Consider the following 57,671-nt stretch of genomic DNA (forward strand, 5'->3'; position numbering starts at 1 on the left):
GCCGCCCAGGCTCGGCATCTCGTCGTGCCGGGCGGCGATGCCGAGAGCGGTGGCGAGGGCGTCATGCTGCTTCTGTGGGCGGGTGCGTTGGTCGATCACGTTCCGCGGATCGTCATTAAAGGGATCCCCGTTGCTGTCGATCTCGTCGGACGGACGGAATACCACGCCTAAATCGGTCGGGCCCGCCGTCTTCGGGTTCAGTTGCGCGTCGAAGAGCAGCTGCAACTGGGCGTACACCTCGGGGAGCAGGTTCCCGCGGACCGGATACGTCCCGTTGCGGAGCCTCCCGACGGTGAATGAGCGCCCCTGCGATGCTTCCGCCGCCGATGGGGCGGACCCGTCCGGGTCCAGATACATCGCGACCAGCTGCGCGAACTGCTTCAAGTCTTCCGGCGTCGCCGGCGGAGCAGCGTCGGGTCCGGGCCCTTCGACAAGCTCAGGGACCCGAGGAGCGGCATCGGCATCGGCGCTGTCAGCGTCAGCGAGGACGTACCCGCGAGCCTGGTGCGCCAGCTCCGCATCCGCGCGCAGCCGATCGGTGAGCCCGATCCGAACCCCGGCCCGGTCGATCGGCCCGGTCGCCGCGAGCAATCCGGCGATCCCGATCGTCCCGTCCCGCATCGCCTCCCGCAACGCCGGCCACCGGGCCGGCAGCGGTGCTCCGGACGTGAGTTCCACGTCCTGATGCACGAGGTCCGCGGCTTTCACCACCCGCGCCGCCCCCGGCGAATCGACGCGGAGCACCCGTTGCAGGAGTTCGTTCATGCTCCGGCATCCGAACTGATCCGCAAACCCCGGCTCGGCACCGGCGGTCGTCTCCACGACGACGGCCTCGATGCGCCGGAACGCGTCCCCCGCGACGCGGAGCACGTCCATCCGTTCCGCATCCGACAACGATCCGAGCCCGTCCGCACCGAGCACCCGGTCGAGGTCGGAGACGACCTGATCCAGGAGGGCGACGGGGTTGTTCATGCCTCCATACAACAGGGGGCCACCGACATTCCGACCCCGAAAACCAGCAGATCAGAGAAACTTTCTGACCAAATTCCGCGCTACGGTCCTCGGCATCCGCGCCCCCGGTTGAGGTGGCACCAATCGCCGCTTCGCCGGCCCGAAAGCGACCACAGGCGCCACCGGAATGCCCCGGTATGAAAGCCCGCGAGCCCACGCCGACCGCTCGCCCTGTGGACAGCGCCCGCCGACGTCGGTGCCGGTCGTTAGGCTGGACGGATGCCGCAGACTCCTCGTGACCCGTACGAGGACGTGCCGTACCCCGACGAGCCGTGGGACGACGCTCCGCCCGAGGAGATGGACTGGGTGCCGCAGGGGCCCGGCTACGAGCCGCCTCTCGACTGGGGCCCTGGCCCCGTGACGTCAGTCGCACCGGCAACCGCCCGCAAGGCCACGCCGAGCCAGTATGCGACCCCGCGCGAGGCGCTGCACACGGTCTTCGGCTACGACGCGTTCCGCGGCGATCAGGCGGCGATCGTCGAGCACGTCGTCGCCGGCGGCGACGCCGTCGTGCTCATGCCGACCGGTGGCGGCAAGAGCGTCACGTACCAGGTGCCCGCGCTCGTGCGCGAGGGCACCGGGCTCGTGATCAGCCCGCTGATCGCGCTCATGCACGACCAGGTCGACGCCCTCCGCGCAAACGGCGTGCGTGCGGCGTACCTCAACTCCACCCAGGCGCCGCAGGAGCGCGCCAGGGTCGAACGCGAGTACCTGGCCGGCGAACTCGACCTGATCTACGTCGCGCCCGAGCGGCTGTCCAGCCCGCAGACGACTGCGCTCCTGCAGCGCGGCACGCTGAGCGTCATCGCGATCGACGAGGCTCACTGCGTGTCGCAGTGGGGTCATGATTTCCGCCCCGACTACCTCGCCCTCGGCGACCTGGCCGAGCGCTTCCCCGGTGTGCCGCGCATGGCGCTCACCGCCACAGCCACGCGCGAGACGCACAAGGAGCTCACCGAGCGACTGCAGCTGCCGGCGGCGAAGCACTTCGTCGCGAGTTTCGACCGCCCGAACATCCAGTACCGGATCGTTCCCAAGATCGATCCGCGCAAGCAGCTGGTGGCGTTCATCAAGTCTCAGACCGAGGGCGCAGCCGGCATCGTCTACGCGCTCAGCCGCAAGTCGGTCGAGCAGACCGCTACTTACCTCGCAGCTCAGGGGCTCGACGCCCTGCCGTACCACGCGGGGCTTCCCGCCGAGGTGCGCGCGGCCAACCAGTCGCGCTTCCTCCGCGAAGACGGCGTCGTGATGGTCGCGACCATCGCCTTCGGAATGGGCATCGACAAGCCGGATGTCCGGTTCGTCGCACACATCGACCTGCCGAAATCCGTCGAGGGGTATTACCAGGAGACCGGCCGTGCCGGCCGCGACGGCGAGACTGCGATCGCCTGGATGGCATACGGTCTCGGCGACGTCGTGCAGCAGCGGCGCCTCATCGATCAGAGCCCGGGAGATCGCACCTTCAAGATGCGCCTCGGGCAGCATCTCGACGCGATGCTCGCGCTCTGCGAGACGGTCGAATGCCGGCGGCAGAACCTGCTCGGTTACTTCGGGCAGGACTCCGAGCCCTGTGGCAATTGCGACACCTGCCTGGAGTCCCCCGAGACGTTCGACGGACTCGTCCCCGCACAGAAGCTGCTGTCGACGATCGTGCGTCTGCAGCGCGAGCGCGGCCAGTCGTTCGGCGCCGGCCACCTCATCGACATCCTGCGCGGCGCATCGACCGAGCGGATGCGGCAGCAGGGCCACGAGCGCCTCTCGACGTTCGGCATCGGCGCCGACCTCTCCGACCAGGACTGGCGCAGCGTCGTCCGGCAGCTCCTCGCCCGCGGCATCCTCGTCGCCCAGGGCGACTACGGCACCCTCGCCCCCGGTGAGCAGGCAGCCGGAGTGTTGCGCGGCGAGATGCCGGTGCCGCTGCGCAAGGACACGATCGGGCGGGTCACGACGACCCGCGCTCGGAAGGCATCGGCCGCGGACGCGCTGGATGCCGGCGACCGGTCGCTCTTCGAAGCGCTGCGCGCCTGGCGGGCGGCGACGGCGAAGGAGCAGGGCGTGCCTGCGTACATCGTCTTCGGCGACGCGACGCTGCGGGCTCTCGCCGAGCATCGCCCGACCTCGCTGTCGGGCCTCGACGGCATCACCGGAATCGGCGAGAAGAAGCGCGAGGCCTACGGCGAGGGCGTGCTCGCCGTGATCGCTTCCGGCTGAGCAGCGCCGCCCACCGCAGGATCCGCGCGCCGCCCGCCGCCGAGTCTGCATCCGCCCGCACGATTGCTCTGGTGCCCGCAGAGCGGCAGGTCTAGTGTTGGCGGCATCTCGCCGGCAATGCCGCTGACGGGCCGGTTCTGGGGACCGGTGACTGCAAGGGGACGACCATGAGAAGACGACTCATCACCATGCTCGCTGTGCTCGCGCTCGGGGGAGCGGCGCTTGCATTGCCGCACGCGGCGGCGGCGGATGATCCGGGCGCGGTGTATGTGGCGATCGGTGATTCGGAGGCTGCCGGCACCGGCAATCTGCCCTATGTCGACCAGTCCTGCTTGCGATCGAAGAAGTCCTATCCGATGCTTCTCGCGGCGACGTCCGGGGTCCCGGTCTCTTCGAGCGCTTGCGCCGGGGCCACCACGACGCAGGTCGCCACAGGGCAGCTCGGAGACCTCGGCCCGGCCACGCAACTGGTGACGCTGACGGCGGGGGTCAACGATCTCGATTGGCAGGGCGTGCTCGCGGCATGCAGCAGCGCCGGCACCGATCTCGCCTGCGGTGCGGCGATGAACGCCGCCGCAGTGGCCCTGCAGGGTGTGCCCATCGGCATCGGCCAGCTGCTCGGAGCGGTTCGCACACTGGCCCCGAACGCACTGATCGTAGTCACCGGCTATCCGATGCTCTTCGGTGAGGTCGTCAACTCGTGCAGCGTCGGAAACTACCAGGGCGTCTCGGTGAAGTTCAGTTCGGCGCAGGCCGCCGGCGTCAATGCCGGACTCTGGCAGCTCAACTCCGCGGTGCAGGCGGGGGTCGGCGGCTACGTCGGCCAGACCGGCGACCCGGGCGTGCGGTACGTCGACGTCGTCGGGGCCTTCGACGGGCACGGGCTCTGCGACAGCGGAAGCCGCTGGATCAGCGGACTCGTTCCCGGACAGCCAGTGGTCGACCGTGGATTCCACCCGAACGCCGGCGGTCAGCAGGCCTACGCGGATGCGATCGCGCTGGCGCTCGCCTCCATGTGAGGGGTGCGAGGACGCTCGCTGCCAGATCCCGAAGGAGCCGGCGTACCCGGCGGCGGCGAGATCCCCACCGCATCCGGTCCTCGAGGTGGCACCTGAGGTCGCATTGCTTGCCTCATAGCGGCGAGAGGTGCCACCTCGAGGATCGGCGATGCTGAGGGCGAACCGTCCCTGTGGCCAGGCCACAAGTGTCAGGGGGCGCGACGAGGCTCGCAATTAGAGGATGCTCACAGCGGAGTTCCCCCCACGTTGTCGCAGACCTACGATATGAGCATCCCTACTTCTCCCTTGAGAGGAACGCTCATGGTCGACGCCGCCGTCCGTCCTACGACGACCCCCACCGAGACGAACGACGCGGAGACTCCGCAGATCGACGTCGACGCGGTCAATGAACTCCTGCTCGGCACCTGGGCCGATACCCGCCGCCAGGCGCGCGAGATGATCAAGGACCCTGCGTTCTGGCGCAAGGACGAGCTGGGCATGGACGAGCACCGCGAACGGGTGCTCAGCCAGCTGCATCTCCTCGTCGAGAACGGCGCGGTGCATCGCGCCTTCCCGAAGGAATTCGGCGGCGAGGAGAACAACGGGGCCAACATCGCCGGCTTCGAGGAGCTCGTCGTCGTCGACCCCAGCCTGCAGATCAAGTCGGGCGTCCAGTGGGGGCTGTTCGGCTCGGCCGTCCTGCAGCTGGGCACGAAAGAGCATCACGCGAAGTGGCTCCCCGGCATCATGAACCTCGAGATCCCCGGCGCGTTCGCGATGACGGAGATGGGCCACGGCTCGGACGTCGCCGCCATCGGCACCACCGCGACCTACGATCCCGAGACAGAGGAGTTCGTCATCCACACGCCGTTCCGCGCGGCGTGGAAGGAGTTCCTCGGCAACGCGGCCCTGCATGGCATCGCGGCGACCGTGTTCGCCCAGCTGATCACCAACGGCGTGAATCACGGCGTGCACTGCTTCTACGTGCCCCTCAGTGACGAGGAGGGCAACGACCTTCCCGGGATCGGACGCGAGGACGACGGTCTCAAGGGCGGCCTCAACGGCATCGACAACGGCCGGCTGCACTTCGACCATGTCCGCATCCCGCGCACGAACCTGCTGAACCGCTACGGCGACGTCGCCCCCGACGGCACGTACTCGAGCGCCATCGACAGCCCCGGCCGCCGGTTCTTCACGATGCTCGGCACCCTCGTGCAGGGTCGCGTCTCGCTCGACGGGGCCGCATCCTGGGCATCCGCTCTCGGCCTGTACATCGCGATCACCTACGCGACCCAGCGCCGCCAGTTCGACGGAGCCGACGGAGCGGAGGTCGTGCTGCTCGACTACGGCAAGCACCAGCGCCGGTTGCTGCCGCGCCTGGCGACCACCTATGCGCAGATCTTCGCGCACGACGAGTTCCTGCAGAAGTTCGACGGCGTCTTCTCCGGCCGCACCGACACCCCGGACGACCGCGAGGATCTCGAGACGCTCGCGGCAGCGCTCAAGCCCCTGTCGACCTGGCACGCGCTCGACACGCTGCAGGAGGCGCGCGAGGCCTGCGGCGGCGCCGGCTTCATGTTCGAGAACCGCCTCGTCGGGCTCCGTCAGGACCTCGACATCTACGTCACCTTCGAGGGCGACAACAACGTGCTCCTGCAGCTCGTCGGCAAGCGCCTGCTCACCGACTACGCGAAGCAGTTCCAGGGCAAGGATGCCGCCGCGCTGGCGAAGTTCGCCGTTGAGCAGACCGCCGGCAAGGTGTTCCACGGCGCGGGCCTCCGGCAGTTCGGTCAGGCCGTCGCCGACCTCGGCTCGACTGCGCGATCCGTCGAGAAGGGCCTCCGCGAGGAGCAGCAGCACGAGCTCCTCTCCGACCGGGTGCAGCAGATGGTCTCCGATATCGCGGGGCGCCTGCGCCTCGGTGCGAAGGACAGGGCACTCGGCGCACGTCTGTTCAACGAGAATCAGGCCGAGCTCATCGAAGCGGCCCGAGCGCACGGCGAACTGCTGCAGTGGGAGGCGTTCACCGATGCGGTGCGCAGCATCGAGGACGCCGAGACGAAGAAGGTGCTCACCTGGCTGCGCGACCTCTTCGGACTGCAGCTCATCGAGAAGCACCTCGCCTGGCACCTCATCAACGGCCGCCTCTCCACGCAACGCGCTGCTGCGGTGTCGAGCTACATCGATCGCCTGTGCGGACGGCTGCGGCCGTACGCCCTCGACCTCGTGAACGCCTTCGGCTACGAGCCGGAGCACGTCCGTGCTCCTCTCGCCTCGGGAGCCGAGGCCGAGCGTCAGGATGAGGCACGCGCCTACTACGCCGATCTCGCGGCCTCTGGGAAGGCGCCGGTGCAGGAGAAGGCGCTCAAGAAGGCGAAGCGCTAGCGCGAGAGCAGGTCGGTAGGCTCGAGGACATGAGTCACGTCCGCGCCTATGCCGCGCCCGAAGAAGCCGCCCCGCTGGAATCCACCGTCATCGAGCGCCGTGAACTCGGGCCCCGCGATGTGCTCATCGACATCGCATTCGCCGGCATCTGCCACTCCGACATCCACACGGTCCGCGGCGACTGGGGACCGCAGCGATACCCGCTCGCGCCAGGGCACGAGATCGCCGGAGTCGTGGCAGCCGTCGGCGCCGAGGTGACGAAGCACGCCGTCGGAGACCGGGTCGGCGTCGGCTGCCTGGTGGATTCGTGTGGCGCGTGCCCGAGCTGCCTCCGCGACGAGGAGCAGTTCTGCGCCGAAGGTGCCGTGTTCACGTACGGGAGCACCGACCGCGACGGAACCGTCACGCAGGGCGGGTACTCGGAGCAGGTCGTGGTGACGGAGTCGTTCGTCGTCCGCATCCCGGATGCGATCCCGCTCGACGCGGCGGCACCGCTGCTCTGCGCTGGCATCACGACGTTCTCTCCACTGCGCCGGTGGAAGGTCGGACCGGGTACCCGCGTCGCCGTCGTCGGCCTCGGCGGGCTGGGCCACATGGGCGTGCAGTTCGCGCACGCGCTCGGCGCGGAGGTCACCGTGCTGTCGCAGACGCTGAACAAGAAGGAAGACGGGCTTCGGCTCGGCGCCGATCACTACCGCGCGACCGGCGATCCCGCGACGTTCAAGGAGTTGCGGGGGTCTTTCGATGTGATCCTCAACACGGTCAGCGCCGTCGTCGATCTGCGGGCCTATCTCGGCCTGCTCGACGTGGGTGGCGCGATGGTCTGCGTCGGCGCCCCCGGAGAGCCGCTGTCCCTCGGCGTGATGTCGCTGATCGGCGGCAACAAGACGCTCGCCGGCTCGAACATCGGCGGCATCCGTGAGACGCAGGAGATGCTCGACTTCTGTGCCGAGCACGGCATCCTCCCCGGGATCGAGGTCATCCCGGCATCCGCGATCAACGACGCCTACGAGCGCGTGCTCGCCTCGGACGTCCGCTATCGGTTCGTGATCGACGCGTCGACCATCGCCGCCTGACGTCGGCGCCGGGCGATAGCGTCGGAGACATGACCTCTCTGATCGCCGGCCCCGATGAACGTCACCGCTGCGCCTGGGTCGGCGACGATGCGGAGTACCGCCGCTATCACGACGAGGAGTGGGGCACTCCTCTGCATGGCGACCGTGCCCTGTTCGAGAAGATGTCGCTCGAGGGGTTCCAGGCAGGGCTCAGCTGGATCACGATCCTGCGGAAGCGGCCGCGCTTCCGCGAGGTGTTCGCGGGCTTCGACCCGGCGGTGGTCGCCGCTTTCGGCGAAGACGACGTGATGCGGCTGATGACCGATGTCGGCATCATCCGCAACCGTTCGAAGATCGAGGCCACGATCGGCAACGCGCGCCTGGTGCAGGAGATGGCAGAGGGAGAGCTGGATGCTCTGATGTGGTCGTTCGCGCCCTCGTCGTCCAGGCCGCGTCCGTCGTCGTTCGCCGATGTGCCGGCGGTCACGCCCGAATCCGCCGCGATGAGCAAGGAGCTGCGGCGACGTGGATTCCGATTCGTCGGCCCCACGACGATGTACGCCCTCATGCAGTCGGCTGGCATGGTCGACGACCACGTCGAGGGATGCTGGCGGACCTGACCCGACGGATCGGGGACGCTTCGCCCATGGGCAGTTCTCCCCATCGAGGCATTTGGTGCAACCGATAGAGTAATCGTGTGTGTCGCAGCTCTTCGCTGTCGTGACGCGGATCAAGAGGGTGCAAGCTCTGGGGGGACCAGGTATGAAGGCTCTGTCGTGGGTTCGGGCTCGGCCCAGAGCGCTCGCATCGGCGGCCGGCGTGACCGCCGGCGTCATCGCGCTGACCACGATGGCGTTCACCTACGAGGGCTTTCCGACGACGAAGGTCGACCTGAACGACGGCGGCGTCTGGATCACGAAGACGTCGAGCCTGCTCGTGGGGCATTTCAATCACGAGTCCACGGTGCTCGACGGCGGCGTGCGCACGACGGGTGAGAACTTCGACATCCTGCAGGATGCGACGAGTGTGCTCGTCGTCGACGAAGGCTCCTCCACGCTCAGCTCCGTCGACCCGGCGAGGGTGTCGCTCGGCGACAGCACGGGCATCCCGTCCGGTGCCAAGGTCGCGCTCGGCAACCGCAGCGTCGCGATTCTGGACAGGGAGTCGGGCAACCTCTGGGTGGTGCCGATCAAGGGCGTCGCCGCTTTCGAGTTCCAGGCCGCCGAGCCGGTGGCCGAGCTCGGCGATGACGCCGACGTGACCGTCGCGTACGACGGCACCGTTTTCGGCCTCTCCAGCGAAAGGGCAGAGGTCGTCACCGTTCCCGTCGACAACGAGGGGCAGCCGCTCGAATCCTCGACGGCCGGCCTCGGCGAACTGGATGCCTCGGTCGCACCCACCATCACCGCAGTCGGCCGCACCCCGATCGTGCTCGATCCCGCGGCGGGACTCGTGATGGCCCCGGGCGGATTCCGCACCGAGATCGGCGACGCCGACGGCGCCGTGCTGCAGCAGGCATCGGCCGAGACGGATGCCGTCGCGATCGCGACGACGTCGCATCTGCTTCGCGTGCCGCTCGACGGGGCAGAACCACAGGCGGTCAGTTCCGAGGCCCAGGGCGCGCCGGCGGCTCCCGTCGCGCTGCGCGGCTGCACCTACGCGGCCTGGGCGGGATCGGCGCGCTTCATGCGGGAATGCCCCGGTGAACCGAACGACGTGAACGAGACCATTCCGGATGCGGCGGATTCCGCCAGTCTCGTCTTCCGCGTGAACCGAGACGTGATCATCCTGAACGATGCCGTCGGGGGCGCCGCCTGGCTGCCGAACGAAAGCCTGCAGCGCGTCGACAACTGGAACGACCTCACACCGCCCGAAGGCGAGACCGAGAACCAGGAGGAGTCCAGCCAGGAGACGGTCGAGACCACCCTGCCCGAGCGCACCGAGATCAACACTCCACCCGTCGCTGCGGATGACGAGTTCGGCGTGCGCCCCGGCGGGACCACGCTTCTGCCGGTGCTCGACAACGACAACGATCCGGACGGCGATGTGCTCGTGGCGGCGCTGGCGGAGACGCAGCCGTCGCTGGGTGAGGTGCAGCAGATCCACAACGGCGGTTCGCTCCAGATCCAGGTCGCGAAAGACGCCTCCGGTTCGGCGTCGTTCGTCTACGAGGTCGATGACGGACGCGGCGGGAAGGACACGGCGGCGGTCGCGGTCTCCGTCCACGACTGGAGCGTCAACGCCGCTCCGACACCGAAGCGGCCCACGTCGATCGCGGTCGAATCCGGCGGAACTGTCTCCTACAACATCCTTCCCGACTGGATCGACCCCGACGGCGACGACGTCTACCTGCGGAACGTCATCGCCGCACCCGGTGACGAAGTCGACTTCAGCACCGACGGTCAGATCAGCTATCACGCGATCGCGAGCGCGCAGGGCATCAAGGAGATCGAGGTCGTCGTCTCGGACTCTCAAGGCGAGGTGTCGCACGGCAGCCTCCGTCTGGATGTGCGTCCGGCCGGCTCGACGCTGCCGAAGACGAACGCCGATCATGTCGTGACCCGGGTCGGTGAGCTGATCTCGGTCGCTCCTCTGGCCAACGACACCAGTTCCGGAAGGGAGCCCCTGCGGCTTTCCCGGGTCGACGAGGTCGCCGGCGCGGCGATCGTCGCCGACTTCCCGAACAAGGTGTTCACCTTCCGCGCGGACCAGCCCGGCGTCTACTACGTGCAGTACCTGGTCAGCGCGGGTCCCAACGGGGTCCCCGGTCTCGTCCGCGTCGATGTGCTGGAGAAGGCGCAGACCGAACTGCCGCCCGTCGCGGTCCGCGATGTCGCGCTGCTCCCCACCAGCGGAGAGATCCTGCTGGGCGTCCTCGGCAACGACTCCGACCCGGCCGGCGGCATCCTCGTCCTGCAGTCCGTCACCGTGCCACCTCAGAGCGGGATCTCGGTCTCGGTGCTGAACCACGAGACCCTGCGGATCAGCGATCAGGGCGCCCTGAGCGGGGAAGTCCGCATCACCTACCGCATCTCCAACGGGACGAAGACGGCCGAAGGCGACGTCATCGTGATCCCGATCCCGGCACCGGACAAGCTGGAGGCGCCGGTCGCCAACGACGACCAGGTGACCGTGCGCGCCGGCGACGTGGTGACGATCCCGGTCCTCGACAACGACACGCATCCGAGCGGCGACATCCTGCGCCTCGATCCGGAGCTCGTCGAACCCCTCGTCGACCCCGCCGAGGGGGAGGCCTTCGTCTCCCAGAACGCCGTCCGGTTCCGTGCGGGAACCGAGCCGGGCACCGCGTACGTCACGTACCAGGCTGTGGACTCGATCGGGCAGAAGGATGCCGCTTTCGTCAACATCCAGATCCTCGCCGTCGACGAGGAGGCCAACGCGGCGCCGCGGCCGCGCGACGTCACGGTCCGCACGCTGAGCGGATCGTCGACCCAGATCGCGATCCCGCTCGACGGCATCGACGCCGACGGCGATTCCGTCGAGCTGCTGGAGAACGCCAGCGCCCCCGCCAAGGGGCAGATCAACGAGGTGGGGTCGAACTACCTCGTCTACGAGGCGTTCGACGGCGTCACCGGCGTCGACACCTTCACGTACCGTGTGCGCGACCGTCTCGGGAAAGAGGGGACGGCGACGATCCGCATCGGCATCGCCCCCTCCGAGTCGATGAACCAGGCCCCGTACGCCGTGAAGGACGCGGTCGTCGTCCGACCCGGCCGCTCCGTCGCCGTGCCGGTGACGGCGAACGACTCCGATCCCGAGGGCGACGAGATCATCCTCGTCGAGAAGGGGATTGAACTGCCTGATGTCGACGGGCTGTCCGCGAAGGTGTCCGGCGATCGCGTGATCGTCGACGTCCCGGACCGCGAGACCGAGACGTCTCTGCAGTACACGATCCGCGACGCGAGGGGAGCCACCTCGACCGCCGTTCTGCAGATCACCGTCGACGAGGACGTTCCGCTGCTCACGCCGATCGCACGGGACGACCGCGTCCGGTCCGCTGATGTCGTCGACGGCCTCCAGGTCGATGTCGCGGTGCTCGAGAACGACGAGGACCCGGACGGCACGATCGATGACCTCCAGCTGAAAGTGGAGCAGGGAGGGCGACTGCTCGAGGACGGCACGGTGCGCGTCACCATCGGTGAGGAACGTCAGCTCATCCGATACACCCTCACCGACCTCGATGAGCGCACGGCATCCGCGTTCATCTTCGTGCCTGCGCTCCGCGAACTGCGCCCGGCGCCGTCGTCGACCGAGCCCGTGACGGTGAAGAGCGGCGAACGGGTGGAACTGCCGCTCGCCGAGTACGTGACCGTCGCGGGCGGTGGTGATGTCATCATCACCGAGGCGGAGAAGGTCAGCGCGGTCAATGCGGACGGCTCGAGTCTGATCAAGGACGAGAGGACGCTGCAGTACACCTCGAGAGCGGGGTACTTCGGCAAGGATGCCCTCACGTTCGAGGTGACCGACGGAGCCGGACCGGATGACCCGGAGGGCCGGAAGGCGACGCTGACGATCCCGATCATCGTCCTTCCTCCGGAGAACCAGCAGCCTGTGTTCGTCAACGGACAGGTGTCGGTGGCGCCGGGCGAGGAGCCGGCGACGCTGGACCTCGCCGCGCTGACCACCGACCCGGACCCCGAGGATGCGGAGAAGATCCGCTTCGCGGTCGTCGAGCAGCCGGGCGGTGGGATATCGGCCAGGGTCGACGGAAGCCGGCTGCTGGTGGAGGCATCCACGAACACCCGAAAGGGCGCGGCAGCGACCGTGACCGTGCGCATCGACGACGGCACGACCGAACCCGTGACCGGAACGGTCGCCGTGACCGTGTCGGCATCGACGCGCAACCTGGCCACCGCGAACACCGACACCGTCGACGAGGCCGATCAGGGCAAGGCCATCCGGGTGCGGGTTCTCGACAACGATGTGAATCCCTTCCCCGATACCCCGCTGGAGGTGCTGTCGGCGACGCCGGAGACCGGTGACGGAACGGCCACGGTGATCGGCAACGAGGTCGAGGTGAAGCCGGGCGCCGACTTCGTCGGCCGGATGGTCGTCCGCTACCGCATCCAGGACGCGACGGACGACCCCGACCGCGAGGTCGACGGCACCATCGTGCTCACCGTGCAGGGCGAGCCGGATGCACCCGGTTCGCCGGTGGTGTCCAGCGTGCAGGATCGCACCGTGGTGCTGTCGTGGTCGCCGCCCGCCAACAACGGCGCCGAGATCACGCAGTACACGGTGCGCTCGGTGCAGGGGAGCTCGTACACGAAGACCTGTGCGGCGACGACCTGCACGCTCGACGGCCTGACGAACAACGTCGAGTACACGTTCCAGGTCACCGCCACCAACCGCGTGGGAGAGGGGCCGGAGTCGCCGGTCTCGGCGATCGCGCGCCCGGACGCACGGCCCGACACTCCGGCCCCGCCGACGCTGGTCTTCGGCGACAAGTCGCTGAAGGTGTCCTGGGCGACGCCGACGACGCCGGGTTCGCCGGTGGAGTCGTACACGCTGCAGATCTCCCCCGCACCGCCATCGGGCATCGCCGAGAAGGCGAACGTCGTGGGCAACTCCCTGACCTGGGAGGGGCTCGAGAACGGCGCCAGCTATCAGGTGCGGGTGCAGGCGCACAACCGGGCGCCGGAACCGTCGAGCTTCAGCAACTGGTCGGCGAACGAGATCCCGGCCGGTCCTCCGGCCGCACCCGGCACGCCGACGGCCCGCAGCGCGCCCTCGGTCGGCAGCCAGGCGCAGATGGAGGTGTCCTGGACCCCGGGGTCCGAGAACGGCGATCCGGTGTCGACGTACGAGCTGAACGTGATCCGCGGCGGCACCGTCGTGCGCACGGTCGCGGTCGCCGGCGGACAGCACTCGCAGAACGTCACGGTCGACACGTCCACCGCCGACTACACGTTCAGCGTGCGGGCGAGGAACAAGGCGGGCTGGGGAGATCCGAGCGGTCAGTCCACGCCGCAGCGTGCTTTCGGCAGCCCCGGTGCTCCGACGATCACGGCGACGAGGGAAGGCGACAACTGGGTCGAGGTGGATTACTCGACGGCGAACACGAACGGCGCCAACACCGAAGAGCTCCGCTACGAGTACTCGCTCAACGGCAGCGGCTGGAGCCGCAACTGGGACGGCAAGCGGCTCTCCGCGGCCAACAACGGCGAGTACACGGTGCGTGTGCGTGCCTACTCCGTCGTGGGCGGCCAGGAGTCGCAGCCGGGGCCGGAATCCGCGCCGTCGGCGGTGCTGCGCCCGTACGGTCTCCCGGGGCAGCCCGGAGCATCCGCCAGCGTGTCGAACAAGTCGATCAACTGGTCCTGGTCCGCGCCGGGCCCGAATGGCCGCGCCATCGTCAAGATGGAGGTGCAGTTCGACGGCGGCGGCTGGACGGAGGTCGCGCACAACAGCGGCACCACCGGCAACTACGGCCCGGGGGAGACCCACACCATGACGGTGCGGGCGACGGATGCCCAAGGGCAGACGTCGACGAACTCGGCGTCGGCCACGACGGCGAGTCCGACCGCGCAGACCGTGCAGGGGGCAGTCGCTCGTGACCACAGTTCTCCATGCGAGTTCGACGTCTGCTACTTCCTGTGGGTCAGCGTCTCGAACTTCCCGGCGGGAACGTACACGGTGAGATGCCATTCGGACGCTGGGCGGATCGGGACCTACGATCACACCTACACCATCCCCGAGAACGGGACCGCGGGCGCGGACGGGTGGGACACCCGCGGGTGGGGATGCTTCTCGGGCGGTACCTCGGGCAACGACTACAACCTCCGATTGGAGATCCTCGGGTGGGGATGGGCCCAGCCGACGAACTGGGGATGAGCTCCCACGCCCGATGGGGATTACTCCCCATCGGGCGTGTCGCGCGGGACGGTTAGGATTATCGGGTGTCCGCTGCCTTCGAGGCGGCGGGCCGACGAGCTGAATGGTGCAGGCCATGGGGGAACGAGTATGAAAGCCTTGTCGTGGATTCGCGCGCGGCCGAAGGTGCTTGCTTCGGCGGCAGGCGTGACCGCCGGTGTCGTCGCACTCACCACCATGGCCCTGACGTATGAGGGCTTTCCGACGACGAAGGTCGACCTGAACGACGGCGGAGTCTGGATCACCAAGACGTCGAGTCTGCTCGTGGGGCACTTCAACCACGAGTCCACGGTGCTCGACGGCGGTCTGCGCACGACGGGTGAGAACTACGACATCCTGCAGGACGCCACCAGCGTGCTCGTCGTCGATGAGGGCTCCTCCACCGTCAGTTCGGTTGACCCGTCAAGAGTGTCGCTCGGCGACAGCACCGGCATCCCGGGTTCGGCGAAGGTGGCTCTGGGCAACCAGACCGCGGCGATCCTCGACCAGAAGACCGGAGACCTGTGGGTCGTGCCGGTGAAGGGGATCGCGTCGTTCGAGATCGAGTCCAAGGAGCCGGTCGCGGAACTCGGCAAGGACGCCGATGTCGCCGTCGCGCAGGACGGCACTGTCTTCGGCCTGGCCAGTACCCGTGGCGAGGTCGTCACGGTGTCGGTCGACAACGAAGGCGAACCCCTGGAGTCGTCGACGGCGTCGCTCGGCGAGATCGACCCCGCCGAGGCGTCGATCAGCGTCGTCGGGCGGACCCCGGTGGTGCTGGATGCGGTGTCCGGCGTCGTGACGACGCCGGGCGGATTCCGTACCGAACTGCCGAACGCCGAGGATGCGGTGCTGCAGCAGGCGTCGGCCGAGACGGATGCCGTGGCTGTCGCCACATCCTCCGCGCTGGTGCGAGTGCCGCTCGACGGCAGCGAGCCGACGACGACGGATGCCGGCGGCGAGGGCTCTCCGGCAGCACCGGTCTTCCTGAACGGCTGCACCTACGGGGCCTGGGCGGGTGCCGCGCGGTTCGTCCGCGAGTGCCCGGGTGACGCGAACGACGTGGCCGCGTCGATCAAGGACGCCGAGGATTCCGCGACTCTCACGTTCCGGGTGAATCGCGATGTGATCATCCTCAACGACGCCGTCGGCGGTGCCGCGTGGATGGCGAACGAGAGCCTGCAGCGGGTCGACAACTGGAACGATCTGACCCCTCCCGAGGGTGAGACCGAGAACCAGGAGGAATCCACCGAGGAGACGGTGGAGACCACTCTCCCGGAGCGCAGCGAAGTGAACACCCCGCCGATCGCGGAGGACGATTCCTTCGGCGTGCGCCCCGGTGCGTCGGCCCTGCTCCCTGTGATCGACAACGACAACGATCCCGACGGCGACGTCCTGGTCGCAGCCATCGCCGAGCAGCAGCCCGCCATCGGCACCGTGCAGCCGATCTACAACGGTGCCTCCCTGCAGATCGCCGTCGACGAGAAGGCCTCGGGTTCGGCCTCATTCCTTTACGAGGTCGATGACGGGCGAGGCGGCAAGGACACCGCCACGGTCGCCCTCTCCGTGCACCCCTGGGACGTCAACGCGGCCCCATCGCCCAAGCGCAAGACCTCGCTGACCGTCGAGGCCGGCGGCACGATCTCGTACAACATCCTTCCCGACTGGATCGACCCGGACGGCGACGACATCTACCTCAAGGAGGTCGTGGCGGCCCCCGGTGATGAGGTCGACTTCAGCACCGACGGCCAGATCACGTACAAGGCGACGGCGAGCCAGCAGGGTCGCAAGGACGTGCAGGTCACGGTCGCCGACGGCTTCGGCGAACTCAGCACGGCCACGATCACCCTCGACGTGCGTCCGCAGGGAACCACCAAGCCGAAGACGAACGCCGATCACGTCGTGACTCGCGTGGGTGAGCAGATCACGGTCGCTCCCCTCGCGAACGACACGAGCTCCGGCCGGGAACCGCTGCGTCTCGGACGCGTCGACGAGTCGCCGGGCGCGACCGTGCTCCCCGACTTCACGAACAAGACCTTCACGTTCTCCGCACCGACCGTCGGCGTGTACTACGTGCAGTACCTCGCGACCGCGGGCCCCGAGAACGGCGAGGGACTCGTGCGCATCGACGTGACCGAGGGCGCCGAGGTCGATCTGCCGCCGGTCGCGGTCCGCGACGTGGCGCTGCTGCCGACCGGCGGCGACGCGCTCATCGGCGTGCTCAACAACGACACCGATCCGTCCGGCGGCATCCTCGTCGTGCAATCCGTGTCGATGGAGCCGAGCACCGGCATCTCGGTCTCGGTGCTCAACCATGAGACTCTGCGCATCACCGACCAGGGAACGCTGGAGGATCAGGTACGCATCAGCTACCGCATCTCCAACGGATCGAAGTCGGCCGAGGGCGAGGTCGTGGTGATCCCGATCCCGGCGCCGGAGAAGATCCTGCAGCCGCTCGCGAACCCCGACACCGTGTACGTGCGCGCCGGTGACGTCGTCACGATCCCGGTTCTCGACAACGACACCCACCCGAGCGACGATGCGCTGCACGTCGCCCCGGAACTCATCGAGCCGTTCGTCGACCCGGAGGACGGCGAGGCCTTCGTCTCCCAGGACGCGGTGCGGTTCAAAGCCGGCGCCGAAGCGAAGACCGTGTACTTCACGTATGAGGCGGTGGACTCGCGGCAGCAGAAGTCCGCGGGCTACGTCACCGTTCAGATCCTGCCCATCGACGCGGAGACGAATGCGGCGCCGCGCCCGCGCGACCTCGTGGCGCGCGCGCTCAGCGGCACCGAGGTGAACATCGCGGTGCCGCTCGACGGCATCGACGGCGACGGCGACTCCGTCGAGCTCCTCGACATCACCTCGTCCCCGACGAAGGGACGCATCACCGAAGTCGCGCAGAACTACTTCACCTACGAGGCGTTCGACGACTCCACCGGTGTGGACACCTTCAAGTACCGGGTGCGCGATCGCCTCGGCAAAGAAGGAACGGCGACGATTCGCGTCGGCATCGCGCCGGCCGAGCAGGTCAACCAGGCCCCGTACGCGGTGAAGGACGCCGTCGTGGTGCGCCCGGGGCGTGAGATCGCGGTGCCGGTGCTGGTGAACGACTCCGACCCCGAGGGTGAGAAGGTGGCCCTCGTCAAGGACGGCCTCGAAGTGCCCGACATCGCCGGGCTGTCCGCCCGGGTGTCCGGCGACCGCGTGCTGGTCCAGGCTCCGGACAAGTCGCTGGAGACCTCCCTGCAGTACACGGTCAGTGATCCCCGCGGTGCGAACGCGTCAGCGGTGCTGCAGATCACCGTCGACGAGGATGTTCCTCTGGTGGCGCCCGTTGCTCGGGACGATCGGCTGCGTCCGGTCGACCTCGAGAAGGGCAGCATGACGGCCGATCTCGACATCCTCGAGAACGACGAGGATCCGGATGGGACCGTCGACCGTCTCGACCTGGAGGTCGGGGCAGGGGGCACGCCGCTCGAGAACGGCAAGATCAGGGTCACCGTCACCGACGAACTGCAGCTGATCCGCTACACCCTCACCGATCAGGACGGCCTGGCGGCGTCGGCCTTCATCTTCGTGCCGTCGGTCGACGGGCTCCGCCCGTCGCTGACGTCGACCAAGCCGCTCGAGGTCATCAGCGGCGAGACCAAGGAACTGCCGCTCTCCGAGTACGTCACGGTCGCCGGCGGTGGCGACGTCGTCATCACCGAACATGCCAAGGTGAACGCGCCGAAGTCCGACGGGTCCGACCTGGTCAAGGACGAACGAACCCTGGTCTACACATCCGCGCCCGGCTATTTCGGTCAGGACTCGCTCACATTCGAGGTCACGGACGGCACCGGCCCGGACGACCCCGAGGGCCGCAAGGCGACGCTCAGCATCCCGATCAACGTGCTCCCGCCGGAGAACCAGCAGCCGACGTTCATCCGCGGCGAGGTCAATGTCTCACCGGGTGAGACCGCCCAGGTGCTCGACCTCGTTCCGCTGACCGTCGATCCTGACCCGGAGGACGCCGGTAAGCACAAATACACGCTGACCGGCGGTGAGGGCAAGGGCATCAGCGCCCAGATCCGCGACGGAAAACTCTCCGTCGAGGCCTCCTCGAACGTCAAGAAGGGCACGGTCGCGACGCTGACCCTGCGCATCGACGACGGCGAGACCGAGCCGGTGGAGGGCACGGTCCTCGTGCAGGTCACCGCCTCGAACCGTGCGATGCCGGCGGCGAACACCGACACGATCTCGGAGGCGGACCAGGGCAAGAGCGTCACGGTGCCTGTGCTCGCCAACGACTTCAACCCGTTCCCCGAGACGCCGCTGAAGCTCCTGTCCGCAGCGGTCGAGACGGGTTCCGGTGAAGCCGCCATGCGCGGCGACGACGTGGTGGTCACGCCGTCCGCGGACTTCGTCGGCACCCTGGTGGTGCGCTATCGGATCCAGGATGCGACGGAGGACCCCGACCGCGAGGCCACGGGACAGGTCGTCGTCACGGTCCAGGGCGTGCCCGAGGCGCCGGGAGCACCGACGGTCACGAGCGTGCAGGATCGCACGGTCGTGGTGTCGTACGGGGCGCCGTCGAACAACGGAGCCGAGATCACGAAGTACACCGTCAAGTCGGTGCAGGGCAGCCCGTACTCGAAGGAGTGCCAGTCCACGACCTGCACCCTCGACGGGCTCACGAACAACGTCGAGTACACCTTCCAGGTGACGGCGACGAACCGCGTGGGCGAGTCGGAGCCCTCCGGCGCGTCGCAGATCGCCCGCCCGGATGCGCGTCCGGACACTCCGAATCCGCCGACGCTGAAGTTCGGTGACAAGTCGCTGCAGGTGGCGTGGACGACGCCGACGACGCCGGGCTCCCCGGTGGAGCGCTACACGCTCGAGATCTCGCCGGCGCCGCCGTCGGGCATCACGCAGAAGGAGGTCACCGGCAACTCGATGACCTGGGAAGGCCTCGAGAACGGCGGCAACTACCAGGTGAAGGTGCAGGCGCACAACCGGGCGCCCGAGCCGTCGAGCTGGAGCAACTGGTCGACGTCCGAGGTGCCGGCCGGTCCGCCGTTCGCGCCGGGCGCGCCCACGACCACCGAGCTTGCGCCGGTCGGCAACCAGGCACAGATGCAGGTGAACTGGGTCGCGCCGAACAGCAACGGCGACGCGATCGACAGCTACACGCTGGAGGTGTGGGAGGGCTCCACTCTCCGGAACACGCTCACGCCGAGCGCTGGCGCAACGAGCCAGGCCGTCGTCGTTCCGACATCGGAGACGCCGTACACCTACCGCATCAAGGCTCACAACAAGGCCGGCTGGGGCGAACCGAGCGCCATGTCGGCCCCCCGTCGTGGCGTCATCGCGCCGTCGCCCCCGCAGATCACGGCCGTCACGGCTGGCGATCGCCAGCTGACGGTCGCCTACACTCAGGGCTCGCGCAACGGCGCACGCGACGGTGAGGTGGCCTACCAGTACCGCCTCAACGGCGGCGGCTGGGCCGGCCTTCCCGGCAACAACGTCATCGGCGGCCTCGGCAACGGCACTCCTTACACAGTCGAGGTGCGCGGCGTCGCGACGGTGGACGGCACGACCTATGTCGGCGGGCCCTCGAACGGAGTCAGCCAGACCCCCTACGGGCCACCGACCGCGCCGCGGGCCAACGCCCGAAACCTCGGCACCAGCGTCGAACTGACGTGGGACTCGACCGTGTCATACAACGGCCGGCCCATCACGCTCACGCAGATCAGCGTGAACAACGGCGGTTGGCAGGACGTGGGTCAGACGGGATCGCGGACGCCGGGCAACGGATACCAGCAGAGCTACACCATCGAGGTCAGAGCACAGGACTCCACGGGTCAGTGGACGCCGGTCGCCTCCGCATCCGCCCGTACCAACGACCCGCCCGCGGCGGAGGTTTGGGTCACGCAGGGCGACGCGGCGGGCAGCTGCGTCAACGGATGCCGGAAGTTCGTCGTCAACTGGAAGAACCTCAGTATCGGCAGCCATTCGGTCACCTGCAACTCGAGCGCGTACGGCCAGATCGGCAGCTCTCACACCGTCAACTTCGACGGCAGCGGATCGAAGCAGCTCGACTGCTGGCAGGGCCGCGACGGCGTGGACGTCTGGGTCGACATCGCCGGCTGGGGCGACGGCGTCGACACCGAGAAGAGATTCTGGCCGAGACCGTAGCTTCGGACTGCACTTTTTCAAGACACACAGAGGAATGAACTGACATGACAATGACCCCCGAACAGGCCGCCTGGTTCCAGGGCACCTTCCATCGCCTCGTCGACAACATCGACAAGGCCGTGCAGGGCAAGCGCGAGGTCGTGAGCCTCGTGCTCGCCTCGATGCTCGCCGAGGGGCACGTGCTCCTGGAGGACGCCCCCGGAACCGGCAAGACGAGCCTGGCGAAGGCGCTCGCGGCGACCGTGCAGGGCACCAGCTCCCGCATCCAGTTCACGCCCGACCTGCTCCCGTCCGACGTCACCGGCGTGACGATCTACGACCAGCAGTCGCACAAGTTCGAGTTCCACAAGGGACCGATCTTCGCCTCGATCGTGCTCGCCGACGAGATCAACCGCGCCTCGCCGAAGACGCAGTCGGCGCTGCTCGAGGTCATGGAGGAGTCGAGGGTCACCATCGACGGCGTCACCCACGAGGCCGGACGCCCGTTCCTCGTCATCGCGACGCAGAACCCGATCGAGCAGGCCGGTACCTACAAGCTCCCAGAGGCGCAGCTGGACCGCTTCCTGATCAAGACGTCGATCGGCTACCCCGACCTCGCGATCACCGAGAGCATCCTCGCCGGGGCCTCCGACCGCAACCCCTCGGCCGGCCTCAGTGCGATCATCACGACGAGCGCCGTCGCCGACATGGCCGACCTCGGCGCGTCCGTGCATGTGGAGTCCGCTGTGCTGCGCTATGTCGCCGAGCTCGTGGAAGCCACGCGCAACGACTCCGCGACCCGTCTCGGGGTCTCGGTGCGCGGGGCCATCTCGATGATCCGCATGGCCAAGGTGTGGGCAGCCGCGCACGGCCGCCACTTCGTGCTGCCCGATGACATCAAGACCCTCGCCCGCCCCGTGTGGCAGCACCGTCTGCTGCTCGACGCCGAGGCCGAGTTCGCCGGCACGAGCAGCGACGTGGTCGTCTCCCGTGTCCTCGACGCCGTCGCGGCGCCGCAGGCGCGAACGGCGGCCTGATGACCGCGGAGACGCTCCAGGCGCCGCCGGCGCAGACTGACCGCGATGCCGGCTGGCAGGACATCGCGGCGGTCATCGGTGCGCGCATCCTGGCTCGTCTCCGCAAGATCGCCGCGCCGATCCGCCCGCTCGCGTGGGTGCTGATGGCGACCGCCATCGGGTTCTGGATGCTGGGGCAGATCGCCGGCTGGTCGGAGTTCACCGTCGCGGCCGTGGTCATCGCCATCACGGTCGCCCTGTGCGCGCTGTTCCTGATCGGCCGAACCGCCTATGACGTCTCACTCGACCTCGCCCGCACGCGCGTCGTCGTCGGCGAACGCGCCGTCGGCGCGCTGACCCTGGCGAACCGCGGTGCGCGGGCGATCCTGCCGTCGCGCGTGGTGCTCCCGGTCGGGTCCGGCCGCGGTGAGTTCGGCATCCAACGGCTCGCGCCGGGTGAGGAGGCGGAGGAGCTCTTCGCGATCCCCACCCAGAAGCGCGGCGTGGTCAAGGTCGGGCCGGTGAGCGTCGTCCGCGGCGACCCGCTCGGCCTGTTCGAGCGCGCGCATCGCCGCGACGACCCCGTCGACCTGTACGTGCATCCGCGCACGGTTCTGTTCGACGGCCAGTCGTTGGGCTACCTCCGTGACCTCGAAGGGCTGCCGGCCGCCGACCTCTCGCGTGACGACGTCTCGTTCCACGCGCTCAACGAGTACCAGCCCGGCGACGACCTGCGTCACGTGCACTGGCGATCCACCGCGCGCACCGGCGTGATGATGGTGCGCCAGTACGAGGAGACGCGACGGTCGCACTTCGTGATCGGCCTCTCGCGCTCGTCCGGTGACTACGCCACGAACGACGACTTCGAGCTGGCGATCTCGGCTGCAGGTTCCATCGGTCTGCGCGCGATCCGGGACTCCCAGCGGGTCGACGTGCGCGTGCAGGGCAGGGATCTGCCCGCAGGCACCGGCAAGCAGCTGCTCGACTCGCTGTCGGCGGTCGAGAACAGCAAGCCGCGAGAAGGCGGGATCGCGGAGCTCGCCGGAGTCGTCGCCGCCCACATGCCGCTCGCCAGTGTCGTGGTACTCGTGTGCGGGTCGAAGGTGTCCACCGACAGCCTCCGGCTGGCGTGCGCGCGACTGCCCTTCGGCGCGAGAGTGCTCGCCATCATCGCCGACAGCTCGGTCTCGTCGCCGGCGCTCCAGCGGATCGGCGATGCCGATGTCATGACCGTCGGCGAACTCGGACAAGTCCCCCTCGCTCTGCGGAAGGTGCTCGCATGACCTCGCCCGCGTCTTCGGCGCTTCCGCCGCGCCGCTGGATCCTCGACCTGGTCGCGACGGCGCTCGTCGTCGGCGTATCGATCGTCGGCTTCTGGCCGACCTTCGCCGGTCCCTCGTACCTGCCGGCCGCCATCGGCGCGCTCCTGCTGGGCCTCGGCATCGCCGTGCTCGCGACGTGGCGCGGCTGGGGCATCCTCATCGTCACCGGCCTCACTGTCGCCGGATACTTCGTGTTCGGCGGGGCGCTCGCGCTCCCGCACACCGCGATCGCCGGGTTCATCCCGACGCTGGAGACGCTGCGGCTGCTGGCGCTCGGCGTGGTCACCTCGTGGAAGGGGCTGCTGACGACCGTCGCCCCGGTCGCCGCCGTCGACGGCCATCTCGTCGTGCCGTTCCTGCTCACGCTCGTGATCACCGTGCTCACGGCCTCCCTCGCCCTGCGTCTGCGGCAGGTGGCCTGGGCGCTCCTGCCCGCCGGCTTCATGCTCGTGCTCGTGATCGCGATGGGAACGCCCGAGCCGGCGTTCCCCGTCGTGCAGGGCTTCGTGTTCGCCGCGTTGACGATCGCGTGGCTCGCGCTGCGGCAGCTCTGGGCGCCGCAGAACGCCGCCATCTCCGTCAGCGAGGTCGATCCCTCACGTGCCGCGCACATGCGGATGCGGCGCCTCCTCGCCGGTGTCGCCGTGCTCGTCATCGCGGGCGGGGCGGGCATCGCGACCAGCGCCGTCGCCGCGCCGGTCTCACCCCGCCACATCTTCCGCGACGTGATCATCCCGCCGTTCAACATCCGCGACTATCCGAGCGCACTGCAGTCGTTCCGCAAGACCGTCCGCGACAGCCTGAACGACACCCTCTTCACGGTGCGCGGGCTGCCCAAGGGCACCCGCATCCGGATCGCGTCGATGGACCAGTACGACGGCATGGTCTACAACGTCACCAACGGAGGGCCGGAGTCGTCCAGCGCCTTCGCACCGCTGCGTTCCAACATGTCCCCCGACGCCGAGGGCGTGCCGGTCACCCTGCAGATCGAGATCGACGAGTACAGCGCCGTGTGGGTTCCCGAAGCCGGTGCTGTCTCCGAGATCGACTTCTCGGGCGACCGCGCCGAGGAGCTCCAGCGCAACACCTACTACAACGGGGGCACAGGCACCGCCGTCGCCACTCCGAAGCTCAAGGCGGGCGACTCCTACACGGTCGACACGATCATCCCCGCCGAGTTCGACGACGAGCAGCTGGCGGATGTCGAGTTCGGCACGGTTCCGCTGCCGAAGCAGAGCAACGTCCCCGAGGAGCTCACGTCTCTCGCATCCGATACCGTCGCCGGCGCCGAGTCGCCGATCGAGCAGGTCCGGGCACTGGAGACCTTCCTGGCCGAGGGCGGATTCTTCAGCCACGGCCTCGAGGGCGAGGTGCTCTCGCGTGCGGGACACACCGCCGAGCGCATCTCCACCCTCGTCGGCGGCGACCAGATGATCGGCGACGACGAGCAGTACTCCGTGGCGATGGCGCTGCTCGCGCGCGAGGCCGGCATCCCCGCTCGCGTCGTGATGGGGTTCTACCCCGATGAGGAGCAGGACGGCGCCCCCGTTTTCGAGGCCACCGGCGACAATGTGCACGCCTGGGTGGAGATCAACTTCGAAGGTCTCGGCTGGCTCACGTTCAACCCGACGCCGCCGGAGGACAAGGTCCCCAACGACCAGAACACGAAGCCGCGGGTCGATCCGAAGCCCCAGGTGCTGCAGCCGCCGCCTCCGCCCCAGGAGCCGGTCGACCTGCCGCCCACGCTTCCGGATGACCGCGAGTCCGAGGACGAGAACCTCAACCTCGCCGGGATCCTGGCGGCGATCCTCGCCATCGGCGGGATCACGCTCGGCATCCTCGCGCTGCTGATGTCTCCGTTCATCGTCATCGGCGCGTGGAAGGCGGCCAAGCGCCGCACCCGCCGTTCGGCGGCCCGCCCCGCAGACCGCATCAGCGGCGGCTGGGATGAGCTCACCGACCGCGCTGTCGACTACGGAGCGCGGCTCGCTCCCGGAGGGACTCGCGCCGAGGAGGCCACAGCGGTCGCGGACTCCCTCACCGTTCCCACCGTCACCGCTCTCGCCGAGCGTGCGGATGCCGAGGTCTTCGGCCCGACGGAGCCGACCCCGGAAGACGTCGACGCGTTCTGGAACGAGGTCGACGGGATCGTCGGCGGACTCAGCAGCGAGGCCGGCTTCTGGAAACGCACCAAGGCGCGCCTCAGCCTTCGCTCACTCATGGGCGACTCGGCCGTGTCGCAGCAGCTGCAGAGTCTCAAAGACGCGGCGGCTGCTCGCGTCCGACGCGAACCTGGCACGATCAAGAGCACCCCTTCACCGTCATCCGAGAGTGAGACCCCATGACCCAGCTTGCGTTCGGGCAGGTCGCCCCCATCTCTCGGCGAGCGGTGGCCTACATCATCGACGCGGCGATCGCGACAGGGCTCTCCATCGTGCTCGGTGGCGGGCTGATGATCGCCGCATCGATCACCGGTTCGCTCGAGGGGACCCTCACGACGCTCATGATCGGCGGACCCATCGTCAGCCTGATCCTGCTCGGCTGGTTCGTCGTCTACACCCTGATGCAGTCGAGGAACGGGTCCATCGGCATGCGCGCTCAGGGGCTCAGCCTGGCCAGTGCCGCCGACGGCGCCCCGCTCGGCTTCGGGCGGGCATTGCTGCGCAACGTGATCTTCGGCCTCGCCGCATCGATCGTCGTCGGCTACTTCACCCCGCTGTTCGACGGCTCCGGGCGCTACCAGGGCTGGCACGACAAGGTCGCGAAGTCCGTGATGCTGGACGCACGGTCCACGAGCTCCCCGAGCGCGTGGATGACGGGCCCGGCGGTGGTGCCGCAGCGTCCGGGCCGCGCCCCGGAGGGCACCGCGCCGCTTCCTGGGTTCCCCGCACCTGCCACCGCATCCGTGCCTCCGGCGTTCCCGTCCGGTCTCGCCACGAATCCTGCTCCGGCCGGAACGGCTTCGCCGACCGGAATGCCCGCCGCCCCGGCGTCGCCGGCAGCGCCGCACCCGGCCCCCGCATCCGCACCCCGGCCGGTGGTCCCGGCGGCGCCGGTGCCCGAGGCCGGGGCGCTCATCGCCTTCGTCCCCGGCGTGACACAGGAGTCCCCGCCGCCGAGGGTCGCCCCTGCAGCGCCGGCCGCAGACATCCAGCCCGTGCCGACCCACGCTCCTCCGGCCCCGGCCCCGGCCGCGCCGGTCGCTCCTGCGGCTTCCTCACCGGTGGCTCCGGCCGCCGTGCAGACACCGGAACCCGAGGATGACGCAGAACTCGAGAACACGAGGATCAGCGTGCCCGGGCATCGGCTCATCTTCACGTGGGATGACGGCACACGGGTCTCCGTCTCCCGTCGCACGATCTTCGGCCGCAACCCGGCGCCGGAGGACGGAGCGGCTGTCGTATCCGTGCGAGATGAGACGCTGTCGCTCTCCAAGACGCATTTCGAGGCCGCGGCCGAGACATCCGGGGGCTGGGTCCTCGACCGCCACTCCACGAACGGCATGACCATCGTGCGCGACGGCCAGCGGATCGCCTGTCCGGCCGGGCAGCGCGTGCCGGTGCGCCTGGGAGATGCCATCGAGATCGGCGACCGCATCGTGACGATCGGCGGCTACGCGTGACCTCAGCAGTCGTCGTCTCGGCGGGGTGCGCGACGCATCCCGGACTCCGGCGCGCTCTCAACGAGGATGCTCTCCTGGCCAGCGCCCCGATCTTCCTCGTCGCCGACGGCATGGGAGGGCACGAGGCCGGTGAGCGCGCCAGTGCCGCAGTGATCTCGGAGTTCTCGCTCTTCATCGGCCGGTCGGCCCTCGCGCTGGATGACGTCCGCGGCGCCCTGGCTCGATCCCGGGATGCCGTGGAAGAACTCTCGACCTCGGGCAACGGCCGGGCCGGCACGACGCTCAGCGGAGTCGTCATCGCGTCGGTGGACGGCGTCGGCTACTGGCTGGCGGTCAACATCGGAGACTCCCGTACCTATCGGCTCGCCGACGGCGACCTCGAGCAGATCACCGTCGACCACTCTGTGGTGCAGGAGCTCATCGAGGCCGGTGAGCTCACCGTCGAGGATGCCGCCACTGATCGCCGTCGGAACATCATCACCAGGGCGATCGGTGCGAGCAGCACCGGCGACGCCGACTACTGGCTGTTCCCCGCCGAACTGGGCGATCGGATCATGATCTGCTCCGACGGACTCACCTCCGAGGTGACGGATGCGCGGATCCGTGACATCCTGCTGACGACACCGGATCCGCAGACGGCGGCCGACGTACTGGTCGAAGAAGCGGTGCAGTCGGGTGGGCGGGACAACATCACCGTGGTGATCTTGGATGCCGTCTCGGTCGTGACCCGGCCGGGCACGCCCATCGAAGCCGACGACATCGACATGGACACACGGCCGCGTACAGCTGCAGGAGGGGCTCGCTGATGCAGACGATCTATCGACCGGGACAGTGGTACCTGATGGTGATCCCGGGCGCACTCGTGGCGCTTCCGCCCGACGTGCCCGGAGACATCCTCGCCGGTCTCTGGGAACGGCTGCCCGGGGCGAAGACGCTGGCGACGGTCGTCGACGTGCTCACATCGCACGCCGGTGGCTCGTTCACCGCGCTGCCCCCCTTCGTCGCGGCAGTGGCCGAGGGCTCCGACCTGAGGATCGCCCTGCGCGGCCGCGTCGTGGCGAAGATCAGTTCTGCGGCGGGAGCCGTCGAACTCACCGGTGCGGAAGTGACGACCTGGAACGAGCGCTTCATCGCCGGTGCGTCCAAGGTGGAGATCACCGTGGAGGAGACCGGTTCGGGCTCCGTCCTCACCGTGACCAGCGGACTCGTGCTCGCCTCTGCGGTGAGCGCCGATCTCGAGCCCTCCGACGCCGAACAGCTCCCCAGCACCGTCGGGCCGACCCCGGTCATCGTCTCCGCATCGATGGGCGTCTCCGCCGCCGCTCTCGCGAGCGCGCCGGCTCCGCTGCTCGCCGCCTTCCCCGTCCCGGGCCTCCCGGCCTCCGTGCCGGGTTCTGACCAGGACGATGCAGGTGGAGCCGTCGAAGCGGATGCCGCGGCCGACGTCGACAGCGTCGGGTCCGTCGCGTCGGCGGACGCGGAGCCGGTCGCAGGGGATGCGGAGCCCACAGGTGGGTCCTCTTCACTCGTCGCGTCCGCCCCGCTGGACGTCGACCCTGTCGAGCCTGAGGAATCCTCGGTCCGTGACGATTCCGCGAACGCAGAGCCACCGGCCGATGTCGTAGCTCCCGCCGAGGCAGCGCCGGCCCCGCTCGGGACCGCGTCGGAGGACGACGCCGCATCGGAAAGCCCCGAGTCAGGCGACGACTCCGCGGACAGCGCCGCCGAACCCGCGCCGCCCGTCATCGACGGGGTGACACTCTTCCCGACGGAGATGACGCTGTCACCGTCCGCCGACGATGACTTCGATCAGCTCTGGGGCTCGACGGTGCACTCGGCATCCGCGGTCCCCGCCCCGCCGGCCGTCGATACGCCCGTCGAGCTTCCGGGCGATCACGACGGCGCCACCATCTCGGCCGCCGAGTTGCGCGCGCTCCGCCAGCAGCCGCCGGCCGTGGCCGACGAGGTGGCGACCGCCGTCCTTCCCGTCACCGCCGCCGCGCCGGGTGGCCGCATCCGCGTCTCCACCGGGCAGGTGGTCGCCCTCGACCGCACCGTGATCATCGGGCGTCGCCCGCGGTCCACGCGGGCGAGCGGAGCCAATCTCCCGCACCTCGTCGCCGTGGAGAGCCCGCAGCAGGACATCTCCCGCAGCCACCTGGAGATCCGGCCGGAGGGCGACACCGTCGTCGTGATCGACCTGCACACCACGAACGGATCCACGCTGCTGCGGCCCGGTGCCGATCCACTGCGCCTGCACCCCGGCGAGCAGACGCTCGTCCTCTCCGGAGATGTGGTGGATCTTGGCGACGGCGTCACCGTCGCCTTCGAGGATCTGCCGTGAGCCGTCGCCCGTCCCCGCCGCCGGAGCTGCCCGGCTTCACCTACCTGGAGCCGCTCGGCACCGGCGGGTTCGCCGACGTCTTCCTGTACGAGCAGCAGATGCCGCGGCGGCGCGTGGCCGTGAAGGTGCTGCTCGCCGACCGGATCTCCAGCGGCGCGGCACGCGAGTTCGCCGACGAGGCGAACGTGATGGCGATGCTGTCGACCCACCCGGCCATCGTCACGATCTATCAGTCCGATGTCGCCGGCGACGGTCGGCCGTACCTGGTGATGGAGTACTGCCCGCGCCCGAATCTCCAGCTCCGTGCCCGCAAGGAGCCCTTCTCCGTCGCGGAGGCCCTGCGCGTCGGCATCCAGGTGTCGGGTGCTGTCGAGACCGCCCACCGGGCGGGCGTACTGCACCGCGACATCAAGCCGGCGAACATCCTCGTCACCGAGTACAACCGGCCGGCGCTGACCGACTTCGGGATCGCGTCGACCACGGGGGCGACCGGCGAGTCGTCGGGGATGTCCATCCCGTGGTCGCCGCCCGAGTCGTTCGCCGAACCGCCGCAGAGCGGTCCGCGCACGGATGTCTGGGCGCTCGGCGCGACGCTGTACACGCTCCTCGCCGGCCGTTCGCCGTTCGAGCGCCCGGGGGAGCGCAACTCCAGCGCCGACCTCATCGAGCGCATCGAGCGCAGCGCCCTGCCGCAGCTGGGCCGTCCCGATTCTCCGGCGAGCCTGCAGCGGCTCCTCGAGCGGTCGATGGCGAAGAACCCGGATGACCGGTTCCCCAGTGCCGTCGCGTTCGGGCGCGCACTGCAGAAGGTGCAGATCGAGCTGTCGCACTCGGTGACGCCGATCGACATCGTCGACGACCACCCGTCCGCGGAGGATCTCGAGGACGACGGCGACGGCCTGACGCGGGTGCGCGAGATCGTCAGCATCGATCCCGATGCGGCCTCGTTCACCCGCCCTTCGGCCACGACGCAGCGGAAGAACCCGTCGGTCGTCTCGCCCGACATGCCCCGTTTCGATTCTCCGGTGCAGACGCCCGCGCCGCCGAGTTCGGCGCTGGAGGAGACCCAGCGCCGGATGCCGGCGGCATCCGTTCCGGTCGCCGCGGCCGACGCCGACGAACGCACGATCCTCAGGGCGCCGATGATCGTCGCCCCGGAGAGCACCGCGACGGCTCCCGCTCCGATGATGACGCCGCCACCCGCGATGGACCGGCCGGCGGGTACCGCCGCGCCGTCGCCCGCGCGTCGCCGTACCGGCCTGTGGATCACGCTCGGCGTCGCCGGCGTCGCCATCATCGTCGGCGCGGTCATCGGGCTGAACGTGCTCGTGTCCGGGCTGACACCCGAGCCGGTCGCCACCGACAACGAGGTCGTTCCGCAGGATGTCACGTCCGATGCGGTGCCGAAGGTGGAGGAACTGACCGGAACCCGTGACGGGGGACAGGTGACGTTCACCTGGACGAACCCGGATCCGCGCGAGGGCGACAGCTTCATCTGGTCGGTCGTCGACGTCACCGGTGCGGTCGATCCGCAGCAGGCTCCCGAAGCGAAGGCCCAGTTCGTGCCGGCTGCCGCAGGCAAGGTGTGCATCGATGTGCTGCTGCGCCGTGATGACGGCCGGGCTTCCGAGCCGGTCCGGGGGTGCGTGGAATGAGCGGTACAGCGGGCGTGACCGTGGAGTTCGCCGGGGAGTACTTCCCGATCGAACCGGGAGGACGATTCATCGTCGGGCGGGAGGGTGACCTCGAACTCGACGAGAACCTGTTCCTGCACCGCCACTTCCTCGAGATCAGCGATGATGACGGGTTGTGGTGGCTGGCGAACGTCGGCACGCGGCTCACCGCGACCGTGACCGACTCGGTCGGCGGAGTGCAGGCATGGCTGGCGCCGGGAGCGCGACTGCCACTGGTGTTCGAGACGACGACCGTCGTCTTCAGTGCGGGGCCGACCACCTACGAACTCACCCTGCATGCGGCCGAGCCGACGTTCCGTGCGACCAAGCGCGAACACGACGACGGCGGGGCGTCCACGATCGGCGCCGTGCCGCTCACTCTGAGCCAGAGGCTGCTGATCCTCGCCCTCGCGGAACCCCAGTTGCGCCGTGACGGCACCGGCATGAGCGAGATCCCGACGTCGGCGAAGGCGGCTGAGCGCCTGGGCTGGACCGTCACCCGGTTCAACCGCAAGCTCGACAACGTCTGCGACAAGTTCGATCGCGTCGGAGTGCCGGGGATGCGTGGCGGTCAGCGCACGTTCGCGACCAACCGCCGTGCTCGCCTCGTCGAGCACGTGATCGCGTCGCGCCTGGTGAGCAGGGATGATCTCGCACTGCTCGACGTGCCCCTTCCCGCCGACGCCGAAGGCGAAGGGGAGTCGGAGTGATCTGGGAGATCGACGATCGCGCACCCGTGATCGAGGGCCTCGATGCGCACGGGCGACCCGATCCCGCATACGCGGCATCCCTCGGGCTGCTGCCCGCTCCCCGAGGTCGCCGCGTTCTCGCGGCTCTGCTGGAATGGTTCCTCGCCGGGCTGATCATGATCCCGGCGTTCATCGTCCTCGTGCCGTTGCTGACGCAGATCGCCGCCGGTGGATTCGACGCGGAGAAGTTCTTCGCCCGCGACGATCTCGTCTGGATCATCGTCGCCGTGGCGGTGTCGCAGGGGCTGATGACGGTGTTCATCATCGTGCAGCTCGTGCTGCACGGACGCAAGGGCGTCACCCTCGGCAAGGCGATCTGCGGCATCCGCTCCGTGAACGTCAAGACTCTCGAGCGGCCCCGCTTCTGGCGGGGAGCGGTCGTGCGCTACCTGGTCGCCTACGTCTCCCTGGTCATCCCCCTCATCGGTCCTCTGCTCGTCGTCGTGCTGTCGCCGCTGTTCGACATCGAGCGCCGCGGCCGCGGATGGCTGGACCTCGCCGCGGGCACGTGGTTCGTCGACGTGCGCAAAGGCCTGAACCCCTACGACCAGAAGCGGATGCGCATCGCGCGCAAGCGCGTGAAGACCCCAGAGCATCAGGAGAAGGCCCCGCTTCCCTCGCTGGCCACTCCCATGGCGCGGGATGCCGTGGCGGAGTACGTCCCGAGCGCCCGCCTCTCCGGCGGCGTGATCGGAGCGCACCGGAGTACGCCGTCCGCGGCGCCGGCAGAAGGCGCTGCCGTGGAATCGATGGTGTCGGCGGTTCCGCCATCGCTCGCGACCGGCGCGCAGGTGCCGTCGTATGCTCCGCCGACCCCGGTCCCTGCGTCGGCCCCTGCCCCTGCCCCTGCCCCTGCCGCTGCCCCTGCACCGGCCCCTGTGCTTGTGTCTGCGCCCGCGCAGCCGGTGCCCGCGGCGACGCCGCCGGTGGTGGCCGAGCCGCCGGCTTCCGGCAGCGACCCGGCAGCCGCCGGAGTGCGGGCCGTGCTCGTGCTCGACAACGGCGAGCGCATCGAGGTGCGCGGCACGACGATCTTCGGCCGTTCGCCCAGCGCCGCCGCCGGGGAGGGCGAGGCGCACCTTGTACGAGTCCATGACGACACCCGTTCCGTGTCGAAGACGCACATCGCCGTGATCCCCGCGCGGCGCGGTGTGTTCGTCGTCGATCGCGCGTCGACGAATGGCAGCGCTGTCATACGGAAGGGATCGGAGACGGCCCTGGTCGCGGGTCATCCGGCAGAGGTGCAGCTCGGGGACACGGTGCGATTCGGCGACCGGACGCTGCAGGTGGAATGGGTATGAGCAGGATTCGTGAGATCGGCGCCCTGCGCCAGGAGGCCAACCGATGAGAGTCAAGCTGACACTGCGGCGTCCCGCAGCACCCCTGACCGACATCGTCGTGATGGCGGACTCCACGGCGACCGTCGCCGACGTCGCCCGGCAGATCGCGGCCACGGATCCACTGCGCAGCATCGCGGCGGCACCCGCTGACGTGCTGACACTGTCGGTTTCTCCTCCGACCAGCGACAGCCCGGTGATGCTCATGCCCGATCTGCTCATCGGCGATGCGCCGATCGGCTCGGGATTTCTCGCAGAGGTCGTCAACGTCGGCCCGAACCGGGCGGCTGTGGGAAGCGCGGGGGCGCGCCCGGCTGCTCTGCTGTCGGTCGTCTCCGGTCCCGCCGCCGGGCAGGAGTTCCCCCTGCCCGTCGGTCATTTCCTCATCGGACGGGATGCCGCCAACGACGTCACCATCGCCGATCCGCTCGTGTCCAAACGGCATGCCCGGATCGAGGTCGCGGCGACCTTCGTCGAGCTCGTCGACCTGAACTCCGCGAACGGCATCCTCGTCGACGGCGGTCTCGTGCAGCGCCTGCGCGTCATCCCGGGGCAGAAGTTCGTGCTCGGCGACGGCGAGTTCGTGGTGCACATGGTCAGCGATTTCGACGGCTCCGCCGACGGCGACCCCGTGCTCGAGCGCGGTGGCGCCCTGATGTTCAACCGCAGCCCTCGGGTCGAGGAGCGGTTCAAGGGCGAGGATCTCGATGAGCCGCGGTATCCGCGCGAAGCGCCGTCGCGCCTGTTCCCCTGGCCGATGCTCGTCGCGCCCATCCTGCTCGCGGTGACGATGTGGGCCGTCACCGGCCGCATGCTCTCGCTGCTGATGGCGGCAGCGTCGCCGATGATGATGTTCGGAAACTTCATCTCGCAGAAGACCAACCTCGGCCAGCGCCTGGGCAAAGAGGTCGAGACCTTCGAAGAGCAGATCGAACGGCTCGAGGAGAAGCTCTACAACGCGCATCCGCAGGAGCGCGAGGTCCGTCAGAACGAGGTTCCCGCCGTCGCCGTCGTCTTCGACGAGGCGATGCGCCTGGGGCCGTTGCTGTGGACGCGTCGGCCGGAGCACTGGAACTTCCTCGCCCTGCGTCTCGGCGTGTGCGAGAGCGAGTCGCGCACCAGGATCAAGCGCACCGAGACACCGGAGGCGCTCGCCGAGTACGTGGAACGCGTGAACCGTCTCGAAGAGCGCTACAAGATGATCTCCGACGTGCCGATCCTCGAGTCGCTGCAGAGCGTCGGATCGATCGGCGTCGCAGGTCCCACCTCCCTCGCGAGCGACGCCCTCCGCGGCATCGCCGTGCAGCTGTTCGGCATGCACTCGCCCAATGAGCTCGTCACCGTCGCCCTCACCGAGCCCGGCTGGGCGAACGAGCTCGACTGGCTCAAGTGGCTGCCGCACACCTCCAGCGAGCGGAACCCGTTCAAGGATGTCGCCCTGGCCGATTCCGCCTCGACCGGCGCCGCCCTGCTCAGCGGACTCGAGGAGATCGTGCTGCGACGTGCCCGCGAGGCGAAGTCGCAGCGCCCGCCCTACGGCGACGACTGGGATCCGATGGCCTATGGCACCGACGTCAAGCGCGCCGCAGAGGATGCGACCTTCCCCGGCCAGACCGCGATCGTCGTCATCATCACCAACGATGCCCCCGTCGACCGTGCCCGGCTGACGCAGATCCTCGAGCGCGGTGCCGATGTCGGCGTCTACGGGCTCTTCGTGGCACCGGTCGTCGAAGCGCTGCCCGCGGCCTGCCGTACGTTCATCGACGTGAGCGGCGGCCTCGACCACGCCACGGTCGGAACGGTACGCAGCGGCGTCGCGTATCGCGACGCGCAGGTCGAGGGCGTCTCGCACGCCTACATGACCATGTTCGCCAAAAGGCTCGCGCCCGTCGTGGATTCCAGCACCGTCATCGAGGATGCCTCCGACATCCCCAACTCGGTCATGTTCCTCTCCCTCGTGGGCCCCGAGATCGCTGCAGACCCCAATGCCGTCATCGACCGCTGGCGGCAGAACAACACGATCCTGGATCGCTCCGGCGCTCCGCAGTCGCGCCTGAAGAAGGCCGGAAACCTGCGCGCGATCATCGGCCAGTCCCAGACGGATGCGATGACGCTCGACCTGCGGACACAGGGCCCGCACGCCCTGGTCGGTGGCACCACCGGTGCGGGAAAGAGCGAGTTCCTGCAGGCCTGGGTGCTCGGCATGGCCGCCGCGCACAGCCCGGATCGCGTCACCTTCCTGTTCGTCGACTACAAGGGCGGTTCGGCGTTCGCCGACTGCGTCGACCTGCCGCACACCGTCGGCCTGGTCACCGACCTCAGCCCGCACCTGGTGCGCCGGGCGCTGACCAGCCTGCGAGCCGAGCTGCACCACCGCGAGCACCTGTTCAACCGCAAGAAGGCGAAGGACCTTCTCGAGCTGGAGAAGCGCCGAGACCCGGAGACGCCTCCCGCGCTGGTTCTCGTCATCGACGAGTTCGCCGCGCTCGCCGGCGAGGTCCCCGAGTTCGTCGACGGCGTCGTCGATGTCGCTCAGCGAGGCCGGTCCCTCGGCATCCACCTGATCATGGCGACCCAGCGTCCCGCCGGCGTCATCAAGGACAACCTGCGGGCGAACACGAACCTGCGCGTCGCGCTGCGCATGGCCGACGAGTCCGACTCGAAGGACGTCGTCGATGACCCGGTGGCAGCGAGCTTCCCGCCGTCGATCCCCGGCCGTGGCATCGCGAAGACCGGCCCCGGCCGTCTCGTGTCCTTCCAGTCGGCCTACGCCGGCGGGTGGACGACCGATGAGGTGCAGGCGGCAGAGGTCAAGGTCGCGGAACTCCGGTTCGGATCGATCCAGACGTGGGAGGCGGATCAGGCCCCTGAATCGGATTCGCACGACGAGGACCTCGGCCCGAACGACCAGAAGCGCATCGTCGCCAGCCTGGTGAAGGCAGCGGCCGCCGCCGGCATCCCGGCACCGCGCCGACCGTGGCTCGACGACCTCGAGCGGGCGGTCGACATCCGCGACATGCCGGTCCTCGGTGACGGTCAGATCCTGCTCGGCAAGATGGACGTGCCCCAGCGCCAGCTGCAGGAGCCGGCGTACTTCCACCCCGACAAGGACGGCTCCCTGCTCGTGTACGGCACCAGCGGGTCGGGCAAGTCGACGGTGCTGCGCACGCTGGCCATCGCCGCCGGTTTCCACGCCGGGACCTCGAACGCCGAGGTGTACGGCATCGACTTCGGATCCGGTTCGCTGAGGAGCCTGGAGGTGCTGCCGCACGTCGGCTCGATCATCGCCGGTGACGACGCCGAGCGCGTGCAGCGCATCCTGCGCTCCCTCGCCCGGGTGCTCGATGACCGCGGCAAGCGCTTCAGCGCGGCGAACGCAGCCAGCCTGACCGAGTACCGCGAGATCAGCGGCAAGGCGGAGCCCCGCATCCTGCTCCTCATCGACGGGTTCCCGCAGTTCCGCAGCGAGTGGGAGTCGACGACGGCGCGGATGCCGTTCTACCAGACGTTCATGCGGATCCTCGGCGAAGGTCGCCCGCTCGGTGTGCACGTCGTCGCGAGCGCCGATCGATCCGGCTCCGTGCCGACCGCGGTGAGTGCGAACGTCTCCCGACGGGTCGTGCTGCGCCTGGCAGACGAGTCCAGCTACGCGATGCTCAACGCGCCGAAGGACGTGCTCGACGAGCGCTCCGCTCCCGGTCGGGCGATCGTCGACGGCCTGGAGACGCAGATCGCCACCCTCGGCGGCACTCCGAATGTGGCGGAGCAGACCAAGCTGCTCGACAAGCTGGCGGCCGATCTTCGTGCGGCCGGTGCGCGCGAGGTCGCGGAGATCGGTGCACTGCCGACGCGGCTCTCCGCGCGGGATCTGCCGGACCGGATCGGAGAGTTCCCCGTTCTCGGCGTGGCCGAGGACACGCTCGCCCCTCGGGAGTTCGATCCCGTCGGCACCTTCGTCGTCGCAGGTCCCCCGCTGTCAGGTAAGACGAACGCCCTCAAGGCGATCATCGGGTCGATGCGGCGCTTCGACCCGGAGATCAAGCTCTTCCACTTCGGCGGACGTCGCGCACAGCTCAAGGGCTACGTCGACTGGACGCGCAGCGCGGTCACCCCGGAGGATGCGAAGGAGCTCGCCAAGGAGATCGCGGAGATCGCCACCGACGAGACGCTGCCCGTGCGGATGCTCATCGTCGTCGAGGATGTGCCGCAGTTCGCCGACGGGCCGGCGGAGCGCGAGATGAAGGCGCTCTTCCAGGCGATCAACCGCAGCGACCACCTCCTGATCGGCGATGCGGACGTCACCCAGGTCACCAGCGGGTTCGGTTTCATCGGGGACTTCAAGGCCGGCCGCAAGGGCATCATCATCAAGCCGGATACGTTCGACGGCGACGCGGTGTTCAAGGTGCCGTTCCCGAAGGTCAAGCGCACCGACTTCCCCGACGGCCGAGGCATCTTCGTGCAGGCCGGGCGCCAGGTCACGGTGCAGCTGCCGCTCGTCGAAGGGGATCGACTGGGGTGATGGCAAGATGGGGAGTTGTCCCCATCGACACCGTCATGCGGGTTTTCATAGGGTTGTCGGTATCGGGCCGGAGGGGCTCGAGGATTTTGAGTAGAGGAGTTGATGATGGCTGATTTCGGTGCATCTTATGCGGAGATGGAGCAGGTGGCGTCGTCGCTGTCGCAGGCTCGTGATGACATTCAGGGGCAGTTGGACACGCTGAAGGGTCAGGTCGACACCCTTCTGGGTGAAGACTTCAAGACGCAGCACGCGTCGGGCAAGTTCGGTGAGGGGTATGGCGAGCTGACCACGGGTCTGAAGACTGCGGTGGATGGTATCAACGACATGTCCGAGTCGCTGCTCGGGATGATGCGCGCGATCCAGGATCTGGACACGCAGCTCGCCGGCGGCTGAACCGCAGAACAGGTTTCGGAGCGGGTCGGTCCACAGGCCGGCCCGCTCCTTCTGAGATCGTCCAGGAGGGGTTCCCATGGGTCAGGACATCAACATCCCGATGTCGGATCTTGAGCGACTCAACACATCGTTGAAGAACATCGTCGACGAGTTCGAGCACGCCGGTTCGCGCAGCAATGCGCTCGAATCGGCGATCGGCTCTCCGCATGGCGAGGATTCGCTGCGGAACGAGGTCGACCGGTTCGAGGACGCGTGGAATGACAAACGCGACACGCTGAAGGAAGACCTGCAGAGCGTGCTCGAGCGAGTCCAGGATTTCGTGAAGGCCTGGACCGATTTCGACCTCGAGGCAGCGGCGAACCTCGACACGTCGGAGAACAAGCCGCAGGTCGAGAAGAACGCGGAAGGGAAGTAGCGTGGACCGATCGCCGACTGCAGGAAAACACTACGAGATCATCGCGATCAGCGGAGATGCGTACACGATCGAGCGCCGCGGCATCGAGATCGAAAGTCTCGGTGACCAGATGATCGCTGCCGCCGACCTTCTCGACAAGATCGCGCTGGGTGCAGAGTGCCGCGGAAAGAGCCTCGATGCGCTCAAAGACGATGTCGATGACGTGAAGTCCGACTTGCGCAAGGCGGGCGAACGCTACCAGCCGAGCGGCACCCACATCCTCGAGTACGGGCGCGCGCTCGAGGGAGTCCAGACGACGATCAACGGGCTGCTCCCAGAGCTGGAGCGTCTCTGGGGTGCCTACCAGACCACGGCCGGCAGCTTCGCCGACGATTCGCAGCTGCCTCCGCCAGAGGAGGGCGAGTCTGCGGACGATCGCACCAGCCAGGCCGATGTCGACACCGACCGCGACGCGTGGAAGGACAAGGCCGTCGAGTATGAGGCCGCCTACGACACGTGGTGGAGTGCGTACGAGAAAGCGCGCAAGGGCATCCAGGGTGCGAACGATCGTGGCGTCGAGGACTCGCCGTGGGACGACATGCTCCCCGCCCTCGAGGTCCTCGGCGACATCCTCTCGTACGCGGGCATCATCCTCGCCATCGCGGCCTGCATCATCGGCGGTCCGTTCATTCTCGCCGCGGCCCTCGTCGGCCTGGCGGCGCTTCTCGTCACGATCGTGAAGGTGGCGAACGGACGCGGCAACGGGTGGGACATCGTCGTCGCGGCCATCGGCGTGTTCCCCTTCGGCAAGGCATTCGCGCTCGTCAAGGGAATGCGCGCGATGCCCGCTTTCAGCACCCTCGGACGCGGTCTGCTCAGCATGGGCGGTGACGTGGTCGGTGCCGGGTGGAAGAACGGTTCCAAGCTCGCCGGACTGATCGATGAGGGTCAGCTGGTGCGTGTTCTGCATGACAGCGGGGCACTCAACCGCAACGGGACTCGCGTTCTGCAGGGCTTCTTCAACGGTCTCGATTCGCCTTCGGCGCTCACCCGCCTGCTGCGCGGCAACGAGGGCGCCTGGACGCAGCAGGTCAGCGACGCGGCGGCGGGGCTCTCGAACAAGGCGACCGACAATCTGGTCGACTTCCTCAGCGGGGCCACAAACGGCGGGATGATGCAGGACATGCTCTCCGGCGGTCGCCCGGCGCTGGACTTCCTCGACGGCCTGGGCAAGGGCGGCTTCGGTTTCGGCTACGACCGTGCGACCGGCGGATGGGGTATCGGCTGATGCGTCCGATCGAGGTCACGTTGGATGACAGGTGGCTGCTCGCCATCCCGACCGGCGATATCGACTCCTGGGCCACGACGAGTGCCGACACGCTCCAATCCGAACCGGACCGGTCGCGCGATGAGATCGTGGCTGCGCTGACGGGGTTCGCCGAAAGTGCTGACCGATCGGCCTTCGCGAATCTCCTTTACTGCCCGGACGGCCTCCCCGGCCGTGCGCTCGTCGCCGTGTATGCGGCGGCGACGGACCTCCGCTCGCTCGAAGACCTCCCCGAGCTCGCACCCGCCGCGCTCCCGCGCCAGGTGCTGCCCCTGCGTGATCATGAGCTCTCAACGGGACGAGTCATCTCCACCGTCACGCAGGTGCCTGACGTCGGCATCGTCGGGACGCTCCAGTACGAGCTGCTTCGGGACGACGTGCTGCTCGAGGTCGTCATCACCAGTCCGAGCCTTCCGCATCTGGGTGCTGGAATGCCGGTTTTCGAGGAGCTCATCGAACGGATCATCGTCGGACGCCCGGAGGAGTCAGAACTTGTCACTGCGTGAGGAGCTCCTGGGGCTCGCCCCGACCGTACCGCTGTTTCGCATGCTGCTCCCCCCGGAGTGGGCGAGTTTCCCGGTCACACCGGAGCTGGGCGACGAGTTCGAGCATCGAGCGCGAGCCGTGTTCGCCCGCGCGGGACGCCCCGACCTCGATGGCGTCTTCACCGGACAGCTGAAGCAGGCGATGAACGGACTCGTCGGATCCGGCGCGAAGTACGTGTTCCTTCCCACGGAACGGGCAGAGGGCAAGAATCCGCTGTCGCTCTCGATGATCGCCACCTTCATCGACTCGCCTGATGCGTCCCTCGACGAGTGGGTGATGGCGCGTGTTCGCGAGGGGGCGGAACTCCTCGATGCGGAGGGCCGCATCCTCTACTGGCGGACGCTGCGACCAGGACTGGACGGGGAGACCCAACGAGCTCAATGCACCTATGTGATCCCCGTCCCCGGAACGGAGCGCAAGAAGGCGCTCATTCTCACGGGTTCCACGATCGTCGCTGTCGACGCGCCCGAGAACGACGAGTACCTCGGGGCGGTCCACATGATCTTCGACGCGATGGCCTCCACTGTCACCTGGGTCGTCGACGAACCGGTTCCTGCGCCGTGAAGCCCGTCGTTCGTCTTCGAGGCGAGGACGCCGATGTCCGTGCAGTCGCAAGGGAAGCGGTCGCCGCCCTGCAGAGCGGTGGTGCTGACGCGCAGCTGTTCGGGCGCTTCCGGTCGCTGAACGATCGGCGTCGGCGGACGGTGGCCGCGCAGGCATCTGGTCCGCCCGCCGTCCAAGCCGCCTCAGCCCCCGTGAGAAGGCCGGAAGGTGGCGCCTATCGCGTGCTGTGGGCGACGCTCCTGGCGGTCGGACTCACCGCAGCCCTCACCGCCGCTGTCATGCTCGGTCCGGCCGGACGCAAGAACACGTTCGTCTCCGCCGACCTCGCCGTGGCGGTGGCCATCCCGGCCGCTGCCGTGGCGATCGCGATACTGCTCGTCGCGCTCCTGCTCCGGGTGCCTGATGCGCGCAAGGCCGCTGGTGCTGAGACCATGGCGGTCCTCGTCGGTGTTCCTGTCCTCGGCATCCTCGTCTTCCGAGTCGTCGCGGGCGTCTCCGACGAACGCGGATTCGCCTCGGAGACTCTTCTCTGGTGGATTCCGGCCATGGTGGTCATCACGCTTCTGCTGCTCGGCATCGCCGTGCGCAATGACGTCGTGCGTCGGTCCGAGGCTCGGAACCCCGTGTCGAGGCGCCCGGTGATGGCATCGAGCGTCGACCGCGACGAGCTGCGCCGCGCTGCCGAGAGTCTGGCGGCCCTGCCGACGACGAGCGCTACGCGAGAGCACTGGAACGCCAGCCTCACGACGCTGGAGCGTCGAGACCTCCCCTCTGAGACGATCGCACAGGCACGAGCGATGACTCCGGCGGCGTGGCTTGCATGGATCTGCTACGACGGCGAGATCGACGTCTCCGGTGTGATGCCCCGACGCTGATCCGGTTTGGAGTCATGGAGCGTGGTCGACCAAGGCAATCGGCGGGGAGTCGAGGGCGACGAGTGGCAGGTGTGACACCCCTCGAGTTCGACACGACGGCGCTGCGCGAACCGCTCGACGCCTCCGCGGCGCATGTGGAAGCGGAGCGGCGCGTACGCGAGATCGCCGGGAAGAGGGGCAGGTCTCTGCTCGCCACGCGGATCGTCGTCCGCTACGTCGTCCTGGTGGTCGGATTCGGGATCCTGGCATCGCTCTTCGCCCTCGTCGTCCAGATGATCTTCGGCGGTTCGGGTGCCAACGTGTACACCTGGCTCATCGGTGCGGTGATGATGGTCCCGCTGGCCGTGGCACAGATCAGGACGGAGCTCAGGACGCGGCGCGACGAGGAGGAGCGCTGGTACCGGCTCACCCGGTTCGCGGCAGCGAACTCGCTTTCATACGCTCCGTTCCGGGAGAACCCGGAGCTTCCGGCCTCGCTGTTCCGCCGGGGAGGGTCCCGCGCCATCCGCGACGGCCTCGCGTCCGGCGCCGGCGGACTCGAGGTCGCGAACTACGGCTACGAGAAGATGACCGCGCGCACGCGCATGCAGCACACCGCCTGTTTCGTCGCGTTCGACGCTCCGCCCGAGCTCCCGCCCATGACTCTGATCACCCGCCTCGGCGACGTGTGGGGTCAGCCTGCCGTTGCGCCCCCGGCTCAGCGCGAGCAGGGGATCGACGCCGAGTTCGACAAGCACGTGACGGTGTTCTGCGAACCCCGTCACGAGTCGGCCGCGCGCCGGGTGCTCACGGCGCCCGTGCGGGACGCTCTGCTGCAGCTCGCGTCGAGTTGCGACATCGAGGTGATCGGCGGACGCATCTTCATCATCGCGCGCCGCGAGCTCGCGCTCACCGGCACCGCGTTCTGGCGCTGGGTCGAAGATCTCGCGGTGCTCGTCGGATCCGTGCTGGTGCGCTCCGCGTCCGTCGACGACGCCACCCGGGCAGGTTGGGAACAGCGCCGCCAGGAGCGGTTGGCATTGTTCGCGCCGCCGCCGTCCGGCAGGGCCTTCGTGATCGGATGCCTGATCCCCGCGGTGTTCGGTATCGTCGCCGCGGCGCTGACGGCACAGCTGGTCTGAGGCGTCGCTCCATTCGCATGGGGAGTTGTCCCCATCGACGCACCAGACGGATGTTCCGTATGGTGTAGGTATCGGGCCGGAGGGGTTCGAGGATTTTGAGTAGAGGGAGTTGACGATGGCTGATTTCGGTGCATCTTATGCGGAGATGGAGCAGGTGGCGTCGTCGCTGTCGCAGGCTCGTGATGACATTCAGGGGCAGTTGGACACCCTGAAGGGTCAGGTCGACACCCTTCTGGGTGAGGACTTCAAGACGCAGCACGCGTCGGGCAAGTTCGGTGAGGGTTATGGCGAGCTGACCACGGGTCTGAAGACTGCGGTGGATGGTATCAACGACATGTCCGAGTCGCTGCTCGGGATGATGCGTGCGATCCAGGATCTGGACACGCAGCTCGCCGGCGGCTGAACCACGGCAGCGTTTCCAGAGGGGGTCGACCATGACGGTCGACCCCCTCTGTCGTTGCAGGCGCAGGGCGGGAACGACAGGTGCATGGGGAGTAGTCCCCATCGCGCATGCCGGGTCTTCGCACTAGCGTCGAAGAGTCCGGAGGCGAAGGAGGGGTCATGGCAGGGGAACGGGTACTCATACCGATCGAGGACTTGCAGGTGACGAGCGACCAGCTCACGGCGATCATCGCGGAGCTGGAGTCTGCCGGATCGAAGCAGGACGACGTCGAGCAGGCAGTGGACAGGCCGTACGGGGACGGCCGGCTGAAGGACCGCTGCCACGACTTCGAGGGCAGCTGGAACGACAGCAGGGACAAGCTCCTGACCAAGCTGAAGGAAGTCGCAGAACGAGTCAAGGGCACCGTCGACGAGGTCACCAAGCTGGACCTCGAGATCGCGTCATCGATGGAGCAGTCCGATTCCGGATCTTCGGGTCACCAGCCCGTAGCGGTGTAGGGAGAGGCGCATGCAGACGAATAAGGGACGCGACGTCGAGGTCGTCGCCGGAGACGCGGAAGCCATCGCGACGCGCGGCACGGAGATCAAGGAACTCGGCGACAGCATGGTGGCCGCCGCGGTGACGCTCAAGGGCATCAAGGACGACAAGATCGCGGGCGAAGGCTACGCGATGGACAAGATCAAGGACGTCGTCGGCGATGTCCACAAGGATCTCGACGAGGCCGGCAGGCGGTACAAGCCCGCCGGCTCCACCCTCGGCACCTATGCGACCGCGCTGGAGACGGCGCAGGGCCACATGCGCACCATCGTCGCCGACTGCCAGGCGAGTCTCACCGCGCTTCAGACAGCGCAGTCCGACGCCGCGGATGCGGCGTCGGCGCTGGACGCGCACGAGAACTCCACGCAGCTGAACCCGCCGAAGCCGGAGGATGCGGCCGCGAGCACGACCGCGGGGAACAACCTCGCCAGCGAGGCGTCGGGAGCGGCATCCGCCCTGTCCACCGCGCGGACGACGCACGAGGACAATCTCGATGCGTTCGACGGCGAGTACGACACCTGGCACGAAGCCTACGAGACGGCTGTCAGCGATCTGCATGACGCGAACGAGATCGGCGAGGACTCCCGTTGGGAGAACATCGCCGGTGTCCTCGCGGTCATCTCGGAGTGGGTGAGCTGGATCGGGCTCGCCATCGCCGTGCTCGGGCTGATCATCGGCGGGCCGTTCTTCCTCATCGCTGCGCTCGTCGTCGGCGTGATCGCGCTGGCGCTCACCGTGGCGCTGATGTTCGACGGCCGGAAGGGCTGGGGTGATCTGGCCTGGGCGATCGTCGGCATCCTCCCCATCGGAAAGCTCGGGAAGATCTTCAAGGGGAACGCGAAGTTCGTCGACGAGTTCGTGGCCCAGTTCCGCAACCCGGTTCAGCAGATGACGAGACTGCGCGGGTTGTCCGGCACCGGCAGCCCGTGGTCCGGAATCGTCGCGAACAACTTCAGCGCATACGCCAGCCGCGTCGCCGGAGTCCCGCGTCACGGCGCGAACTGGCAGGCCGGTCTGACCGAGCGGTTCCTGTTCGGCGCCAATCGCTCGTTCGGTGTGGCCTTCAGCGATGCGGTCGCCTCCACCGGGCCGCGCTTCCAGGAGACCCTCACGAACGCGCTCCCCGCCGGCCTCCGCGCCATTGCGGATGCCCCGACGAACTCGACCTGGGAAGCCGTCTGGAACACGTACAAGTGGGGCGACCGGATGGTCGCGGTGGGCAACGGCTCGCCCTCCGGTGGGCTCTCGCCGGCCGGACTCGTCAACGGACTGTTCCGGTGACCGCAGCGACCGACATCACCTGGGAGCTCGACTACGACGCAGCGTGGTTCATCGCGCTGCCGGCTGCCTCCCAGATCGCGCACGATCCGATGGTGCTCGATGGATGGATGCAGGGCTGCCTCGAGCGCTTCGCCGCCCAGCCGGGCGTGGGCGCGGATGAACTGGCAACTCTCAGGGCCACCGCGGAAGCCCTCGCGGCGCAGATCCGGCCGGATCAGACGCAGCTGTGGTTCGCGCCTCGCGGCCTGTACAGCGACCTGCTCGTCTCGATCGCCGTGGCGCCGGTCGGAGCCGTGGGAGCGACGACGGATGATCTCTTCGAGGGGGCGAGTTTCGCAACGGCCGTGGATGCCATGCCGTTGCGCACCGACACCCACGGGGGCGGCTACCTGATCCGCCGGAGCGAGGTCGTTCCTGCGGAACCACCGCTCCTCGTGGAGCAGTGGACCGTGCGTCTCAACGACGGCACCTCGAGCATCCTGATCGACACTCTCGGAACGACCCTGCCGGCATTCGTCCTCTTCGAGGAGCAGCTGCTGAGGCTGATCTCGGGGATCATCCTGCCGGGTTCTGCGACTCAGGTCGCACATGGCCCAGACTGAAGTGGAGAGCGCAGTCGAAGGAGCCCGAATGAGCAGAGTGACCACCCTCGTTGCTGACGAAGAGGCCTTTCTTGCGCGCAACCCCGAGATCGGCGAGATCCATGCGGATGCCGTGCGGGCCGGCCGGGAATCCGTCCTCGCGCTGATCGACGCTCACGGTGCGTTGGGGGCGTCGGATGAGCGTCGTTTCAACCGCGAGGTCGAGGAACTGCAGCGTCGGTCGTTGGTCGATTACGCGCGGCGCGTTCACGGCCTGTTGGCCGAGACGGAGGTCGCGCCGTGGCGGGCCGAGGTGGATCGCCTCTCCTCCAACCCGCGGAACGACCTTCTGCGCCAGGTGGGAGTACCGGGGGCGGTTCTTCTTCTCGACGCGATGGAGCCGGTCCCGGACCCCGGGCCGGTGACCGGGTCCTTCGACGAGGCTCTGGCTGCGATAGCCGACCGCTGCACGTGCGGATACGCGCGAGAGCGGGTGGTCCCGCGGACCCTGTGCATCGTCTGCTCCATGGCCATCAGCGAGGCGTGGCAGGTCGAAGAGCGACGCCTCCTCGATCGTCTTCCAGACATGGCGGCAGAGCTCGATCAGATCATCGACGCAGTGATCGACCGGCACGCCGATCTCTGGAATGCGCCGCAGGAGGGCTTCTCGGACCTGGCGGCAGGAATCCGGCGCAAGGCCCTTCGGCGCGTCGCCCGGGTGAACAAGGCGCACCGCGACGCGAAAGCGCATCAGGACCCCGCACGATGGGACGAACTGGCGGCACTCGCCGTCCGCGACGCACGCCCGGTCGTGCAGGGGGAAGCGAAGCGCTGGAGACGGAGCGGCTGGGGAACGGCTCGGATGAGCGCGATCGCGCTCCGGGACAACGCAGAGGTGAAAGCACGCATGGCTCAGAAAGCGCGGATCAGATGAGCGAGATGAACGACCTGGGAGTGGAGCTCCGGTACGGCATCCCTCCGTTCCGGTTCGTGCTGCCGCCGGGGTGGGTGACCCATCTGCCGACCAATGCGGGGCAGCAGGAGGACGTCCGCAAGGCGAGCGCGATCTTCATGCACGCCGGACGCCCTGATCTCGACGCCGAGTTCCGCGGCATGATGGCCCGCGCCAACCAGGGCATGCGTCAGACCAAGGTGTTCGCCGTCTATCGGCAGGAGGACGTGCCGATGGACGAGCTGCTTCCGCTCAGCATCACGGCCTCCGCCTTGACCGCTCCGGATGGTGAGAACCTTGACGCCTGGGTCTCGGAGGCGTTCCGGACACGCGGAGCCGTTTTCCTCGACGAGCACCTGAAGCACATCGTCCGGTGGGCGTCGGAGTCGACGCGCCCGGCCGGGGCTGCGGCGATCGACGGCGTGAGCGGGCGCAATCTCACGTACGTCATCCCAGTGCCGGGCACTCTCCGGCGCAAAGCACTCGTCTTCACCTCGACGATAGTGATTCCCGATGGTGCGGTGATCTCCGACGACGTGCTGAACGGCATCGAGCTCCTCAGCGACGCGATGGTCTCCACGTTCGCATGGGAGCAGCTCGTGGAGGAGCCGGCGGTGGCCGCCTTGTCGAACGCCGCGGACGACTGACGGGGAGGTCGATGGGGAGTTGTCCCCATCGACCTCGTCGGTACTCGCTCGGTAACCTCGACTCGACGGGAGGGTCACGATGACTGATGGGGTCTGGGTCAAATACACCGAGCTGAATCAGGTGAACGAGAAGCTGAAGCGCATCGTCACCGAGCTCGAAGAGGCAGGGTCCCGCACCGAGGACTTGCAGGACGCGATCGGGAGCGGCTATCCCTATCAGCGGCTCAGTGACAAGGTGCACGACTTCGAGGGGCAGTGGGACGACCGCCGCCGTGACCTCACCCGTGACATCAAGAAAGTGCAGGAGCATTTCCAGGGCGTCCTGGACGGCCTCGAAGACTGGGATTCCAGCACCGCCGCGCAGTTCGAGGTCGATGCGACCGGCGACAACCACACACCGCAGCCGGTCTGAGCGAAGGACGAGCCCATGGTCATGCCTTTTTCTCCCGCCGGGCGCGGGATATGCGATCTCAGCGGAGATGCCGCGACGATCCGTCGCCGTGGAAACGAGATCACCTCGCTGGGGAACCAGATGATCGACGGTGCCGACTTCCTCGCGTCTCTGGCCGAGCAGACGACGGAGCAGCGCGGCAAGGCGGTCGAGAAGCTCCGCGAGATCGTCGGAGACACCCACGTGGAGCTACGGCGGGCCGGACGCATGTACCAGCCGACAGGGCCGGTTCTCGTGTCGTACGCCACGAGCCTCGCCGAGGCGCAACCGCGGGTGAACGCCGCTGTCACGGAGTGCCGGACGCTCTGGAGCGCATATGACGGTGCGCCCGGCCTCATGCCGGGCGAGCGGGGGCCCGTCCCGGACGACCAAGAGGGCACTCCGGAGGCGGAGGAGCAAGCCGACCAGGATGCGGCCAAGCAGGATAAGTACGAGGCGTTCATCGCCCAGGCGCGGATCTTCGATTCGGAGATCGACACCTGGGAGGATGCCTTCGACACGGCCGTGAGCGGCATCGGGGACATCCTCGACGGGAGCATCGAAGACGGCTTCTGGGACGACGTCGACGGCTTCGTCGCAGGTACGCTGCAGGTGCTTCAGGTCATCGGCATCATCGTCGCGATCGCCGGGATCATCATCGGCGGCCCGATCATCGCGCTCATCGCCGGCATCGTGGGCGTGCTCACCCTCGCGCTCACGATCTACCAGTTCTGTCGCAGCGATACGGGGATGACAGAGCTCATCCTCGCCATCGTGGGCGTCATCCCGTTCGGCAGCATGGGCAAACTCTTCCAGGGAGGCGCGGGACGACTGGCGTTCCTGGGCGACACGTTCATGGCGTTCAAGCCTTCCAGCTGGACGGCCGCGATCTCGCAGGGCCAGAACCTGACCATGATCAGCCGGTTCGCCGGCGGTGGCTTCAGCGGATTGCTCGCCGGAGGACGGGAGTTCCTCACGATGAACAATCCTGCCGGCGTCGGCGACGTCATGACCCGCCTGATGTTCGGCAAAGACGTCAAGGGGCTCACGGGCATGATCGACGCGATGTCGGGCGGCGCGAACGGGTTCTGCAACTCGACGACGATCGCGGCCGGCTGGGAGTTCGCGTACACCGTCATCTCCGGCTCGTGGAAGCTCGGCGACAAGATCGCGACCTGGACGGGCAACGGCGGCAAGGGGCCGAGCGGCTCTGTGCCGTGGGTGGGGGCGGTGCTGTGAGCGCGGTCTGGGTCCTCGACGGGGAGAGCGTGAACCCGGGTTGGCTTCCGGTCCCCGAGACGATCGACGACGCCTGGGTCGCGGCGAACGCCGCTGAGCTGCGGAGTGCATGGGGCGATGCGTGGCTTCCGGTGCACGACGAGCTCGTCCCCGCGATACTGCGTGCCGGGCCGGCGCACCGTCGACCCGAGGACGCCTTCTGCTTCCAGATCTGGCCTGCGAGCGGGCCGGTCTGCCTGTTCGTGCACGCCGCCGTCGGCCGACTCGACCCGGCGATCGATCTCCCCGCCCCCGGCGACGCGCTGCTGTACCAGGCCGCCGGACTCGGTGCCGGACTGCAGGTCCCTTTCGTCCAACGCGTCGCGGACACTGAAGTCCTCGGACTCGAGTACTTGTTTCAGGCTGCCGAGCAGGCAGTGACGGTCCTGGTCGAGCCGACGCTTCCGGAACTCCTGCAGCCGCTGATGCCGGCGATCCACTCGTTCGTGCAGTCGTTGACGCTCACCGCCTCCGACGGCCGCCGGTTCGAGGCCGTGCCGCCTGGGCTGCCCGAGGCGACGGCAGCAGCGTCCTGGCTTGATACTCTGACCGTACGATGACCTCTCCCTACGCGGACGCCCGGGAATGGGCGCGTGACCAGTCGTTGGCGAACACCCCGCGGCTCGCGCGGCTCGAAGCCTTCGCCTTTCAGCAGCATCCGGAGATCGCCGCCGGCTTCGGACCGGACGGCGCCTCGCTCGCCGCTCGCTGGAAGCCTCGATCCGTCGTGCGCTCAGGTGCCGGCATCGCATTCGCCCTGCTCGGCATCGCCGGGTTGATCGCGCCTCTCGCCGGGGTCGCCCTGTACGCGACCGGACTCTCGATGTTCGCTCTGGTCGATCCGCTTCCACCCGAGGTCGCCGTTCCGGGCGCCGGCATCTGTTTCGCCGTCGCCGTCGTCGCACAGCTCGTGCTGTGGTTCGCCTGGCTGCGTGAAGGAGCGACCTGGTCGCCAGGTACCTTGACGATGACGGCGGCCGCCGCCGTGATGGCCGGGTTCGCCGCGATCGGCCTGCCGCGGATCGCCGCGGACCGGGACTACGACCTCGGCGGATGGCTGTGGCCGATCATCGCGACGTTCGTCGTCGCGACGGCACTCACCGCAGCGATCCTGCTGCGCCGCAGGCACCGCGTCGCAGTCGTCGAGGACCCGGCCCCATCGGCGCCCACGCTGAGCGACCGGGAGCGAGGGCGGATGCTGGCGCGTGAGCTGCCGGAGCTCGAGCGGACGCGCATCCGCGCGGACCGCGACGACGCCCTGCGCATTCTTCACGAACGCGGCCTCCTTGACGAGGACACTCTGGCCCGCGCGCTCGCTGCCGACCTCGGCACGCTGTTCACCATGGATCCCATCGGGAGGGACGCGACGTGACTGATCTGAACGAGCGGGAGGAGAGGGTCAGTCTGCGAGAGACGCTCGGAGGCGAGCCCGATCCCGACTTCACCCTGGTGCTGCCACCCGGGTGGCAGCGCCGTGCCGTCACCCAGGCCGAGCAGGATCGGATGATCGGCGAGATGCGCGGGCGCCTGCTCACCGCGCACCGGCCGGAGCTGTACGCGCGGATGCGGCAGCTGACGACGGAGGCCTTCACGCAGATGCGGAAGGTCTCGACAGTGGCGATGTTCCTCCCGGTCGGAGAGGACGCGCTCTACCTGCCGGCATCCATCACCGCGAGCATCCTGCATGCCGAAGCGGGAGCGAATCTCGACCCCCTGGTGCGCACGATGATCGATCGCGACGGAGCGACACCGCTGCTCGGAGACAAGCGGATCCTGCGCGCTGAGCGGCAGACGACGCAGAGCCTGGACGGCGAGACGGCCGCTGTGACGACCGTCGTGCACCTCACGCCGGTTCCCGGCAGCGAGCGTCGGCGTGCGCTGCAGTTGACCACCGTGATCGTGCATCCCACGGATGTCCCCGCCGATGATCCGCCGCTGGTGGCGATGAAGGCGCTCGTCGATGTGTGCGCGTCGACGCTGAGTTGGTTGCCTGCACCCACGCCGTAGCGAGCGATGTCAGATGGGGAGTTGTCCCCATCGACAGTCTTGTTCGGGCTTCCGTATGGTGTAGGTATCGGGCCGGAGGGGTCCGGATCCATGACGAGTAGTGGGAGTTGATGATGGCTGATTTCGGTGCATCTTATGCGGAGATGGAGCAGGTGGCGTCGTCGCTGTCGCAGGCTCGTGATGACATTCAGGGGCAGTTGGACACCCTGAAGGGTCAGGTCGACACCCTTCTGGGTGAGGACTTCAAGACGCAGCACGCGTCGGGCAAGTTCGGTGAGGGTTATGGCGAGCTGACCACGGGTCTGAAGACTGCGGTGGATGGTATCAACGACATGTCCGAGTCGCTGCTCGGGATGATGCGTGCGATCCAGGATCTGGACACGCAGCTCGCCGGCGGCTGAACCACGGCAGCGTTTCCGGAGGGGGTCGACCATGACGGTCGGCCCCCTCTGGCGTTGAGTCGTCAGGCGCCGGCGTCGGCCAGGTGGCGGGAGTCGTGGCTGAGGACCTTCACCATAATGCCGCGGCGGCGCAGCTCGGCCACCGCGCGCGTGCCCTCCTCGGCATCGCGGCCGAGAGCGTTGACATTGGCCACCACCAGCACGTCGCCCGGCTTCAGGGTCGCGATGAGTCGTCCCAGCCGCTCGCCCCAGCTCTCCAGGATGTCGGGTGCAGGGTGACGGAATCCCTCGATCGGCACGCCGAAGCGGGTGAGATCCTCACGCTGCTTCACGACCGACGGCATCCCCTCGCGGGCGACCACCAGACCCACGAGTCGTGAGCCGTCCGGACGTGCCGACCAGAAGTCGCGGTTCTGCTGCAACTCGGTGAAGCACTTCGGGCACTCGGCCGCGGCATGCGGCAGATGCACCGGGCTGGTCCTGGCCTCGTCGACGGGCAGGGCCCCTGTCGTCAGATCGGTCGTATCGGTCATCGGCGCACCTCCAGCATCCATTCTGCCTTGCCGTGCCGACTTGTGGTGACCTGTTCAGAGCATCCCGAGGGCCCGCACCGCCTCGCGCTCCTCGACGAGCTCGGCGACGGAGGCGTCGACCCGCGCACGTGCCCATTCGCTGAGCTCCAGCCCTTCGACGATCTGCCATTCGCCGGCGACGGAACGCACGGGGAACGACGAGATCAGCCCCTCCGGAACTCCGTACTCGCCGCGGGAGACGACACCGGCACTGGTCCAGTCCTCGGTGCCGCGCACCCAGTCCCGCACGTGGTCGATCGTCGCGCTGGCGGCCGACGCCACAGACGACGAACCGCGCACCTCGATGATCTCGGCCCCGCGCTTCGCGACCCGCGGGATGAAGGTGTTCTCCAGCCACTCCGGCACATCGCCGACGATCGCGGCCAGTGCCTCCGACACCGGACGCCCGTCGACCGTGGCGTGCGACACATCGGGGAACTGCGTCGCCGAATGGTTGCCCCAGATCGGCACACGCTGGACACTCCCGACCCGCGCTCCCAGTACCTGGGCGAGCTGCGCCCTGGCCCGGTTCTCGTCGAGGCGGGTGAGGGCCGTGAAGCGCTCCGAGGGCACGCCGTCGGCGGACGCCGCCGCGATCAGCGCGTTCGTGTTCGCCGGGTTGCCGACGACCGTGACCCGGACCCCCGATGCCGCGTTGGCGGCGATCGCCGCGCCCTGCGGACCGAAGATCCCGGCGTTCGCGGCGAGCAGGTCCGCACGTTCCATGCCGGGACCACGGGGCCGGGCGCCCACGAGGAGGGCGAGGTCGCAGCCCTCGAAGCCGACAGCGGGGTCGTCCGTCACCTCGACGTGCTCGAGCAGGCCGAACGCGCCATCCTGGAGCTCGAGCGCCGCCCCTTCGGCGGCACCGAGGCCCTGCGGGATCTCCAGCAGCCGCAGCCGCACCTTCTCGTCCGGTCCGAGCATGTCGCCGGCCGCGATCCGGAAGAGCAGGGCATAGCCGATCTGTCCGCCGGCGCCGGTGATGGTGATCGTCGTCGTCATGATTCCGAGCCTACGTCTGTTCGGCACGGGAGTACCCTCGTTTCCATGACCTTCAATCCCGACGCCGACATCTCGGGCAACACCACGCGTCGCCGTGGGCGCAACGCCGCCATCGCGGGCGGCGGCGTGGGCGTGCTCGGCATCATCGCGCTCATCGTCGGTCCGATGCTCGGGGTGGATCTCACCCCCCTGCTCGGCGGAGGGACCGGCGGCGGGACGGAGCCGTCCGGCGGCTCGGTGATCGAGGACTGCAAGACCGGCGCGGATGCCAATGCGGACGTCGATTGCCGCATGGCCGGCGCCCAGGTCGCGCTCGACGCATTCTGGACGGAGCAGCTCGACGGCTATCGCGCGCCCCAGCTGACCGTCGTCGACGGTCAGACCCCGACGCAGTGCGGCACCGCATCCAACGCAGTGGGCCCCTTCTACTGCCCGCCCGAGGAAGGCGTGTACCTCGACCCGACGTTCTTCCAGCTGATGCAGCAGCAGTTCGGAGCATCCGCCGGCGACCTCGCGCAGCTGTACATCGTCGGTCACGAGTGGGGACACCACATCCAGAACATCACCGGTGTGATGGACGCGTACCCCAACAACGGCACCGGTCCCGGAAGCAACGGCGTGCGCATGGAGCTGCAGGCCGATTGCTACGCCGGAGCGTGGATCGGGCAGATGACCAAGCAGACGGATGCGGATGGCGACCCGTACCTGCTGAAGCCCACGGAGTCGCAGCTGAACGACGCCATCAATGCGGCGATCACCGTGGGCGACGACCACATCCAGGAGCAGTCCGGATTCGTCAATCCGGAGAGCTTCACTCACGGCTCCAGCGATCAGCGTCAGTACTGGTTCGCGAATGGATACCAGAACGGTCTGGGCGTCTGCGACACCTTCGCCGTCGCCGAGGGCGACCTGTAATACCAGGAGGTCGTTCTCCCTCGGCTAGCCTGGAAGGCTGAAGTCTTTTCACCGGGTCGGGGGACCAATGATGATGAATCTGGATGCGCTGTATCCATCGATCGAGCCGTACGACGAGGGGCAGCTGCTCGTCGGCGACGGACACCGCATCCACTGGGAGGTCAGCGGCAACCCCGAAGGCAAACCGGTGGTGTTCCTGCATGGCGGACCCGGCAGCGGCACCTCTGCGTGGCAGCGCCGCTTCTTCGACCCGGAGAAGTACCGGATCGTGCTCTTCGATCAACGCGGCTGCGGCAGGAGCACCCCGCACGCGGCGGAGCCCGGCGCGGACCTGCGCTTCATCACGACGGCGCACCTGATCGCCGACATGGAGCTGCTGCGCAAGAACCTCGGCATCGAGGCCTGGCAGGTGTTCGGCGGCTCCTGGGGCAGCAGCCTCGCGTTGGCGTATGCGCAGGCGCATCCGGGCGCCGTCACCGGGCTCGTCCTCCGGGGCATCTTCACGCTGCGGCGCGAAGAGCTCGAGTGGTTCTACGAGGGCGGCGCAGCTGCGCTCTTCCCCGACCTGTGGGAGGACTTCATCGCGCCGATCCCGGTGCTCGAACGCTCTCGGATGATCGAGGCCTATCACCGGCGCCTCTTCGACCCGGACCCGGCGGTGCACGTTCCCGCCGCCGTCGCGTGGACCACGTGGGAGGCGTCGACCGTGACGATGCGCCCCGACCCGGAGCACATCGCCGAGATGGCCGATCCGCAGCGGGCAGTGGCCTTCGCCCGCATCGAGAACCACTTCTTCGTGAACCGCGGGTGGTGGAGCGAAGGACAGCTCCTCGCCGGCATCGACGCGATCCGGCACATCCCGGCGGTCATCGTGCAGGGGCGGTACGACGTCTGCACCCCGGTGATGACGGCGTGGGATCTGCATCGCGCCTGGCCGGAGGCGGAGTTCGTCATCGTCGAGGCCGGGCACGCGGCATCCGAGCCCGCGATCCAGCAGGCGCTTCGCGACGCGACCGACCTGCTCGCCCTCTGACGGGCCGAGCGGGGAGGATCAGGCGCGAAGCGCCCGGAGCAGGGTGCGCACGAGACCTGGGACGCTGCCGCTCACACGGAAGCGGGTCAGGCCCTCGCTCACCTCGGCGCCGGTGCGGGATGACACGAACCACGGCGGCTTCGGCAGGATGCTGAGGCGACCGCCGCCGTTCGCGAAGGGGAGCGACCGGGGGAACGGGCGGAACGGTCCACGGATGACCGATCGCTCGACCCGGTCCAGCAGGAGCGCGTTGTGGACGACTCCGATGCCGCTGCCCACGTCGTCGATCGTGCTTCCGGGGAAAGCGCCCCAGGTGAGCGTCGGGGTGATGAAGCCGAATGCGGTCCAGCCGTTGATCGCGATCGACCCGTAGTGGAGCGCCGTGATCGCCCGCTCGAATCCTGCGCCGAGCGTCTTCTCGGTGGCCGGATCGATCAATAGATTCGCGCCGAGCGTGCCCTGCAGCTCATCGTTCGCGAAGGCCACCGCCGCATCGAGGAAGGACTGGCCGGTGCCGGGAACGTCGACCACGCCGAGCACGGGGGCGAAGTACTCGGTCCGCTGGAGGGCCGCGGCATCCTGCCCGTCCTCGATCTCGACGAGCAGGCGGTCGCCGAGCACGAGCGCGTCGGGATAGGCATCCGCCGCCGACTGCATCCGTGTCGGCGAGCCGGGGTACCACGTCGGACGCTCCGGCGCGTTCGCGTAGGCGCGCCGCAGGGCGGCGCGGAAGGCGCCGGCCTGCGCCCAGTCCGACGAGAGGATCACGACCTGGCCGGCGATGCAGTTGTGCCCGCTGTTCTGCAGCCGCATCGTCGCGATGTGCTCGGCCTGGAACGTGATGTCGGCGTCGGTCCAGTCGCCGGGCACGACGATGATCGGTGAGACCCCGCCCAGCTCGGCCGTGATCGGCTTCTTCAGTTGCGGACGCTGCTCGCGACGACGGCGTTTCGCCGCCGGCCCGGTGCCCCAGACGATCGCGTCGAACGTCGCGGCCGACCCCGTGATGTGCACGTGCATCAGATCGGAGTGACCGGTCAGGTACGCTCCGACCGCCGGGCCGCCACGCACGATCCGGAGGAACCCCGGTTCGATGAGAGCCGCGAACGCCCGCTTGTACACGGGCACGAGCGCATCCTGCGTCGGATTCACCTTGAGCAGGGCGGTGCGGTTGTGGGCGAGCAGTTCGTAGAGCACGTCGAGCACCGGGATGGAGGTGACGTTGCCCGCACCGAGCACGAGGCCGACGCCGCCGGACTCGCTCGGTGTGCGCTGCGCGAGACCGGCCGCCGCGCGCGCCGCGTTCGGCGTGGTGCCGGGTTCGAGCCAGACCTCGCCGGTGTATCCCGACAACAGGAACCTGTCGATCCCGGTGAGGGGGAAGGCATGCACGCGCGTACGGCCTCCGGGTGCCCGGTCGAGGCGGATGCCGTCGAGGGGGCTGCGGCCCTCGGCGAGACGGGTGAGGGTCTCGATGTACGCGTCGAGCGATCCAAGCACGCTGTACGGGCCGCCGAGCCACTCCTCGCCCCGCAGCGGATGCTTCGCATCCAGGCCCTTCGAAGCTGCAGCCGTCGTCGCCCAGTCCTCGGCCGCCGCCGCCACTCCGGTTCGCACCGACTGCAGCAGGGTGGCGCGCTGCGCGACGGTCAGTGTCGCCCAGGTGCGTGCGCCGCTCTGGAGGGCGGCGACATCCTGATCGAGACGCGCGCGCTCCGCATCGTCGAGCTCGGTCGCAGGCGTCACGGTCGCAGAAGTCATCGGCGTCTCCTTCAGGCGGGGTCCCAGCTTATGCGCGCGGGCCGGCGCCGAGCGGGGGCTCATCGATGTCGTCGCGGCGCAGGTGGTAGCCGCGGAGGGTCAGCAGGCTGGCAGCCATCAGCGCGGCGGGCAGCACGCTGAAGCTGAGCACGATGCCCGCCACCGCGGCATCGGGCTGCTCCACCGTGACGCCGGCGACCGTGGATATGTAGCCGGTCGAGGCCAGCGTGAGCGAGACGGCGGTCGCGCCGAGGGCGAAGCCGACGGTCTCGCCCGCGGTCCAGACGCCGGTGAAGGTGCCCGCCTGGCCGGAACCATGGAGGCGTTCGTCGTGCGAGATCACATCGGGAAGCATGGCCATCGGCAGCGACTGCAGACCGGCGTAGGCGACACCGGCGACGGCGACGGACGCGTAGATCCACAGTCCCGGCGCCCAGACCGCCACGGTGATGGATGCCGCGGCCACGGTGAACAGCACGCTGGCGATCGCGAACGACCGCTCCTTGCCGAGGCGGCGGGCGAGTGCGGTCCAGGCCGGGGTCGCGAGCAGCGCCGGCCCGACCAGCGCGATGAAGACGAATGTCACGGCATCCTCGGAGCGCAGCACCCAGGTCGCGACGTACTGGGCGCCGGCGAGCATGGTGCCGGTCGCGAGCGCCTGAAGCAGGAAGGTGCCCAGCAGTGCACGGAAGGGCACGCTGCGCCCGAGCGCGCGGAACCCCGACAGGTACTGGTCACGGAGCCCGACGGGAAGCGAAGGGGAGGGGGCGTCGATGCGGGCGTCTCCGGCATCGGCTGTGCGTGCGGCGATCAGCATCCCCAGCCCGATCATGACCCCGGAGATGACGCCCATGAGCAGATACCCGGCGACCGGATCCGACGAGGCGTCGCGCAGAGCGGGGCCGCCGGCGCCGAACAGCAGGATCGCTGCCGTGAGCACGACGACCCGCCAGCCGAGCAGTCGGCTGCGCTCGTCGTAGCCGCCGGTGAGTTCGGCCGGGAGAGCGACGTACGGCACCTGGAACAGGCTGAAAGCCGTGGCGGTCGCGAGGAACGCCAGCAGCACGCAGGCGGCACCGGTCACGGGTCCCCACGACGGGGGCACCGCGAACGTGAGTGCGAAGAACAGCGGCAGGGTGAGGGCTCCGGTGACCATGAACCCGCGGCGCGAACCGGTGCGTGCGAGCTGACGATCGGACGCCGCGCCGATGAGCGGGTCGATGATGACGTCCCAGATCTTCGCGGCGGTCACGATGAGTCCCGCGGCGAGGGCGGCGACGCCCAGGTTGTCGGTGAGGAAGTACGTCAGCACCAGTCCGGGCAGAGTGGCATACCCGCCGGTACCCAGCGAACCGACTGCGTAGAGCACGATCG

General features: G+C 68.6%; 43 protein-coding genes (1 of these 43 only partly in view). 38 read left to right on the forward strand and 5 right to left on the reverse strand.

The features are described 5' to 3' along the window. The coding region (locus CUR96_RS17125) for a DUF222 domain-containing protein (RefSeq protein ID WP_146008181.1) at positions 1 to 972 on the reverse strand (972 nt) is incomplete at its 3' end. Positions 973 to 1,230: 258 nt separating this feature from the next. Here CUR96_RS17125 and recQ point away from each other — a divergent pair. The 36 genes from recQ to CUR96_RS17305 all read left to right on the forward strand — a co-directional run bounded on the left by recQ (position 1,231) and on the right by CUR96_RS17305 (position 51,011). Next, positions 1,231 to 3,222: a DNA helicase RecQ gene (recQ, locus tag CUR96_RS17130; protein ID WP_102194551.1), complete on the forward strand. Its 1,992-nt coding sequence runs from the start codon at positions 1,231 to 1,233 to the stop codon at positions 3,220 to 3,222. A gap of 167 nt (positions 3,223 to 3,389) precedes the next feature. Next, a complete protein-coding gene (locus CUR96_RS17135) occupies positions 3,390 to 4,241 on the forward strand; it encodes an SGNH/GDSL hydrolase family protein (protein ID WP_102194552.1) in 852 nt (283 codons plus the stop codon). 300 nt (positions 4,242 to 4,541) lie between these two features. Beyond that, positions 4,542 to 6,605, forward strand: a complete 2,064-nt coding sequence (locus CUR96_RS17140) for an acyl-CoA dehydrogenase (RefSeq protein ID WP_102194553.1) — start codon at positions 4,542 to 4,544, stop codon at positions 6,603 to 6,605. Positions 6,606 to 6,634: 29 nt separating this feature from the next. Further along, positions 6,635 to 7,681 carry an NAD(P)-dependent alcohol dehydrogenase gene (locus tag CUR96_RS17145; RefSeq protein ID WP_102194554.1) on the forward strand — a complete coding sequence of 349 codons (1,047 nt, stop codon included), beginning with the start codon at positions 6,635 to 6,637 and terminating at the stop codon, positions 7,679 to 7,681. A 29-nt stretch (positions 7,682 to 7,710) separates the two neighbouring features. Beyond that, positions 7,711 to 8,280 (forward strand): DNA-3-methyladenine glycosylase I, encoded by a 570-nt coding sequence (locus tag CUR96_RS17150; protein WP_102194555.1) that lies wholly within the window; start codon positions 7,711 to 7,713, stop codon positions 8,278 to 8,280. A 199-nt stretch (positions 8,281 to 8,479) separates the two neighbouring features. After that, positions 8,480 to 14,515, forward strand: a complete 6,036-nt coding sequence (locus CUR96_RS17155; protein ID WP_245861437.1) for an Ig-like domain-containing protein — start codon at positions 8,480 to 8,482, stop codon at positions 14,513 to 14,515. A 186-nt stretch (positions 14,516 to 14,701) separates the two neighbouring features. After that, positions 14,702 to 20,713: an Ig-like domain-containing protein gene (locus tag CUR96_RS17160; protein WP_245861439.1), complete on the forward strand. Its 6,012-nt coding sequence runs from the start codon at positions 14,702 to 14,704 to the stop codon at positions 20,711 to 20,713. Between the two features lie 44 nt (positions 20,714 to 20,757). Beyond that, entirely contained in the window at positions 20,758 to 21,729 is a 972-nt protein-coding gene (locus tag CUR96_RS17165; RefSeq protein WP_102194558.1) for an AAA family ATPase, read from the forward strand. Further along, the gene (locus tag CUR96_RS17170; RefSeq protein WP_102194559.1) at positions 21,729 to 22,991 is read left to right on the forward strand and encodes a DUF58 domain-containing protein; all 1,263 of its coding nucleotides are present in this window, start codon (positions 21,729 to 21,731) and stop codon (positions 22,989 to 22,991) included. The genes CUR96_RS17165 and CUR96_RS17170 overlap by 1 nt, the downstream gene beginning before the upstream one ends. Then, complete coding sequence (locus CUR96_RS17175) at positions 22,988 to 25,375, forward strand: transglutaminase-like domain-containing protein (protein WP_102194560.1); 2,388 nt, start codon at positions 22,988 to 22,990, stop codon at positions 25,373 to 25,375. The genes CUR96_RS17170 and CUR96_RS17175 overlap by 4 nt, the downstream gene beginning before the upstream one ends. Beyond that, positions 25,372 to 26,652: an RDD family protein gene (locus CUR96_RS17180; RefSeq protein WP_102194561.1), complete on the forward strand. Its 1,281-nt coding sequence runs from the start codon at positions 25,372 to 25,374 to the stop codon at positions 26,650 to 26,652. Before CUR96_RS17175 ends, CUR96_RS17180 begins: the two co-directional genes overlap by 4 nt. Beyond that, a complete protein-coding gene (locus CUR96_RS17185) occupies positions 26,649 to 27,458 on the forward strand; it encodes a PP2C family protein-serine/threonine phosphatase (RefSeq protein ID WP_102194562.1) in 810 nt (269 codons plus the stop codon). Before CUR96_RS17180 ends, CUR96_RS17185 begins: the two co-directional genes overlap by 4 nt. Further along, positions 27,458 to 28,996 carry an FHA domain-containing protein gene (locus CUR96_RS17190; protein WP_102194563.1) on the forward strand — a complete coding sequence of 513 codons (1,539 nt, stop codon included), beginning with the start codon at positions 27,458 to 27,460 and terminating at the stop codon, positions 28,994 to 28,996. The genes CUR96_RS17185 and CUR96_RS17190 overlap by 1 nt, the downstream gene beginning before the upstream one ends. Then, complete coding sequence (locus tag CUR96_RS17195; protein WP_102194564.1) at positions 28,993 to 30,651, forward strand: serine/threonine-protein kinase; 1,659 nt, start codon at positions 28,993 to 28,995, stop codon at positions 30,649 to 30,651. Before CUR96_RS17190 ends, CUR96_RS17195 begins: the two co-directional genes overlap by 4 nt. Then, positions 30,648 to 31,379 (forward strand): hypothetical protein, encoded by a 732-nt coding sequence (locus tag CUR96_RS17200; protein ID WP_102194565.1) that lies wholly within the window; start codon positions 30,648 to 30,650, stop codon positions 31,377 to 31,379. The genes CUR96_RS17195 and CUR96_RS17200 overlap by 4 nt, the downstream gene beginning before the upstream one ends. Continuing rightward, positions 31,376 to 32,719, forward strand: a complete 1,344-nt coding sequence (locus tag CUR96_RS17205) for an RDD family protein (RefSeq protein ID WP_102194566.1) — start codon at positions 31,376 to 31,378, stop codon at positions 32,717 to 32,719. The genes CUR96_RS17200 and CUR96_RS17205 overlap by 4 nt, the downstream gene beginning before the upstream one ends. Positions 32,720 to 32,762: 43 nt before the next feature. Then, positions 32,763 to 37,274: an FtsK/SpoIIIE domain-containing protein gene (locus CUR96_RS17210; protein ID WP_102194567.1), complete on the forward strand. Its 4,512-nt coding sequence runs from the start codon at positions 32,763 to 32,765 to the stop codon at positions 37,272 to 37,274. A gap of 105 nt (positions 37,275 to 37,379) precedes the next feature. Further along, on the forward strand, positions 37,380 to 37,667 hold the full coding sequence (locus CUR96_RS17215) for a WXG100 family type VII secretion target (protein WP_102194568.1): 288 nt from the start codon (positions 37,380 to 37,382) through the stop codon (positions 37,665 to 37,667). A gap of 76 nt (positions 37,668 to 37,743) precedes the next feature. Then, positions 37,744 to 38,082 carry a flagellar protein FlgN gene (locus CUR96_RS17220; protein ID WP_102194569.1) on the forward strand — a complete coding sequence of 113 codons (339 nt, stop codon included), beginning with the start codon at positions 37,744 to 37,746 and terminating at the stop codon, positions 38,080 to 38,082. Between the two features lies 1 nt (position 38,083). Continuing rightward, a complete protein-coding gene (locus CUR96_RS17225; RefSeq protein ID WP_102194570.1) occupies positions 38,084 to 39,349 on the forward strand; it encodes a hypothetical protein in 1,266 nt (421 codons plus the stop codon). Further along, positions 39,349 to 39,894, forward strand: a complete 546-nt coding sequence (locus CUR96_RS17230) for a hypothetical protein (protein ID WP_102194571.1) — start codon at positions 39,349 to 39,351, stop codon at positions 39,892 to 39,894. The genes CUR96_RS17225 and CUR96_RS17230 overlap by 1 nt, the downstream gene beginning before the upstream one ends. Next, entirely contained in the window at positions 39,881 to 40,498 is a 618-nt protein-coding gene (locus tag CUR96_RS17235; protein WP_102194572.1) for a hypothetical protein, read from the forward strand. The genes CUR96_RS17230 and CUR96_RS17235 overlap by 14 nt, the downstream gene beginning before the upstream one ends. A 191-nt stretch (positions 40,499 to 40,689) precedes the next feature. Continuing rightward, the gene (locus tag CUR96_RS17240) at positions 40,690 to 41,373 is read left to right on the forward strand and encodes a hypothetical protein (protein ID WP_146008176.1); all 684 of its coding nucleotides are present in this window, start codon (positions 40,690 to 40,692) and stop codon (positions 41,371 to 41,373) included. A gap of 62 nt (positions 41,374 to 41,435) precedes the next feature. Further along, positions 41,436 to 42,494 (forward strand): hypothetical protein, encoded by a 1,059-nt coding sequence (locus CUR96_RS17245; protein WP_146008177.1) that lies wholly within the window; start codon positions 41,436 to 41,438, stop codon positions 42,492 to 42,494. 115 nt (positions 42,495 to 42,609) lie between these two features. Next, positions 42,610 to 42,897: a WXG100 family type VII secretion target gene (locus CUR96_RS17250; protein ID WP_102194568.1), complete on the forward strand. Its 288-nt coding sequence runs from the start codon at positions 42,610 to 42,612 to the stop codon at positions 42,895 to 42,897. A gap of 158 nt (positions 42,898 to 43,055) precedes the next feature. After that, entirely contained in the window at positions 43,056 to 43,394 is a 339-nt protein-coding gene (locus tag CUR96_RS17255) for a hypothetical protein (protein WP_102194575.1), read from the forward strand. A gap of 10 nt (positions 43,395 to 43,404) precedes the next feature. Continuing rightward, complete coding sequence (locus CUR96_RS17260; RefSeq protein ID WP_102194576.1) at positions 43,405 to 44,715, forward strand: hypothetical protein; 1,311 nt, start codon at positions 43,405 to 43,407, stop codon at positions 44,713 to 44,715. Beyond that, the gene (locus CUR96_RS17265) at positions 44,712 to 45,317 is read left to right on the forward strand and encodes a hypothetical protein (RefSeq protein ID WP_102194577.1); all 606 of its coding nucleotides are present in this window, start codon (positions 44,712 to 44,714) and stop codon (positions 45,315 to 45,317) included. Before CUR96_RS17260 ends, CUR96_RS17265 begins: the two co-directional genes overlap by 4 nt. Before the next feature lie 28 nt (positions 45,318 to 45,345). Beyond that, positions 45,346 to 46,230, forward strand: a complete 885-nt coding sequence (locus tag CUR96_RS17270; RefSeq protein ID WP_102194578.1) for a hypothetical protein — start codon at positions 45,346 to 45,348, stop codon at positions 46,228 to 46,230. Then, a complete protein-coding gene (locus CUR96_RS17275) occupies positions 46,227 to 46,895 on the forward strand; it encodes a hypothetical protein (RefSeq protein WP_102194579.1) in 669 nt (222 codons plus the stop codon). The genes CUR96_RS17270 and CUR96_RS17275 overlap by 4 nt, the downstream gene beginning before the upstream one ends. A gap of 79 nt (positions 46,896 to 46,974) precedes the next feature. Further along, entirely contained in the window at positions 46,975 to 47,307 is a 333-nt protein-coding gene (locus CUR96_RS17280) for a flagellar protein FlgN (protein WP_102194580.1), read from the forward strand. A 15-nt stretch (positions 47,308 to 47,322) separates the two neighbouring features. Continuing rightward, positions 47,323 to 48,564, forward strand: a complete 1,242-nt coding sequence (locus CUR96_RS17285) for a hypothetical protein (protein WP_102194581.1) — start codon at positions 47,323 to 47,325, stop codon at positions 48,562 to 48,564. Then, on the forward strand, positions 48,561 to 49,163 hold the full coding sequence (locus tag CUR96_RS17290) for a hypothetical protein (protein WP_102194582.1): 603 nt from the start codon (positions 48,561 to 48,563) through the stop codon (positions 49,161 to 49,163). Before CUR96_RS17285 ends, CUR96_RS17290 begins: the two co-directional genes overlap by 4 nt. Continuing rightward, positions 49,160 to 49,975 carry a hypothetical protein gene (locus CUR96_RS17295; protein WP_102194583.1) on the forward strand — a complete coding sequence of 272 codons (816 nt, stop codon included), beginning with the start codon at positions 49,160 to 49,162 and terminating at the stop codon, positions 49,973 to 49,975. The genes CUR96_RS17290 and CUR96_RS17295 overlap by 4 nt, the downstream gene beginning before the upstream one ends. Then, complete coding sequence (locus CUR96_RS17300) at positions 49,972 to 50,610, forward strand: protein TPRXL (RefSeq protein ID WP_102194584.1); 639 nt, start codon at positions 49,972 to 49,974, stop codon at positions 50,608 to 50,610. Before CUR96_RS17295 ends, CUR96_RS17300 begins: the two co-directional genes overlap by 4 nt. A 113-nt stretch (positions 50,611 to 50,723) precedes the next feature. Continuing rightward, complete coding sequence (locus CUR96_RS17305; RefSeq protein WP_102194568.1) at positions 50,724 to 51,011, forward strand: WXG100 family type VII secretion target; 288 nt, start codon at positions 50,724 to 50,726, stop codon at positions 51,009 to 51,011. Between the two features lie 62 nt (positions 51,012 to 51,073). On the opposite strand, the gene CUR96_RS17310 is transcribed toward CUR96_RS17305, so the two are convergent. Both CUR96_RS17310 and CUR96_RS17315 read right to left on the reverse strand, forming a co-directional pair. Then, the gene (locus tag CUR96_RS17310; RefSeq protein WP_102194585.1) at positions 51,074 to 51,544 is read right to left on the reverse strand and encodes a recombinase family protein; all 471 of its coding nucleotides are present in this window, start codon (positions 51,542 to 51,544) and stop codon (positions 51,074 to 51,076) included. 54 nt (positions 51,545 to 51,598) lie between these two features. Then, positions 51,599 to 52,588, reverse strand: a complete 990-nt coding sequence (locus CUR96_RS17315) for a malate dehydrogenase (RefSeq protein WP_102194586.1) — start codon at positions 52,586 to 52,588, stop codon at positions 51,599 to 51,601. Between the two features lie 45 nt (positions 52,589 to 52,633). Between CUR96_RS17315 and ypfJ the strand changes: the two genes are divergently transcribed. Together ypfJ and pip are read left to right on the forward strand one after the other, a co-directional pair. Next, the gene (gene ypfJ / locus CUR96_RS17320; RefSeq protein WP_102194587.1) at positions 52,634 to 53,503 is read left to right on the forward strand and encodes a KPN_02809 family neutral zinc metallopeptidase; all 870 of its coding nucleotides are present in this window, start codon (positions 52,634 to 52,636) and stop codon (positions 53,501 to 53,503) included. A gap of 67 nt (positions 53,504 to 53,570) precedes the next feature. Continuing rightward, positions 53,571 to 54,536: a prolyl aminopeptidase gene (gene pip / locus CUR96_RS17325; protein WP_180969093.1), complete on the forward strand. Its 966-nt coding sequence runs from the start codon at positions 53,571 to 53,573 to the stop codon at positions 54,534 to 54,536. A gap of 18 nt (positions 54,537 to 54,554) precedes the next feature. Here pip and CUR96_RS17330 read toward each other — a convergent pair whose 3' ends face one another. Further along, positions 54,555 to 56,297 carry an aldehyde dehydrogenase family protein gene (locus CUR96_RS17330; protein ID WP_102194588.1) on the reverse strand — a complete coding sequence of 581 codons (1,743 nt, stop codon included), beginning with the start codon at positions 56,295 to 56,297 and terminating at the stop codon, positions 54,555 to 54,557. 28 nt (positions 56,298 to 56,325) lie between these two features. Further along, positions 56,326 to 57,671, reverse strand: the 3' portion of a protein-coding gene (locus CUR96_RS17335) for an MFS transporter (RefSeq protein WP_102194589.1). Its footprint extends 52 nt past the window's final position; the window shows 1,346 of its 1,398 coding nt (coding positions 53–1,398); the start codon falls outside the window, past its right edge; its stop codon occupies positions 56,326 to 56,328.

Source organism: Microbacterium aurantiacum (assembly GCF_002872075.1).
GTDB lineage: Bacteria > Actinomycetota > Actinomycetes > Actinomycetales > Microbacteriaceae > Microbacterium > Microbacterium aurantiacum_A.

Bases quoted from the DNA above. Each gene is read 5' to 3' on its own strand.
- CUR96_RS17295 (WP_102194583.1), top strand. From the start codon at position 49,160: ATGACCTCTCCCTACGCGGACGCCCGGGAATGGGCGCGTGACCAGTCG.
- CUR96_RS17145 (WP_102194554.1), top strand. From the start codon at position 6,635: ATGAGTCACGTCCGCGCCTATGCCGCGCCCGAAGAAGCCGCCCCGCTG.
- CUR96_RS17330 (WP_102194588.1), bottom strand. From the start codon at position 56,297: ATGACTTCTGCGACCGTGACGCCTGCGACCGAGCTCGACGATGCGGAG.
- CUR96_RS17305 (WP_102194568.1), top strand. From the start codon at position 50,724: ATGGCTGATTTCGGTGCATCTTATGCGGAGATGGAGCAGGTGGCGTCG.
- CUR96_RS17270 (WP_102194578.1), top strand. From the start codon at position 45,346: ATGAGCAGAGTGACCACCCTCGTTGCTGACGAAGAGGCCTTTCTTGCG.
- CUR96_RS17285 (WP_102194581.1), top strand. From the start codon at position 47,323: ATGGTCATGCCTTTTTCTCCCGCCGGGCGCGGGATATGCGATCTCAGC.
- ypfJ (WP_102194587.1), top strand. From the start codon at position 52,634: ATGACCTTCAATCCCGACGCCGACATCTCGGGCAACACCACGCGTCGC.
- CUR96_RS17210 (WP_102194567.1), top strand. From the start codon at position 32,763: ATGAGAGTCAAGCTGACACTGCGGCGTCCCGCAGCACCCCTGACCGAC.
- CUR96_RS17220 (WP_102194569.1), top strand. From the start codon at position 37,744: ATGGGTCAGGACATCAACATCCCGATGTCGGATCTTGAGCGACTCAAC.
- CUR96_RS17170 (WP_102194559.1), top strand. From the start codon at position 21,729: ATGACCGCGGAGACGCTCCAGGCGCCGCCGGCGCAGACTGACCGCGAT.
- recQ (WP_102194551.1), top strand. From the start codon at position 1,231: ATGCCGCAGACTCCTCGTGACCCGTACGAGGACGTGCCGTACCCCGAC.
- CUR96_RS17250 (WP_102194568.1), top strand. From the start codon at position 42,610: ATGGCTGATTTCGGTGCATCTTATGCGGAGATGGAGCAGGTGGCGTCG.
- CUR96_RS17230 (WP_102194571.1), top strand. From the start codon at position 39,349: ATGCGTCCGATCGAGGTCACGTTGGATGACAGGTGGCTGCTCGCCATC.
- CUR96_RS17315 (WP_102194586.1), bottom strand. From the start codon at position 52,588: ATGACGACGACGATCACCATCACCGGCGCCGGCGGACAGATCGGCTAT.
- CUR96_RS17150 (WP_102194555.1), top strand. From the start codon at position 7,711: ATGACCTCTCTGATCGCCGGCCCCGATGAACGTCACCGCTGCGCCTGG.
- CUR96_RS17260 (WP_102194576.1), top strand. From the start codon at position 43,405: ATGCAGACGAATAAGGGACGCGACGTCGAGGTCGTCGCCGGAGACGCG.
- CUR96_RS17200 (WP_102194565.1), top strand. From the start codon at position 30,648: ATGAGCGGTACAGCGGGCGTGACCGTGGAGTTCGCCGGGGAGTACTTC.
- CUR96_RS17280 (WP_102194580.1), top strand. From the start codon at position 46,975: ATGACTGATGGGGTCTGGGTCAAATACACCGAGCTGAATCAGGTGAAC.
- CUR96_RS17175 (WP_102194560.1), top strand. From the start codon at position 22,988: ATGACCTCGCCCGCGTCTTCGGCGCTTCCGCCGCGCCGCTGGATCCTC.
- CUR96_RS17140 (WP_102194553.1), top strand. From the start codon at position 4,542: ATGGTCGACGCCGCCGTCCGTCCTACGACGACCCCCACCGAGACGAAC.
- CUR96_RS17135 (WP_102194552.1), top strand. From the start codon at position 3,390: ATGAGAAGACGACTCATCACCATGCTCGCTGTGCTCGCGCTCGGGGGA.
- CUR96_RS17310 (WP_102194585.1), bottom strand. From the start codon at position 51,544: ATGACCGATACGACCGATCTGACGACAGGGGCCCTGCCCGTCGACGAG.
- CUR96_RS17190 (WP_102194563.1), top strand. From the start codon at position 27,458: ATGCAGACGATCTATCGACCGGGACAGTGGTACCTGATGGTGATCCCG.
- CUR96_RS17165 (WP_102194558.1), top strand. From the start codon at position 20,758: ATGACAATGACCCCCGAACAGGCCGCCTGGTTCCAGGGCACCTTCCAT.
- CUR96_RS17255 (WP_102194575.1), top strand. From the start codon at position 43,056: ATGGCAGGGGAACGGGTACTCATACCGATCGAGGACTTGCAGGTGACG.
- pip (WP_180969093.1), top strand. From the start codon at position 53,571: ATGATGATGAATCTGGATGCGCTGTATCCATCGATCGAGCCGTACGAC.
- CUR96_RS17275 (WP_102194579.1), top strand. From the start codon at position 46,227: ATGAGCGAGATGAACGACCTGGGAGTGGAGCTCCGGTACGGCATCCCT.
- CUR96_RS17215 (WP_102194568.1), top strand. From the start codon at position 37,380: ATGGCTGATTTCGGTGCATCTTATGCGGAGATGGAGCAGGTGGCGTCG.
- CUR96_RS17180 (WP_102194561.1), top strand. From the start codon at position 25,372: ATGACCCAGCTTGCGTTCGGGCAGGTCGCCCCCATCTCTCGGCGAGCG.